Raw genomic sequence first — 55,997 nt, forward strand, 5'->3', positions numbered from 1 at the left:
CGGCTTGCGTTTCCCGCCGCGCTTCGCGCACGTCCGGGGTGGCGGCGGGGGGAGAGGGGGTGACGGGGCCGGGGCGAATGCCCTCCCTCCTTCCCCCCACCCCAAGGCCGCGGGCCTGCGGGTGTTCGTCGACGACCGCGTCGACACCCCCTTCGGCCGCCGCGCCGTGGACTGGGAGCTCAAGGGCGTACCGGTCCGCGTCGAGATCGGCCCCCGCGACCTGGAGGCCGGCACCGCGATGCTGGCCCGCCGGATCCCGGGCGGCAAGGAGGCCGTGCAGATCTCCGACCTCGCCGCCCTGCTGCCCAAGGTGCTGGAGGAGGACCAGGAGCAGCTGCTGCGCGAGTCCCGCGAGCGCCGCATCTCCCGCACCTCCGACGTCTCGACCATCGAGGAGGCCGCCGAGGCCGCCATCGCCGGTGGCTGGGCGCGGATCCCGTGGGCCGACCTCGGCCCCGAGGGCGAGGCGAAACTCGCCGAGCAGGCCGTGTCCGTACGCTGCCTGATCGCCGAGGACGGGTCGGTGCCGCAGGCGGACGACGCCCCCGGTAACCTCGCGATCGTCGCGCGCTCGTACTAGCCGGTCCGGCTGACGGCTCTCACGCCCCGGCGTGCGGCACCCGCCGCGCGCCGGGGTGTAGTCGTCACTACGTACCGACTCCTCCTGAGATATGCGCACCCGTCCTCGTCGGGACGCATGAGACTGAACTGACTGGTACGTGCAAAAAATTTGGAATGGCCCGGAATCGGAACACCGGGGCACCCCGGCTCGTTGTCACGACGTGAGCACGACACCACCTGTTCTCGCCGCAGAGCTGGCGCAGGCGTGGGCCGATATTCAGCGGTACCACCCCGAGCTGCCTGACCTTGCCGCGCCCGAGTCCCTGATCGGAGAGTCCTCGTCCGCCTGCGGCGCCGAACTCTCCTTCGAGCGACTGCTGCACGAGGCAGTCCACGGCATCGCCGCAACCCGCGGAGTGCGTGACACTTCGCGCGCCGGCCGCTACCACAACCGCAGGTTCCTCGCGATCGCCGAGGAGATGGGGCTGGACCACACCGACGAGCCGCACGCGAGCAGCGGCTTCTCCCTGGTCTCGCTCAATCCCGAGGCGAAGAAGCGCTACCGCCCCACCATGGAGCGCCTCCAGCGCGCGCTGAAGGCCCACACGGTCGCCACGGCCGCCGACACCAAGCGCAGCTTCCGCGGTCCGGCCGCCCGGCACGGGTCCTCCGGCGGCGGCGTACGCGTCAAGGCGGTCTGCGACTGCGGGCGCAACGTGCGCGTGGTCCCGTCCGTGCTGGCTCAGGCCCCGATCGTGTGCGGAGGCTGTATGAAGCCCTTCCGCATCCCGGAAGTGGCCATCGCGGTGGCCTCCTGACCCGGCGGGTGAGCTTCGCGACCTCCCGGCCGAGCGCGCCGCGGGCGTGTGGCACAATGGACAGCTGTACTCGACAGTCGCATAGGACCCCTCTCTCCTCCGGCTGACGCGTCCATCGGGCACCCGAGTACCGCAACCCCACGTGGCATCTCATGTGCCCAACCACGTCAAGTTCAGGAGACACCACTCCAGTGGCAGTCAAGATCAAGCTCAAGCGCCTCGGCAAGATTCGCCAGCCGCACTACCGCATCGTCGTCGCCGACGCCCGTACCCGTCGGGACGGTCGCGCGATCGAAGAGATCGGTATCTACCACCCGACGTACAACCCGTCGCGCATCGAGGTCAACGCCGAGCGTGCGCAGTACTGGCTGTCCGTTGGCGCCCAGCCCACCGAGGCTGTGCTCGCCATCCTGAAGCTCACCGGTGACTGGCAGGCGCACAAGGGCCTTCCGGCCCCCGCGCCGCTGCTGCAGCCGGCGACGAAGGAGAACAAGCGTCGCTCCTTCGACGAGTTCGCCAAGGCCCTCGAGGGCATCGGCGAGGGCAAGGGCGAAGCCATCACCCAGAAGGCGAAGAAGGCCGACAAGAAGGCGGACGAGGCTGAGGCCGAGACCGCCGAGTCGACCGAGGCCTGAGCATGCTCGAGGAGGCTCTTGAGCACCTCGTGAAGGGCATCGTGGACAACCCCGACGAAGTGCAGGTCGCCTCGCGCAACCTGCGCCGCGGGCAGGTGCTGGAGGTCCGGGTCCACCCCGACGACCTCGGCAAGGTGATCGGCCGCAACGGCCGCACCGCACGTGCACTGCGTACCGTCGTGGGCGCCATCGGCGGCCGGGGGATCCGCGTCGACCTCGTCGACGTGGACCAGGTCCGCTGAGCAGTTGAATCACCGGCACGGGCCGGGGAGGGCATACGTGCCCGCCCCGGCCCGTCGTCGTCTGAACAGGAGAAAATGCAGTGGAGCTGGTAGTCGCGCGGATCGGCCGCGCCCACGGGATCAAGGGTGAGGTCACCGTCGAGGTGCGGACCGACGAGCCCGAGCTGCGGCTCGGGCCCGGTGCCGTGCTCCGGACCGACCCGGCGTCGGCGGGACCGCTGACGGTCGAGACGGGCCGGGTGCACAGCGGGAGGCTCATGCTGCGCTTCGCCGGGGTCAAGGACCGCACCGGCGCCGAGGCGCTGCGCAACATCCTGCTCATCGCCGACGTGGACCCGTCGGAGCTGCCGGCCGAGGACGACGAGTACTACGACCACCAGCTGATGGACCTCGACGTGGTCCTCGAGGACGGCACCGCGATCGGCCGGATCACCGAGATCTCGCACCTGCCCTCGCAGGACCTGTTCATCGTCGAGCGGCCGGACGGCACCGAGGTGATGATCCCCTTCGTCGAGGAGATCGTCGCCGAGATCGACCTCGACGAGCAGCGCTGCGTCATCACCCCGCCGCCCGGTCTCATCGACGAGCGCGAGGCGATCGTCGTCTCCACCCGCGACGAGGAATCGGACGGGGAGTCGGACGAGGACGGGGACGCGGACGGGGAGTCGGACGAGGACGGGGACGCGGACGAGGAGCCGGCCGGGGACTCGGCCAAGGGCGTGAGCGGGGAAGACGCCTGATGCGTCTCGACGTCGTCACGATCTTCCCCGAGTACCTGGAGCCGCTCAACGTCTCCCTGGTCGGCAAGGCCCGGGCGCGCGGCCAGCTGGACGTACACGTCCACGACCTGCGGGACTGGACGTACGACCGGCACAACACGGTGGACGACACCCCGTACGGCGGCGGTCCCGGCATGGTCATGAAGACCGAGCCCTGGGGCGAGGCCCTGGACGCGGCGCTGGCCGACGGCTACGAGGCCGGCGCGCACGGGCCCGTCATCGTCGTCCCCACACCCAGCGGCCGGCCGTTCACCCAGGAACTGGCCGTCGAGCTCTCCGAACGCCCCTGGCTGATCTTCACCCCGGCCCGGTACGAGGGCATCGACCGCCGGGTCATGGACGAGTACGCCACGCGCCTGACGGTCTACGAGGTGTCCATCGGCGACTACGTCCTGGCCGGCGGCGAGGCGGCCGTCCTGGTGGTCACCGAGGCTGTTGCCCGGCTGCTGCCCGGGGTGCTCGGCAACGCCGAATCGCACCGCGACGACTCCTTCGCACCCGGGGACATGGCCAACCTGCTGGAGGGGCCCGTCTACACCAAGCCCCCCGAGTGGCGCGGCCACGGGATCCCGGACGTGCTGGTCAGCGGCCACCACGGCAAGATCGCCCGGTGGCGCCGCGACGAGGCCTTCCGCCGTACGGCGGCCAACCGCCCGGACCTGATCGAGCGCTGCGAGGCCTCCGCCTTCGACAAGAAGGACCGCGAGCTGCTGAGCATCCTCGGCTGGAAGCCGTCCGGCGACGGCCGATTTTGGCGCAGGCCCCCGACCGTGGAAGAATAGGCGGCTGCTGTGTGCTCGCGGACGCCCCTGCCACAGGGGGACCGTCGTCCGCCGGGTCCCACAGCTCCCGAATTCTCTCCGGAAACCCCGCATCGGCGACCTGTGGCGTCATGCGAAGAAAGCAGACGAATCACATGTCTCACCTGCTCGATGGCGTCAACGCCGCCACCCTGCGCTCGGACCTCCCGGCCTTCCGCCCGGGTGACACCGTCAACGTTCACGTCCGCGTGATCGAGGGCAACCGCTCCCGTATCCAGCAGTTCAAGGGTGTCGTCATCCGCCGCCAGGGCTCGGGCGTCTCCGAGACCTTCACGGTCCGCAAGGTCTCCTTCAGCGTCGGCGTGGAGCGTACCTTCCCGGTCCACTCCCCGATCTTCGAGAAGATCGAGCTCGTCACCCGCGGTGACGTGCGTCGCGCCAAGCTGTACTTCCTCCGTGAGCTCCGCGGCAAGGCCGCGAAGATCAAGGAGAAGCGCGACCGCTGATCTGCTCCCGGAGTTCAGGGGAAGGCCGGATAGGCTCGCCCCCGATGGACACCGAAGCACCTCACACGCAGCGCGGCCACTCTTCCCCCGACGAGGGGGAGGGGAGGTCGCGTTTCGTGTTTTCCGGAGCGGGGCCCGCCTCGGGCTCCGGCTCCGGTGCCGGTGCCGGTGCCGGAGCCGACAGCGACACCGACGCCGGTTCTGAAGCCGGCGACCCCGGCACGGCCGGCTGGCTGACCTGGCGGCGCGCCGGGCTGCTCGGCGTGGCCTGCACCGTCTTCCTGCTGCTGTTCAGCAATTTCGTGCTCCAGCCCTTCCTGATCCCGAGCCGCTCGATGGAGCCCACGCTCGCCGTCGGGGACCGGGTGCTGGTCAACAAGCTGGCGTACCGTTTCGGCGGCGCTCCGGAGCGCGGGGACGTCGTGGTCTTCGACGGCACGGGCTCCTTCGTACGGGAGGCCCCGGACGGCAATCCGGTCGGCGACGCCCTGCGCGGGGCGGCCTCGGCGCTCGGACTGGCCGAGCCCGCGGACTCCGATTTCGTGAAGCGGGTCGTGGGCGTCGGCGGTGACGACGTGGTGTGCGACGAGAACGGCCGGATCAAGGTCAACGGGGTGCCGCTGGACGAGCCGTACCTCTTCCCCGGCGACTCGGGATCGAGGGTGCCGTTCCGCGTCGTCGTACCCCTTGGGACCCTGTGGGTCATGGGTGACCATCGTTCCCAGTCCCGGGACTCCCGGGACCACCTGGGGGAGCCGGGCGGGGGGATGGTGCCGGTGGAGAAGGTGATCGGGCGGGCCGACTGGATCGGCTGGCCGCTGTCGCGCTGGGGGGAGACGGGTTCCGCGGGCGGTGGCCGTGGGTAGCCGCGGGCGCCCGCGCGGCGACGGATACCCGTACGAAGACGACGACCGGGACGCCGCCGCCCGCGACCCGGAGCCGGAGCAGGACGCGCCGGCCGCGCCCCCGGAGCCCGGCGGCCGGGCCGAACGGCGTCGCCTCGCCCGCCGGGTCCGGCGCAGACGGCGTACCCGCCGGGCGGGGGAGCTGCCGCTGCTCGTGGTGGTCGCGCTGTGCATCGCCCTGATCCTCAAGACCTTCCTCGTGCAGGCCTTCTTCATCCCGTCGGGCTCCATGGAGCAGACGATCCGGATCGGCGACCGGGTCCTGGTCGACAAGCTCACCCCGTGGTTCGGCTCCGAGGTCGAGCGGGGAGACGTGGTCGTGTTCAAGGACCCGGGAGGCTGGCTGGGCGGCGAGAGCGTCCAGCCCACCGAGGATCCGGTGGGGATCAAGCAGATCAAGCAGACCCTCACCTTCATCGGCCTGCTGCCCTCGGCGAACGAACAGGACCTGATCAAGCGCGTCATCGCCGTCGGCGGGGACAGCGTGAAGTGCTGCGACGCCCGGGGCCGGGTCAGCGTCAACGGATCGCCGCTCGACGAGCCGTACGTGAACCCGGGCAACGTGCCCTCGGAGATCCGCTTCGAGGTGCAGGTGCCCGCCGGGCGGATCTTCGTCATGGGCGACCACCGGGCGAACTCCGCCGACTCCCGCTACCACCTCGACGAGGCCTTCCACGGCACGATCGACGTGCAGGACGTGGTCGGCGAAGCCGTGGTGATCGCCTGGCCCTTCGGGCATTGGCACCGGCTGGAACAGCCCGCCACCTTCCGCATGGTTCCCGACCAGGCGCGCGGCGGCCGCCGCGCGCCCCGTAGGCGCCGGGGCGGCTCCTCGTTCGCATAGTGTGTCCTTGGTCTCCCGCGCCTTCGGGAACTCCCGCTCGTTAGGGGAGGGGAGGGCCCGTGGCTCATCAGGGCCGGGCGTCGATTTCCGAACGAGGAGTGGATGTGGGGGACGTGGCGGTTGGTGCACGGTCCGGACGCGACGAGGGCGGCGAGGAGCCGAAAGACTCCTCCCGGCCCGATGCCGTCGAGAACGACGGCGACGCGAACGACGGCGCCGCGGCACGCCCGCACCGTTCGTTCTGGAAGGAGCTTCCGCTCCTGGTCGGCATCGCCCTGCTGCTCGCCCTGCTGATCAAGACCTTCCTGGTACAGGCGTTCTCGATCCCCTCCGACTCGATGCAGAACACCCTGCAGCGCGGCGACCGGGTGCTCGTGGACAAGCTGACGCCGTGGTTCGGATCGGAGCCCGAGCGCGGCGAGGTCGTGGTCTTCCACGACCCGTCGAACTGGCTGAGCGGGGAGCCCACCCCGGAACCCAACATCGCGCAGAAGGCCCTCAGCTGGATCGGCCTCATGCCGTCCGCCGAGGAGAAGGACCTGATCAAGCGGACGATCGCCATCGGCGGTGACACGGTCGAGTGCAAGAAGGGGGGACCGGTCATCGTCAACGGCAAGGAGCTCGACGAGCCGTACATCTTCCCCGGCAACACCCCGTGCGACGACTTCCCCTTCGGTCCGCTCACCGTGCCCAAGGGCAAGATCTGGGTGATGGGCGACCACCGGCAGAACTCGCAGGACTCCCGCTACCACCAGCAGGACCCCACCCAGGGCTTCGTGCCCGTCAGCGATGTCGTCGGACGCGCCGTGGTGGTCGCCTGGCCGATCACCCGCTGGTCCACCCTGCCGGTTCCGGACACCTACGACCAGCCGGGCATCGGCACGCAGACCAAGGCCACCGCGCTCGGTCTGGACGCCGCCGGGCTGGCGCCGGTCGGGCTCGGCCCCGCCGCGCTCGGGTTCGCCGGCGCGGTGCCGGTCGTGCTGTGGCGCAGGCGGAGGCTGACCGCGGGGCGTACCGACAGGTAGGGTGCCGCCCAGGTCGACGATCTCCGAGTGTGGGGGCGCTTGCAATGGGCGGAACACGAGCAATACGAGCAGGTGACGGCGATGGCCGCGGTGCTCTCGGCAGCATGCTGTCGGGAGTCGCCGTGGCCATCGGCTTTGTGCTCTTCCTGGGCGGGTTCGTGTGGGGAGCCATCGTGTACCAGCCGTACACGGTGCCGACCGACTCGATGATGCCCACCGTGAAGCCCGGGGACCGGGTGCTGGCGCAGCGCATCGCCGGCGGCGACGTGCGCCGCGGGGACGTGGTGATCTTCAAGGACGAGCAGTGGAGCGATTCGCCGATGGTCAAGCGGGTCGTCGGCATCGGCGGGGACACGGTCAAGTGCTGTGGTGACGGCGGCCGGCTCACGGTCAACGGCAAGGTGCTGGACGAGCCGTACATCGAGGTGGACACGCTCGACGTGGAGGGTGCTCCGGGCGGGTCCGCCGCCTCCCGGACGCCGTTCGAGGTGACGGTGCCGGAGGGCAACCTCTTCCTGCTCGGCGACCGGCGCGGAGCCTCGCTGGACTCCCGGGCCCACCTGACGGAGGCCGGACAGGGGACGGTCGCCCGCTCGGCGGTGACGGGCCGCGTCGACGCCCTCGCGTGGCCCGACATGGCGATGCTGGAGCGTCCCGGGGCCTACGCCGCCCTGCCCGGTGGGACCTCGGCACCGGGGCCGCTGCTGCTCCAGGTGACCGCGGTGGTGGTCGGAGCCGCCATGGTGGTGCTCGGAGCCGCGTACGGGCCGCTCGCACGGGTTCTCGGGCGCGGGCGGAGGCAGGAGCGGGCCGATGTCCGCTGACGCCTCGGCGGGGCCGGGGGCCGGCTCCGGGGCGGGAGGGCAGGCAGGGCCGGCAGGGCCGCGGAAGGTGGCGCGGGTGATCCTGCTGGACCCCGATGACCGGATCCTGCTGATGCACGGCTTCGAGCCGGGAGACCCGGCGGACGACTGGTGGTTCACCCCGGGCGGCGGTCTGGAAGGGGCCGAGACCCGGGAACAGGCCGCTCTGCGCGAGCTCGCGGAGGAGACCGGGATCACCGACGTGGAGCTGGGTCCGGTGCTGTGGCACCGCTACTGCTCGTTCCCTTTCGACGGGCGCCGCTGGGAGCAGGACGAGTGGTACTTCCTGGCCCGTACGACCCAGACGGCGACCGCGCTGGGAGGCCTCACCGAGCTGGAGCGCCGCAGCGTCTCGGGCACCAGGTGGTGGACCTCCGAGGAACTTCTTGCGGCCCATGAGACGGTGTACCCGACCAGACTCGCAGAGCTGCTCCGCACGCTGCTCGACGACGGTCCCCCGGGTGCGCCCGTGAACCTGGCCCCGGAAATCGTTTAGGGGCGCACGGGCCTGGCGCACAATAGGGGGACGCACGGCTGAAGGGGAACATGCCATGAGTGCCGAGGACCTCGAGAAGTACGAGACCGAGATGGAGCTGAAGCTCTATCGCGAGTACCGCGACGTCGTCGGGCTGTTCAAGTATGTGATCGAGACCGAACGCCGTTTCTACCTCACCAACGACTACGAGATGCAGGTGCACTCGGTGCAGGGGGAGGTCTTTTTCGAGGTCTCGATGGCCGACGCGTGGGTCTGGGACATGTACAGACCGGCTCGGTTCGTGAAGCAGGTGCGGGTGCTGACCTTCAAGGACGTGAACATCGAGGAGCTCAACAAGAGCGATCTCGAACTTCCGGGCAGCTGATCCCCTCGCCGCTTCTCTCGCGGTTTCCCTCGCCGGGGTGACGCGGTTGTCCACATCGCCCCGGTTGTCCACCAAGATCCACCAGGTGGGCGGGGACGCGGGATCGTCGGCGGCGGAGGTGGTGCCGGATGAACGCGAAGGGCGTGGCACAGCAGGCATTGGGGCGGTACGGCGAGGACCTCGCGACACGGCGGCTCACCGAGGCCGGGATGACCGTGATCGCGCGGAACTGGCGGTGTCGCGGCGGGGAGATCGACATCGTCGCCCGGGACGGGGACGCCCTCGTCGTGTGCGAGGTCAAGACCCGGCGGGCGGGGGAGTTCGAACATCCCATGGCCGCGCTGCGGCCCGCCAAGGCCGAGCGCTTGCGCAGGCTCGCCGGGCGCTGGCTGGCCGACCACGGGGGACCACCCCCGGGCGGGGTGCGCATCGACCTCGTCGGAGTCCTCCTGCCGCGGCGCGGCGGACCCGTGGTGGAACACGTCAGGGGGGCGGCCTGATGGGGTTCGCGCGGGCCTGCTCGGTCGCCCTCGTGGGCGTCGACGGCGTGGTGGTGGAGGTCCAGGCCGACCTGGAGCCCGGGGTCGCCACCTTCTCCCTGGTGGGGCTCCCCGACAAGACCCTGGTCGAGAGCCGGGACAGGGTCCGGGCGGCCGTGGTGAACTCGGGCGCCGCCTGGCCGCAGAAGAAGCTCACCGTCGGCCTCAGCCCGGCGTCCGTCCCGAAGGGCGGCGCCGGCTTCGACCTCGCCGTGGCGGCCGCCGTGCTGGGCGCCGCCGAGGTGATCGACCCCAAGGTGATCGCCGATCTCGTCCTCATCGGGGAGCTGGGGCTGGACGGCCGGGTGCGTCCCGTCCGCGGGATCCTGCCGGCCGTGCTCGCCGCCGCGGAGGCCGGATACCGGCAGGTCGTGGTCCCGCAGCAGTGCGCGGCCGAGGCCGTGCTCGTCCCGGACGTCTCGGTCCTCGGGGTACGCAGCCTGCGGCAGCTGATCGCGGTGCTCACCGAGGGGGAGGTCCCCGAGGAGGATCCCCCGGATCCGTCCGGGCGCCCGGACCCGATGCTCGCCGGGCTGGTCGTCCCCGGCGCCGGACTCGGCACGGGGGTGGCCCGCGACGGCGACGGGCGGGACTTCCCCGACCTCGCCGACGTCGCCGGACAGCACGCGGCACGCCGGGCCCTGGAGGTGGCGGCCGCCGGGGGCCACCACCTCTTCCTGAGCGGACCGCCGGGCGCGGGCAAGACGATGATGGCCGAGCGGATCCCCTGGATCATGCCCCCGCTCACCCGACAGGACTCCCTGGAGGTCACGGCCGTCCACTCGGTCGCGGGAATCCTGCCCCCGGGCGAACCGCTCGTCGCCCGGCCCCCGTACTGCGCCCCGCACCACTCGGCGACCATGCAGTCCCTCGTCGGGGGCGGAGCCGGTGTGGCCAGGCCCGGAGCGGTGTCCCTGGCCCACAGGGGGGTGCTGTTCCTGGACGAAGCTGCGGAGTTCAGCACCAAGGCCCTGGACGCCCTGAGGCAGCCCCTCGAAGCGGGACACGTGGTCATCGCCCGGGCCGCCGGGGTGGTACGCCTGCCGGCCCGGTTCCTGATGGTGCTGGCCGCCAACCCCTGTCCCTGCGGGCGGCACACCCTGCACGGGACCGGCTGCGACTGCCCGGCCTCGGTGATCCGCCGCTACCAGGCCCGGCTGTCGGGGCCGCTGCTGGACCGGGTGGACCTGCGCGTGGAGGTCGAGCCGGTCACCCGCTCCGATCTGCTGGGGCGCGGGGGCCGCGGCGAGGCCACGGCGGCGGTGGCCGCACGGGTCCGGGAGGCCCGTGACCGGGCGGCGGCCCGGCTCGAGGGCACGCCCTGGCGGCTCAACGCGGAAGTCCCGGGCCACGAGCTGCGGACCCGCTGGCCGGCCGCCCCGGGCGCACTGGCCCAGGCCGAGCGGGACCTGGAGCGCGGCCTGCTGACCGCGCGGGGGCTCGACCGGGTGCTCCGGGTCGCCTGGACGGTGGCCGACCTGAGGAGCCGGGACCGCCCCGACGCCCTGGACGTGGCGGTCGCCCTCGAACTGCGCACCGGCATCGCCCGCGGAGCCGCCGCGCACCTGGACGCCGCCTCATGACCGCCGCGACGCCGGCCCCGGGACCCGGCCCGGCACCCGGCCCGGAGGCTGAGGCGGAGCCCGCGGGAGAGGTGCTTGCGCGGGCCGCGCTCACCCGGGTCCTGGAGCCCGGGGAGGAACACGGCGGGCGCTGGCTGCGGGCGTACGGGGCCGTCGGGCTGATACGGCTGCTGACCGGGCCCGCGCCGGACCCCGGGGTGCTGACCGGGGTCGGCGCCGAGCGGCTCGCCGGATACCGCCGCCGGGCCGCGTCGGCCGATCCCCGGCGGGACCTGGAGGTCGCCGCCGAGACCGGGAGCCGGTTCGTCTGCCCCGGGTCGGCGGAGTGGCCGAGTCAACTGGACGACCTCGGTGACGCCCGGCCCGTCGGGCTGTGGGTGCGGGGCAGTCCGAGCCTGCGGACCTGGGCCCTGCGGTCCGTGGCGGTGGTCGGGGCCCGCGCGTGCACCCCGTACGGGGCACACATGGCCCAGAGCCTGGCCGGTGAACTCGCCGAGCGCGGATGGGTGGTGGTCTCGGGCGCCGCCTACGGGATCGACGGCGCCGCCCACCGCGGTGCCCTCGCCGCCGGCGGAGCGACGGCCGCCGTGCTGGCCTGCGGGGTGGACGTGCCCTACCCGCGCGGGCACGCCGGACTGCTCGGCCGGATCGCCGCCCAGGGGCTGCTCCTCGGCGAGCTGCCGCCCGGCAGCCATCCCACGCCGAGCCGGTTCGTCCTGCGCAACCGCGTCATCGCCGCCCTGACCCGGGGCACGGTCGTCGTGGAGGCGGCCCACCGCAGCGGGTCCCTGGTCACCGCCCGGCGGGCCCAGGCGCTGGGGAGGATCACCATGGGCATCCCGGGCCCGGCCACCAGCGGGCTCTCGGCCGGCGTGCACGAACTGCTGCGCGGCGAGGCCTCGCTGGTCACGGACGCGGCGGAGGTCGTCGAGCTGGTCGGAGGGATGGGAGAGCTGGCCCCCGAGCGGCGGGGCCCCGTGATCGCCCGGGACCTGCTGGGTCCCGAAGCGGTCCGGGTACTCGAAGCCCTCCCGGCGGGGCGCCTCGCGGACCTGGGGGAGCTGGCCCTCGCGGCGGGCACCGGCACCGATGAAGTCATCGGCAGACTGTACGAACTTCACTCTCTGGGGTTCGTCGAACGGCAGGGCGACGGCTGGCAGTTGGCCCCGAAGCGGCCGAGAGGAGGCGCATAAAGCGGAGCTGCCCGGCGAGGCGGTCGTTGACCTGGGGCGTTCCGGTGAAAGAGTGAAGCCGATGAGAGACGCGGTCTTCCCGGTGGCACCCGCCGGGACCGTGCGCCAGGCGCCGGTCCCGGGTCGCCCGCGCGAGTCGGGGCGCCCTTGCGGGCCCGCGCGATCCCGTACTCTTCGCGCACCGCGACACTTCCGTCACGCTACGCTCCCAAGGAATCCGGCTCCGGCAAAGGCGAAGCATGCCCCAGCACACCTCAGGGTCCGACCGCGCTGCGGTGCCCCCCGCTGCGCGCGGCAGCGAGCGGTCCACCGCGCCCTCGTCGCTGGAGGTGCTGTGGCGCTCGTACAAGGACTCGGGTGACGAGCGGCTGCGGGAGCAGCTGATCCTGCACTACTCGCCCCTGGTGAAGTACGTGGCGGGCCGCGTCAGCGTCGGTCTGCCGCCCAATGTGGAACAGGCCGACTTCGTCTCCTCCGGAGTCTTCGGACTGATCGACGCCATCGAGAAGTTCGACATCGAACGGTCCATCAAGTTCGAGACGTACGCGATCACCCGCATTCGCGGCGCGATGATCGACGAGCTGCGGGCGCTGGACTGGATCCCCCGCTCGGTGCGGCAGAAGGCGCGCGCCGTGGAACGGGCCTACGCCACGCTGGAGGCCCAGCTGCGGCGCTCCCCGACCGAGCACGAGGTCGCCGGGGAGATGGGCATCGGCGTGGAGGATCTGCACGCCGTTTTCAGCCAGTTGTCGCTGGCCAACGTGGTCGCCCTGGAAGAGCTGCTGCACGTGGGCGGGGAAGGTGACCGCCTCTCCCTGATGGACACCCTGGAGGACACCGCCGCGGACAACCCGGTGGAGGTCGCGGAGGACCGGGAGCTGCGGCGGCTGCTGGCGCGGGCCATCAACACGCTGCCCGAGCGGGAGAAGACGGTGGTGACCCTCTACTACTACGAGGGCCTCACGCTCGCCGAGATCGGCAACGTCCTCGGGGTCACCGAGAGCCGCGTCAGCCAGATCCACACCAAGTCGGTCCTGCAGTTGCGGGCGAAGCTGGCGGACGTCGGGCGCTGAACCGGGGTCCCGGGGCGCTGGGGCTGCGGCCGAGAGCGTGCGACGGCCTTGCGGTACGTCCGTAGAGTGGACGCGTGCCCAGGATTCGAGCGGCCTCCGTGGCCGAGCACCGGTCGATGCAGCGCGGGGCCCTGTTGGACGCCGCGCGTTCCCTGCTGTCCGAAGGGGGGACGGAGGCGCTGACCTTCCCCGCCCTCGCCGAGCGGACCGGCCTCGCCCGGTCCTCCGTGTACGAGTACTTCCGGTCCCGCGCGGCCGTAGTCGAAGAGCTGTGCGCGGTGGACTTCCCCGTGTGGGCGGCCGAGATCGAGGCGGCGATGTCCGAGGCGGAGGCGCCGGAGGCGAAGATCGAGGCGTATGTGCGCTGCCAGCTGGGGCTGGTGGGAGACAAGCGGCACCGGGCGGTGGTGGCGATCTCGGCGAGCGAGCTGGACGCCGGGGCGCGCGAGAAGATCCGGGCGGCGCACGGTTCGCTGATCGCGATGATCGTGGAGGCGTTGGCCGCGCTGGGGCAGGCGGAGCCGAGGCTGGCCGCGATGCTGCTCCAAGGCGTGGTGGACGCCGCCGTCCGGCGGATCGAGGCGGGCGCCGGGGAAGACCCCGTCGTCGTCACGGACGCGGCGGTGGCCATGGCCCTGCGGGGCGTCGGAGGCTGACCCGGCCCCGTTCCCGGCCCCGCCCTGGCTCTGTTCCGGCCCTGCTCCTGGGCCCCGGTTCGATGTCGTGGCGTGCCGGTTCGGTGGTCGGCCCTGCGGGGCGGAGTCCCCTACCCGCCCTTCCTCCGTTCCCAGGGCTCTGCCCTGACCCGGTCCTCAAGCGCCGGACGGGCTGGAGTGCTCTTGGGGCTCCGCCCCGGACCCCTGTCCTCTAGCGCCGGACGGGCTGGAGTGCTCCTGGGGCTCCGCTGCGGAACCCGGTCCTCGAGCGCCGGGCGGCTGGAGAGCCCGGACCCCGGGTCTCGAATCCCGGGTGAGACCCCTTCCCCGCTCAGGGGTAGTAGGCGGGGGGTCGGGTGGGGGAGGAGGGTCAGGGGGTTGAGGTAGGTCTTCGCGTGGAGGAGGCCCCAGTGGAGGCAGGGGCGGGAGCAGTGGGGGCCGTCCGTGAGGAGGGCCACCACCTGGCCCGTCGTGACCTCGGCGCCCTGTGCCACCAGGGGGCGGACCGGTTCGTACGTCGTGCGCAGGCCGTTCGGGAGCGTCAGCGAGAGGACCCCGCGGCCCGCGACCGGGCCGGCGTAGTGGACCCGCCCCGGACCGACCGCGCGGAGTTCCGCACCCACCGGGGCCGCCAGGTCCACTCCGCGGTGGCCCGCCGCGTACGGGGTCGGCGGCGGGTCCCACCAGCGGACCACCGTCAGGGGAGACGGGAGCGGGCGTCCGCCCGGGGCCCCCGCGGCGCTCGGAGCGCGCCGCGGCTCCGGTGTCGTCGGAGGCGGAGGCGGAGGCGGGGGCGGAGGCGGGGGCAGGGCGAGGCCCAGGGCCAGGAGCAGGGTGAGCAGCAGCTTCGTCATGGGGGCATGGTTCCGTTTCCGGAGCCGGCCCCGCCCGGGCCTGTGGACGGTCGGCGCCCTGTGGACAACCGCGTCATCCGGCATACCACCGGGTCCCGTACACTTCTTGTGGCGATCCGGGTCACCGGGTCGACTTCGCACGCCCCAGCACCGGCTCCTCAGGGCCAGGTGACAGCGTCTCTCGGTCCCCTCAACGGGGGCAGGGCGCGACAGGGACGTCAGGAACCAAACCGAGAAAACAAGGAGATGGCCATGGCCGTCGTAACGATGCGGGAGCTGCTGGAAAGCGGCGTCCACTTCGGTCACCAGACCCGCCGTTGGAACCCGAAGATGAAGCGCTTCATCTTCACGGAGCGCAACGGCATCTACATCATCGACCTGCTGCAGTCGCTGTCGTACATCGACCGCGCCTACGAGTTCGTGAAGGAGACCGTCGCCCACGGCGGTTCCATCATGTTCGTCGGTACCAAGAAGCAGGCCCAGGAGGCCATCGCCGAGCAGGCGACGCGCGTTGGTATGCCCTACGTCAACCAGCGGTGGCTGGGTGGCATGCTCACCAACTTCTCCACCGTCTACAAGCGCCTTCAGCGTCTGAAGGAGCTTGAGGCGATCGACTTCGAGGACGTCGCCGCCTCGGGTCTCACCAAGAAGGAGCTCCTGGTCCTCTCTCGCGAGAAGATCAAGCTGGAGAAGACCCTCGGTGGTATCCGCGAGATGTCGAAGGTCCCCAGCGCCGTCTGGATCGTCGACACCAAGAAGGAGCACATCGCCGTCGGTGAGGCGCGCAAGCTCCACATCCCGGTCGTCGCGATCCTCGACACCAACTGCGACCCCGACGAGGTCGACTACAAGATCCCGGGCAACGACGACGCGATCCGCTCCGTCACCCTGCTCACCCGCGTGATCGCCGACGCCGTCGCCGAGGGCCTCATCGCCCGTTCCGGTGCCGCCACTGGCGACTCGAAGCCGGGCGAGAAGGCCGCTGCCGAGCCGCTCGCCGAGTGGGAGCGCGACCTGCTCGAGGGTGAGAAGAAGGCCGACGACGCCGAGGCCGCCCCGGCCGCCGAGGCTGTTGTCGACGCCCCCGCCGTCGAGGCCGAGGCTGCTCCGGCCGCCGAGGCCGAGGTTGTCGCCGAGGCCGTCGTCGAGGCTCCGGCCGCCGACGCCGAGCAGGCCTGACCCACTGAGAGCGCCCGGCGTTCATGCGCCGGGCACTCACAGAACGGACGATGACGGCGGGGGAGCCGCGCCAAAAGCGCGCCTCCTCCGCCGTTCACCCGTAGATCTACGACTTCGAGAGAGAATCACAGACTCATGGCGAACTACACCGCCGCTGACGTCAAGAAGCTCCGCGAGCTCACCGGCGTCGGCATGCTGGACTGCAAGAACGCGCTGGTCGAGGCCGACGGTGACGTCGACAAGGCCGTCGAGGCACTCCGTATCAAGGGTCAGAAGGGCGTCGCCAAGCGCGAAGGCCGTTCTGCCGAGAACGGTGCCGTCGTCTCCGTCATCTCCGACGACAACACCTCCGGTGTCCTCGTCGAGCTGAAGTGCGAGACGGACTTCGTCGCCAAGGGCGACAAGTTCCTTGCGGTCACCAACGAGCTGGCCAACCACATCGCCGCGACCTCGCCGGCCGACATCGAGGCGCTGCTCGCGTCCGAGATCGCCCCCGGCAAGACCGTGCAGGCGTTCGTCGACGAGGCCAACGCCAACCTCGGCGAGAAGATCGTCCTGGACCGCTTCGCGCAGTTCACCGGCGGTTACGTCTCGGCGTACATGCACCGCACGATGCCCGACCTGCCGTTCCAGATCGGCGTCCTGGTCGAGCTCGACAAGGAGAACGCCGAGGTCGCCCGCGGCGTCGCGCAGCACATCGCCGCGTTCGCGCCGAAGTGGCTCTCCGCCGAGGACGTTCCGGCCGAGGTCGTCGAGTCCGAGCGTCGTGTGGCCGAAGAGGTCACCCGCGCCGAGGGCAAGCCGGAGGCCGCGCTGCCGAAGATCGTCGAGGGTCGTGTCAACGGCTTCTTCCGCGACAACACGCTGCTTGGCCAGGCGTACGCCCTGGACGCCAAGAAGTCCGTCCAGAAGGTTCTGGACGAGGCCGGTGTCACCCTGGTGCGCTTCTCGCGCATCAAGGTCGGCATCTGAGTCCGTCCGTACGCGACGGACACCGGACCCCGGTAGGGTCTGAAGCAGTCGCCCGCGTTCGCGCAGGGCGACCGCAGATCTGACGAGGAGGCCATTGCCGTAGAGGGAACCGCGAGGACCCACCGGCAATGGCCTTCTTCGTATGTGCACGAGGAGATCTCCATGAATCAGGGCGTGGACACCCACACCGCTTCCGACGACAAGAGCGACCAGGACAAGAAGGGCCGCCGCTTCATGCTGAAGCTGTCGGGCGAGGCCTTCTCCGGTGGCGGAGGACTGGGCGTCGACCCCGACGTAGTCCACGCCATCGCCCGCGAGATCGCCGCGGTGGTCCGCGACGGCGCGGAGATCGCGATCGTGATCGGCGGTGGCAACTTCTTCCGCGGAGCCGAACTCCAGCAGCGCGGCATGGACCGGGCCCGGTCCGACTACATGGGCATGCTCGGCACGGTCATGAACTGCCTCGCCCTCCAGGACTTCCTGGAGAAGGAAGGCATCGACTCCCGCGTCCAGACGGCCATCACCATGGGCCAGGTCGCCGAGCCGTACATCCCGCTGCGCGCCGTGCGCCACCTGGAGAAGGGCCGCGTGGTCATCTTCGGCGCCGGCATGGGCATGCCCTACTTCTCCACCGACACCACGGCCGCCCAGCGCGCCCTGGAGATCGACGCGGAAGCCCTGCTCATGGGCAAGAACGGCGTCGACGGGGTCTACGACTCCGACCCGAAGAAGAACCCGGACGCCGTGAAGTTCGACGCGCTGGAGTACAGCGAGGTGCTGTCGCGCGACCTCAAGGTCGCCGATGCCACCGCCATCACTCTGTGCCGCGACAACAAGCTGCCGATCCTCGTCTTCGAGCTGCTCGCCGAGGGCAATATCGCGCGAGCCGTCAAGGGTGAGAAGATCGGCACGCTCGTGAGCGACCAGGGCACCCGGGCCTGAGCAGGCCCCCCGTCCGCCTGAACCATCCATTTCTGACATGCAGGAGCACGTGGTGACCGAAGAGATCCTCCTCGAGGCCGAGGAGAAGATGGAAAAGGCCGTCGTCGTCGCCAAGGAAGACTTCGCCGCGATTCGCACCGGTCGTGCGCACCCGGCGATGTTCAACAAGATCGTGGCGGAGTACTACGGCGCCATCACGCCCATCAACCAGCTCGCCTCCTTCTCGGTCCCCGAGCCGCGCATGGCGATCGTGACCCCGTTCGACAAGAGCGCCCTGCGCAACATCGAGACGGCCATCCGCGACTCCGACCTGGGCGTCAACCCCAGCAACGACGGCAGCATCATCCGGGTGACCTTCCCCGAGCTGACGCAGGACCGCCGCAAGGAGTACATCAAGGTCGCGCGCACCAAGGCCGAGGACTCCAAGGTGTCGATCCGCGCCATTCGCCGCAAGGCGAAGGACGCCCTCGACAAGCTCGTCAAGGACAAGGAAGCCGGCGAGGACGAGGTGCGCCGCGCCGAGAAGGAGCTCGACGACACCACCGCGAAGTACGTCGCGCAGGTGGACGAGCTCCTGAAGCACAAGGAAGCCGAGCTCCTCGAAGTCTGATGAACGACACTTCCTGGCAGCCGGAGCCGGTTCCGGCGGGTCCCGCCTACGATGCGCTGGTGGGCCCGCACACTCGGCCCATGCCCATCGTGCCCGATGCCGCCGGCCGTGACTTCGACGACCGGGAAGCACGCGATCGGGGGGCCGCCGCTGACGGCGGCCCCCTCTTCCGCGCCGATACGCCGCCGCAGGAGCCCATGCCCAGCCCCCCGCCGACCCCGCCTTCGCCGGCACCGCAGGACGCCTCGCCCCCGCCTCAGAAGAAGCGCGCCGGGCGGGACCTGCGTGCCGCCATAGGGGTCGGACTCGGTCTCGGCGCGGTGATCTTCGCCTCGCTGTTCATCGTCAAGGCGGTCTTCGTCGGCGTCGTCGTCGTGGCGGTCGTCGTCGGTCTGTGGGAGCTCACCTCCCGGCTCCAGGAGAAGAAGGGCATCAAGGCCCCGCTGGTCCCGCTCGCCATCGGCGGCGCGGCCATGGTCATCGCCGGATACGTCCGCGGGGCCGAGGGCGCCTGGGTGGCGATGGCGCTGACCGCCCTCGCGGTCCTGGTCTGGCGGATGACCGAGCCGCCCGAGGACTACCTGAAGGACGTCACCGCCGGAGTCTTCGCGGCGTTCTACGTGCCCTTCCTGGCCACGTTCGTCGCCATGCTGCTCACCGCCGAAGACGGGCCGCAGCGGGTCGTCACCTTCCTGGTCCTGACCGTGGTCAGCGACACCGGGGCCTACGCGGTCGGCTGGCGCTTCGGCAAGACCAAGCTCGCCCCGCGCATCAGCCCCGGAAAGACCCGCGAGGGGCTCTTCGGAGCGGTGGCCTTCGCGATGGGGGCCGGCGCGCTGTGCATGGAGTTCCTGATCGACGGGGGCATCTGGTGGCAGGGCCTGGTGCTCGGCCTGGCCGTCGCGGTCAGCGCCACCCTCGGTGACCTCGGGGAATCCATGATCAAGCGGGATCTCGGGATCAAGGACATGGGCACCCTGCTGCCGGGCCACGGCGGCATCATGGACCGGCTGGACTCCCTGCTTCCCACGGCCCCCGTGGTCTGGCTGCTGCTCGCGGCGTTCGTCGGCACCGGCTGACCTGCGAAAAGGCGCCCGTGCAGGCGGGGCGGTTACTCTTGGAAGGCGCGCTGCTTCTGCGGCGCGCCTTTCGTCTTACAAGGAGTACCTGCCATGGCCCGCCCAGTCCCGGGAGAGCTCACTTTCGTCGCCCCTCGTGGAGCGAAGAAGCCGCCCCGGCACCTCGCCGACCTCACCCCCGAGGAGCGCCGGGAGGCGGTCGCCGCGATCGGTGAGAAGCCCTTCCGGGCCAAGCAGCTCTCCCAGCACTACTTCGCCCGGTACGCGCACGATCCGGCCGAGTGGACCGACATCCCCGCCGGCTCCCGCGAGAAGCTCCAGCAGGAGCTGCTGCCGGACCTGATGAACGTCCTGCGCCACATCTCGTGCGATGACGACACCACCCGCAAGACCCTGTGGAAGCTGCACGACGGCACGCTCGTCGAGTCCGTGCTGATGCGCTACCCGGACCGGGTCACCATGTGCATCTCCTCGCAGGCCGGCTGCGGCATGAACTGCCCGTTCTGCGCCACCGGCCAGGCCGGCCTCGACCGCAACCTGTCGACCGCCGAGATCGTCCACCAGATCGTCGACGGCATGCGCGCCCTGCGCGACGGCGAGGTCCCCGGCGGGCCCGCCCGGCTGTCGAACATCGTCTTCATGGGCATGGGCGAGCCGCTCGCCAACTACAACCGCGTCGTCGGCGCCATCCGCCGCCTCACCGACCCGGAGCCCGACGGCCTGGGCCTGTCCCAGCGCGGGATCACCGTCTCCACCGTGGGCCTGGTCCCGGCGATGCACCGCTTCGCCGACGAGGGCTTCAAGTGCCGCCTGGCCGTCTCCCTGCACGCCCCGGACGACGAGCTGCGCGACACCCTGGTCCCCGTGAACACCCGCTGGAACGTCCGCGAGGTGCTCGGCGCGGCCTGGGAGTACGCGGAGAAGTCCGGCCGCCGGATCTCCATCGAGTACGCCCTGATCCGCGACATCAACGACCAGGCCTGGCGCGGCGACCTGCTCGGCAGGCTGCTCAAGGGCAAGCGCGTGCACGTCAACCTGATCCCGCTGAACCCGACGCCGGGCTCGAAGTGGACCGCCTCGCGGCCCGAGGACGAGAAGGCCTTCGTGGACGCCATCGCCCGCCACGGCGTACCGGTGACCGTCCGCGACACCCGTGGCCAGGAGATCGACGGCGCGTGCGGCCAGCTCGCCGCCTCGGAGCGCTGATTTCCGCCGGTTAAGGCGTGCATTCGGCCACGGGGTACCCTGTGGCCGAAACCAATTTCATATTCCGACAGGGGAGCGCCACAGCGCTGAGAGTGCGGTAACCGTCACCGCAGACCCTCTGAACCTCGCCCCGGTCATTCGGGGTAGGAAGTTCGGTCATCACTCAAGCTGTTGCGCCCTGCCCGGCGTCCGCTCCACAGAGCGCCGGGCAGGGCCGCGTCTTCTCCTGGACATCCCAGGAGGAATGCACCAATGAGCACCACCAAGAAGATGGCGGGCATCGCGCTCGTGGCCGCGCTCGGCGTCACCACGCTCAGCGCCTGCGGCGGCGGCGACGCCAAGGACAAGTCCGCCGGAGCGAGCGACGCTCCGGCGTCCAAGTCCAGCACCTCCAAGACGATCACCCTCGTCTCGCACGACTCCTTCAACGTGACCGACACGGTCCTCAAGGAGTTCGAGGCGCAGAGCGGCTACACCGTCAAGGTCCTGAAGTCGGGTGACGCGGGCGCCGCCCTGAACCAGGAGATCCTCACCAAGGGCTCCCCGCGCGGCGACGTCTTCTTCGGCGTGGACAACACGCTCCTCTCCCGGGCCCTCGACCACGGCATCTTCACGCCGTACGAGGCCAAGGGGCTGGCAGGCGTGAAGCCCGAGTTCGTGCTCGACAAGGAGCACCGGGTCACCCCCGTCGACTCCGGCGACATCTGCGTGAACTACGACAAGGCCTACTTCGCCGACAAGAAGCTCGCCCCGCCGCAGACGCTGGACGACCTGATCAAGCCGGAGTACAAGAACCTGCTGGTCACCGAGAACGCCGCGACCTCCTCGCCTGGCCTCGGCTTCCTCCTCGCCTCCGTCGGCAAGTACGGCGACGAGGGCTGGAAGGACTACTGGAGCAAGCTCAAGGCCAACGGCGTCGAGGTCGTCGACGGCTGGGAGCAGGCCTACAACGAGCGCTTCTCCGGCTCGGCGGGCGGCAAGAAGGCCAAGGGCGACCGCCCGCTGGTCGTCTCCTACGCCTCCAGCCCGCCGGTCGAGGTGCTCTACGGCGAGCCGCAGCCGGCCGAGGCCCCCACGGGCGTCGCGACGGGCACCTGCTTCCGCCAGATCGAGTTCGCGGGTCTGCTCAAGGGCGCGAAGAACGAGGAGGGCGGCAAGGCGCTCCTGGACTTCCTGATCTCCAAGAAGTTCCAGGAGGACATGCCGCTCCAGATGTTCGTGAACCCGGTGACCAAGGACGCGGCGCTGCCGGAGCTGTTCACCAAGCACGGCGTCGTCATCGCGAAGCCCGAGACGGTCGCCCCGGAGGCCATCGCCAAGAACCGCGACCAGTGGGTCACGGCGTGGACCGCGCTCGTCGTGAAGTAGGACCGTTGAGTTCCGTACCGAAGGAGAGCGGGCGGGCCACGGCCGTCAGGCTGGGTCTGATGGCCGTGCCGCTCGTCTTCTTCGGGCTGTTCTTCGCGTACCCCGTGGCCGCGATCGTCGGGCGCGGGCTCAAGACCGACGCAGGCTGGCAGTTCGGCCGGATCGGCGAGGTGCTGGCCCGGCCCGACATCGGCGACGTGCTCTGGTTCACCACCTGGCAGGCGCTCGCGTCCACGGCGCTCACGCTCCTGATCGCACTCCCCGGCGCGTACGTCTTCGCGCGCTTCGAGTTCCCCGGCAAGCAACTGCTGCGGGCGCTCGTGACGGTGCCGTTCGTGCTGCCGACGGTCGTGGTCGCCGCCGCCTTCCTCGCGCTGGTGGGGCGCAACGGTCTGCTGGACGAGGTGTGGGGGATCCGCCTCGACACGACCGTCTGGGCGATCCTGCTCGCGCACGTCTTCTTCAACTACGCCGTGGTCATCCGCACGGTCGGCGGACTGTGGGCGCAGCTCGATCCGCGCCAGGAGGAGGCCGCCCGGGTGCTGGGCGCCGGGCGGTTCGCCGCCTGGCGGCGCGTGACGCTGCCCGCTCTGGTGCCGGCGGTGGCTGCCGCCTCGCTGATGGTGTTCCTGTTCACGTTCTCCTCCTTCGGCGTCGTACAGATCCTCGGCGGGCCCGCGTACTCCACCCTGGAAGTGGAGGTCTACCGGCAGACCGCGCAGCTCCTGGACCTGCCGACGGCCGCCGTGCTGACGATGGTGCAGTTCGCGGCCATCGCGGCGATCCTCGGCGTGCACGCCTGGACCGTCCGCAAGCGGGAGACCGCACTGCGGCTCGTCGACCCGGGCAGGACGACGCACCGGCCGCGCGGCTGGGCCCAGCGGGCCCTGCTCGGCGGGGTGCTGCTGACGGTGGCGCTGCTGATCGTGCTCCCGCTCGGCGTGCTCGTGGAACGCTCCCTCGACGCCCCGGGCGGCTACGGCTTCGGCTTCTACCGGGCGCTCCAGGAGGTGGGCGCCGGCGGCGGAACGTTCCTGGTGCCGCCGATCGAGGCGATCTGGAACTCCCTGCAGTACGCGCTCGCCGCCACCGCCATCGCGCTCCTCGTCGGCGGGCTCGCGGCCGCGGCGCTGACCCGGCGCGCCGGCCGCTTCGTACGGGGCTTCGACGCGCTGCTGATGCTCCCGCTCGGGGTGTCGGCCGTGACCGTCGGCTTCGGCTTCCTCATCACCCTCGACGAACCCCCGCTGGACCTGCGGACCTCGTGGATCCTGGTGCCGCTGGCGCAGGCGCTGGTGGGCGTTCCCTTCGTCGTACGGACCATGCTGCCGGTGCTGCGCGCGGTCGACGGGCGGCTGCGGGAGGCCGCCGCCGTGCTCGGCGCCTCACCGCTGCGGGCCTGGCGGGAGGTGGACCTGCCGATGGTGCGGCGGGCCCTGCTGATCGCGGCGGGCTTCGCCTTCGCCGTGTCCCTCGGGGAGTTCGGGGCGACCGTCTTCATCGCGCGGCCCGACCATCCGACGCTGCCGGTCGCCGTCGCGCGGCTGTTGGGGCGGGCCGGGGAGATGAACTACGGGCAGGCGATGGCCCTGAGCACGATCCTGATGCTGACGTGCGCGGTGTCCCTGCTCCTGCTGGAGCGGCTGCGACCCGACAAGACCTCCGGAGAGTTCTGATGACCCTGCTTCAACTGGAAGGGGTGTCGGTCCGCTTCGGTGAGCGCGCGGTCGTGGACGCCGTGGACCTGGCGGTCGCCGAGCACGAGATCGTGTGCGTGCTGGGCCCGAGCGGGAGCGGCAAGTCCACCCTGCTGCGGGTGGTGGCCGGGCTCCAGCCCGTCGCCGACGGCAGGGTGCTCCTGGGCGGCGCCGACCAGGCCGCAGTGCCCGTACACCGGCGGGGGGTGGGCCTGATGTTCCAGGACCACCAGCTGTTCCCGCACCGGGACGTGGGCGGGAACGTCGCCTTCGGGCTGCGGATGCGGGGTGCTTCGAAGCAGTCCTCCGAGGCCCGGGTCACCGAGCTGCTGGAGCTGGTCGGGCTCCCCGGGGCGCAGGGCCGGGCGGTGGCCTCGCTGTCCGGCGGCGAGCAGCAGCGGGTCGCGTTGGCGCGGGCGCTGGCGCCTTCGCCGCGGCTGCTGATGCTCGACGAGCCGCTCGGGCAACTGGACCGCGGGCTGCGGGAGCGGCTGGTGGTGGAGTTGCAGGGGCTGTTCTCGCGGCTGGGCACGACGGTGCTGGCCGTCACGCACGACCAGGGCGAGGCGTTCGCGCTGGCCGACCGGGTGGTCGTCATGCGGGACGGGCGGATCGCGCAGGCGGGGACCCCGCTGGAGGTGTGGCAGCGGCCGGCGTCGGAGTTCGTGGCGCGGTTCCTGGGCTTCGAGAACGTCGTCCCGGCGGTGGTGTCGGGCGGGGTCGCCTCCACTCCGTGGGGGAAGGTCGCCGTTCCGGCGGGGACGGTGGAGGGGGACTGCCAGGTGCTGATCCGGCCGGCGGGGGTCTTGCTCGTGCCCGAGGGGGGCGGGCTGGGGTGCGAGGTGGTGTCGCGGACCTTCCGGGGGACGCATGTCGCGCTGTTGCTGCGGCCCGAGGTGGGGCCGGGGCTTGAGGCGGAGTGCGATCTTGCGGGGGCGCCGGCGGTCGGGGACCAGGTCGCGGTGACCTTTGCCCCGGCCGAGGTGGTCGTGCTGCCGGGGGAGTAGGGCCGCTGCGCGGGGCGGAGTCCCCGCTGCGACCTTTGCCGCTGCGCGGGGGAAGTCCCCTACCCGCCCTTCCACCGTTCCCAGGGCTCTGCCCTGACCCGTTCTGGGGCTCCGCCCCAGACCCCGGTCCTCAAGCGCCGGACGGCTGAAGAGGGGCCGGTTCCGGGGCGGGGACGTCGCCGTGTGCGTCGTCGTGGTTGCCGTACCAGGCGACCGCCACCGCGCCGGTTACCGCCAGGACGAAGCCGAGGACCGCCAGCCAGGCCATGCCGGGGCGGGACGCGTCGCCGAGCCAGAGCACGCCGATCGCGCCGGGGAGCACGGTTTCACCGACCACCAGGGCTGCCGTGGCACCGTTCACCGAGCCGATCTGGAGTGCCACGGTGTGCAGGTACATGCCGCCGACCCCCGCCAGGACGATGGCGTACAGGGCCGGGTCGGAGAGGAGGGAGGGGAACGAGAACGGCTCCACGCCGTTCAGGATGCGGACCCCGACGCCCAGCGCGCCGAAGGCCAGACCCGACAGCAGGCCCGCCAGGATCGCGGCCCGGCTGCCGAGGAAACGTACCGCCACCGTGCCGCCCACGATGATCAGTACGGTCACGGCCAGCAGCCACCAGTGCGTGGCGGGCGGCGCGTAGTGGCCGCCCTCGTGGCCCGCCGCGGTCGCGAGCAGGACCAGCGCCGCGCAGACGACCCCGATGGAGGTCCATTCCTTGCGGGTCAGCCGGATGCCGAGCATCTTGACGCTCAGCACGGCCGTGATCACCAGGTTGGCGCTGATGACCGTTTGAGAGAGGAAGAGCGGCAGGAGGCGGGCGGCCAGGGCGCCCAGGCCGAAGCCCACGAAGTCCAGGATCGTGCCGACGATGAACTCCCAGGTCATCGCGGCCTTCGCCGTGGAGCTGAGGTTCGGGCCGCCGTGCTGGGTGACCCCGGCGGCGGCGGGCGACATCCGGGCCGCCCGCCGTGAGCCCACGGCTTGCAGGACGGATCCCGTGCCGTAACAGATGGACGCCGCGATAGCGGTCAGCAGGCCTATGAGCACCCGAGGGCTCCGTTCACGTCTGGCAGGTTTTACGTAGTGCGTACCTCTTCCAGACGTGGAAAAGGGGAGAGAAGTTGCCTGGCCGGGTCAGGTTGTCCGGGTCAGCTCATCGCGGCGAGGGCCGCCGGGACCTCGGTCACCGAGTCGACCAGGGCGATCCGGGACTCCATCGCCCGGCCCCGGGCCAGCGCCTGGAGCAGCGGCCAGGCGGGCAGCCGTTCGGTCCAGTGGGCGCGGTCGACGAGGACCATCGGGGTGGGCTCGCCCCGGGACGCGTAGTAATTGGGCGTCGCGTTGTCGAATATCTCCTGGACCGTGCCCGCCGCGCCCGGCAGGAACACCACGCCCGCGTTGGAGCGGGCGAGCAGTCCGTCCTCCCGGGTGGCGTTCGCGAAGTACTTCGCGATGTGCCCGGCGAAGGGGTTCGGCGGCTCGTGCCCGTAGAACCAGGTCGGGATGCCCACCGAGTCGCCGCCCGTGACCGCCGGCCAGCGTTCCCGTACGGCGAAGGCCGCGCGCGCCCAGTCGGAGACGGACGGGGTGAAGGAGGGGGCCTTGGCCAGCATCCGCAGGGCTTCGGGCAGGGCTTCGTCGGGGGCCGGGGCGAGGTACGCGCCGAGGTTGGCCGCCTCCATCGCGCCGGGGCCGCCGCCGGTGGCCACGGTCAGCCCGGAGCGGGTCAGCGTCCGGCCGAGCTCGGCCGCGCCCCGGTAGGCGTCGCCGCCGCGGGCCATGGCGTGGCCGCCCATCACGCCGACCACGCGGGCGCCGGCGAGGTGCTCGTCGAGGGCGTCGGAGATGGCGTCGTCGTGGATGGAGCGCAGCATCGAGGAGTAGATGTCCCCGTCCGCCTTGGTCTCCTGGAACCAGGCGTACGCCTCGGCGTCCGGGGTGGCCTCGTACCCGGCGGACAGCCCGGTGAAGAGCTCCTCGGCCGTGTAGAGCAGGCCCCGGTACGGGTTGAAGGGCAGGTCCGGGACGGGCGGGAAGACCAGGGCGCCGTCCGCGCGCACCTTGACCGAGGCGTCCGGTTCCATCGCGCAGCCCAGGAACACGGCGGACGAGGTGTCGGCCGACAGCAGGGCGAAGGTCCGCTCAAGCAGGTTGACCGACTGGATCCGGTACCCGCTGAGCGAGCCGCGGGCCGCGACCCGGTCGAACTCGGCGAGGGTCTCGATCTCGGTGTCGGTCTCGATGTGTGGGTTGACCATTCGGCCCACCCTAAGGGCTGCCCGCCTCAGCGGGTCAATGCCAGCGACGTCAGCTGTGACACACCCCAGCTGAGCGGAAGGCACACCGCCACCAGCGCGGTGGCCCGTACGGTCGCGGCCGTACGGAGGACCCTGCCCGGGGCGCCGAGCCCGGTCAGGGTCTCGCGGGTGGCGGCCCGGGCCTGGCGCACCTCGACCGCTGATGTGAGAAGGGTCGCGGCCGCGCACAGCGCCACCAGGGCGGCGGCGGGCACGGTCAGCGGGCCGAGCGGGACCTGGAGCCCGCCGTGATCGCGCAGGGCCACGGCGCTGAGTGCGCCCGCCCCGACGGCGCACAGGACACCGAGGGGGGCACCCAGACGGGGGGCCTCCTCCTGGAGGGCCCGCCCGGCCAGCAGCCGGAGCGCGCCCGGGCGGACGGCCTGGACCATGGCTCCGCAGGCGTAGGCCAGGCCCGGGCCGGCGAGGGCGAGCCCGAGGGCGGTCAGCGCCCAGCCCGTCGGCATGCCGGCCCCGCCGGGACGGGAGTAGGCCAGCGCGGCGAGTCCGCAGGCGGTCAGGGCGATGCCCCAGGGCAGTGCGGTCTGCGGCGCGGGCCGGGGGTGCGGGCGCAGGGTGAGGGCGGTGGCGATCGAGGCGGCCAGCGGGAGCAGGGCCAGCAGGGTGAGGGCGGCCGCCACGGGCAGGGGCTGGTCGCCGTGGAGCAGCCGCGCCCCGGCGCCGTCGAAGGGCAGCCCGGTCACGTCCCCGCGCAGGTGGAGGAAGACGGCCAGGGCCACGGCGCTGCCGAGGGTGCAGGCCACGGCGGTGGAGATGGTCGCGACCAAGGTGAGCCGTACGGGTCCCAGCCCGGCGGCGTCCAGCCCTTCCAGGGGCCGGGTCGCGGGGTCGGTGCGGGCCACGGCGACCGCGAACTGGACGGTGACGGCGAGGGGGACCAGGGCCCACAGCAGCTGAGGGAACGATCCGGCGGGCCGGGCGGTGGCCTGCGCGAGCACGTACAGCAGCAGGAAGCCGCTGCCGGCGGAGGCGGCGGCGACGAGCAGCCGGCGCAACTGGACCAGCGGCCGGGAGCCGCGGGCTAGGCGGAGAGCGAGCACGCGGCCTGGTCCTCCGGGGGCTGGGGGAAGGAGGTTGGGGAGAGCCCGGCCGCGGCCGCCGCGGCCGCGGGGCGACCGTCCAGCAGGGGGAAGCGCCGGTCCGCGACGGCCGCGGTCTCCTCATCGTGGGTGGCCAGCAGCACGGTGATGCCGTGGGAGCGGGCGGCCGTGGTGAGGGTGCGCAGCAGCAGGGAGCGCTCGGCGCGGTGCAGCGGCGCCGTAGGTTCGTCGGCGAAGACCACGGCGGGCAGGTGCGCGAGCGCGCGGGCGAGCGCGACGCGCTGGGATTCGGCCCGGTTGAGGGCGCCGGGGTGCTTGCGGGCGAAGGCGCCGATGTCGAGGCGGTCGAGCCATTCGCAGGCGGCCCGTTTGGCCGTGCGGTGGGGTGCGCCCGCGATGAGCAGCGGCAGGGCGGCGTTCTCCCAGACCCGGAGCTCGGGCAGCAGCCGGGGCTCGGGACCGATCCAGCCGAAGCGGTCGCGGCGCAGCCGCTCGCGGGCCAGGGTGCCCATGGTGTGCACGGGGACGCTGTTGAACCAGACCTCGCCCTGCTCGGGCCGCAGCTGCCCGGACAGGCAGTGCAGCAGCGTGGTCTTGCCGCTGCCGCGAGGGCCGGTGACGGCGAGGATCTCTCCCGCGCGGACGCCGATCGAGACTCCGATGAGTCCCGGCGAGCCGCTGTGGGAGTAGTGAAGGGACCGTGCCCAGAGCAGATCGTCCTGGGGCGGGGCACTGCCCGGCCGGGCATGGTCCGGCGCGGCGTTGTCCCGTGGAGCCACCATGGCGTACACCTCCGTCCGGGGGAACGAAGCGGAGCCCGCTTGGTCACTGGCGCCGCAATGAGATGTAAAGAGATGAACGTCTTGGATGGTGACAGCACACGGCCCGGACCCCCGCGTTCTCACTCGAACGGAGGATCCGGGCCGTGTGGTCCGGCAGTTTGCCGCCTGCGGGACGGTGGGAGGACGCCGGCTGGTTAGAGCTTGGTCCAGGCCTCAGTGAGCACGCGGCGCAGGATGCCCTCGATCTCGTCGAAGGTGCCCTGGTCGGCGGTCAGCGGCGGGGCCAGCTGGATGACCGGGTCGCCACGGTCGTCGGCGCGGCAGTACAGGCCGTTCTCGAAGAGCGCCTTGGAGAGGAAGCCGTAGAGCACGCGCTCCGTCTCCTCGTCCGTGAAGGACTCCTTGGTGACCTTGTCCTTGACGAGCTCGATGCCGTAGAAGTAGCCGTTGCCGCGGACGTCGCCGACGATCGGCAGGTCGTGCAGCTTCTCCAGCGTCGAGCGGAAGGCGTCCTCGTTGTCCAGCACGTGCTGGTTGAGGCCTTCCTTGTCGAAGATGTCGAGGTTGGCGAGCGCCACCGCGGAGGACACGGGGTGTCCGCCGAAGGTGTAGCCGTGCAGGAAGGTGTTGTCACCCTTGTAGAACGGCTCGGCGAGGCGGTCCGAGATGATGCAGGCACCGATCGGGGAGTAGCCCGAGGTCATGCCCTTCGCACAGGTGATCATGTCCGGGATGTAGTCGAACTTGTCACAGGCGAACATCGTGCCGAGGCGGCCGAACGCGCAGATCGTCTCGTCGGAGACGAGCAGGACGTCGTACTCGTCGCAGATCTCGCGGACGCGCTGGAAGTAGCCGGGCGGCGGCGGGAAGCAGCCACCGGCGTTCTGCACCGGCTCCAGGAAGACGGCGGCGACGGTGTCGGCGCCCTCGAACAGGATCTCCTGCTCGATCTGGTCGGCGCACCAGCGGCCGTAGGCCTCGGGGTCGTCGCCGTAGATCGGGGCGCGGTAGATGTTGGTGTTGACCACCTTGTGCGCGCCGGGGACCAGCGGCTCGAAGGGGGCCTTGAGGGCCGGCAGACCGGTGATGGACAGGGCGCCCTGCGGGGTGCCGTGGTAGGCGACCGCACGCGAGATGACCTTGTACTTGGTGTGCTTGCCCTGCAGCTTGAAGTACTGCTTGGCGAGCTTCCAGGCGGTCTCGACCGCTTCGCCGCCACCGGTGGTGAAGAAGACCTTGTTCAGGTCGCCCGGGGCGTAGTGCGCGAGGCGCTCGGCGAGCTCGACGGCCTTGGGGTGCGCGTACGACCAGATGGGGAAGAACGCGAGTTCCTGCGCCTGCTTGTAGGCGACCTCGGCAAGTTCCTTGCGGCCGTGACCGGCGTTGACCACGAACAGGCCGGCGAGGCCGTCGAGGTAGCGCTTGCCCTTGTCGTCGAAGATGTAGGTGCCCTCGCCGCGCACGATGGTGGGTACGGGCGAGTTCTCGTACGACGACATGCGGGTGAAGTGCATCCACAGGTGGTCGTAGGCGGTCTTGGAGAGGTCCTGGCTCACGGCTATCGCGTTCCCCACATGTAGGTCTGCTTCTTCAGCTTCAGGTAAACGAAGCTTTCGGTTGATCGCACGCCGGGGAGCGCGCGGATCTTCTTGTTGATCGTTTCCAGCAGGTGGTCGTCGTCCTCGCAGACGATCTCGACCATCAGGTCGAACGAGCCCGCGGTCATCACCACGTACTCGCACTCGGCCATGGCGGTCAGTGCGTCGGCCACGGGGTCGAGGTCTCCCTCGACGTTGATGCCGACCATCGCCTGGCGCCGCAGGCCCACGGTGAGCGGGTCCGTGACGGCGACGATCTGCATGACGCCCTGGTCGAGAAGCTTCTGTACTCGCTGGCGCACCGCTGCTTCGGACAGGCCGACGGCCTTGCCGATCGCTGCGTAGGGACGGCGACCGTCCTCTTGCAGTTGCTCGATGATCGCCAGGGACACAGCATCGACCGAAGGGGACGGTTGTCTGTTCCTGGAATCTGCGCTTCGACTGACCACGACCTCACTGTGCACGAGGAGTCGTCTGTTCCGCAAGGCGAGAACGATGTAATTCGTTGTTTCGGGAGTCAGATCTCACTGATTCCGTAGTTCGTGATGTGTGGGCCTGTCGAAAACGGCGTCTGAGAGGCTAGGCTGGGTAGCTGTCTCAACCATTGGACATGTGATCACAGGAGTGTGGCTGTAGTGACCACCGAACTGCGTCGTCTGCGCAACTACATCGGCGGGGAGTTCAAGGACGCCGCCGACGGGCGGACCACCGAGGTGGTCAACCCCGCCACGGGCGAGGCGTACGCGACCGCCCCCCTCTCCGGCCAGGCGGACGTCGATGCCGCCATGGCCGCTGCCGCTGCCGCCTTCCCGGCGTGGCGCGACACGACCCCCTCCGAGCGCCAGAAGGCCCTGCTGAAGATCGCGGACGCCTTCGAGGCCCGCGCGGACGAGCTGGTCGCCACCGAATCGGAGAACACCGGCAAGCCGCTCGGCCTCACGGCCAGCGAGGAGCTGCCGCCGATGGTGGACCAGATCCGCTTCTTCGCGGGCGCCGCGCGCCTGCTGGAGGGCCGCTCGGCCGGCGAGTACATGGAGGGGATGACCTCGATCGTCCGCCGTGAGCCGGTCGGCGTCTGCGCCCAGGTCGCGCCGTGGAACTACCCGATGATGATGGCCGTCTGGAAGTTCGCCCCGGCCATCGCCGCGGGCAACACCGTGGTCCTCAAGCCCTCGGACACCACCCCGGCCTCCACCATCCTGATGGCCGAGATCATCGGCTCGATCCTGCCCAAGGGCGTCTTCAACGTCGTCTGCGGCGACCGCGAGACCGGCCGGGCCATGGTCGAGCACTCCACCCCGGCGATGGCCTCCATCACCGGCTCGGTGCGCGCGGGCATGCAGGTCGCCGAGAGCGCCTCCAAGGACGTCAAGCGCGTCCACCTGGAGCTGGGCGGCAAGGCCCCCGTCGTGGTCTTCGAGGACGCCGACATCGCCAAGGCGGCCGAGGACATCGCCGTCGCGGGCTTCTTCAACGCCGGCCAGGACTGCACCGCGGCCTGTCGCGTACTGGTCCACGAGTCGATCCACGACGAGTTCGTCGCGGCGCTGGCCAAGAACGCGGCCGACACCAAGACCGGCCTGCCGGACGACGAGGACGTGCTCTACGGCCCGCTGAACAACCCGAACCAGCTCAAGCAGGTCGCGGGCTTCATCGAGCGGCTCCCCGCGCACGCCAAGGTCGAGGCGGGCGGCCACCAGGTCGGCGAGAAGGGCTACTTCTACGCCCCGACCGTGGTCTCCGGCCTCAAGCAGGACGACGAGATCATCCAGAACGAGGTCTTCGGCCCCGTCATCACGGTCCAGTCCTTCACGGACGAGGACCAGGCCCTGGCGTACGCGAACGACGTCGAGTTCGCCCTCGCCTCGTCCGTGTGGACCAAGAACCACGGCCGCGCGATGCGGATGTCCAAGAACCTCGACTTCGGCTGCGTGTGGATCAACACCCACATCCCGCTCGTCGCCGAGATGCCCCACGGCGGATACAAGAAGTCCGGCTACGGCAAGGACCTCTCCGCCTACGGCTTCGAGGACTACACGCGCATCAAGCACGTCATGACCTCGCTCGACGGCTGACCCGAGGCCGGGCGGGCGGCCTGTCGGCCGCCGCATCGACCAGGTCACAGCCTTGAAGGGGCGGGCAGTAGACAACATGTCTATTGCCCGCCCTTTGGCGTTCCACCAGGCTCTTCCCATGCCTGAACTCGCCTTCTCCCGCCGCGCGGCGCTGCGCGGCCTCGGTGCCGCGGGCCTGCTGGCCGGCCTCGCCGGCTGTGGTGTCCCGGCCGCGTACGTCCCAGAGGACCGGCGGGAGGGGCAGGACCGCTCCGCCGGCGACCGGAGCGTCTCCTTCTCCAACTGGCCCCTCTACATCGACACCGACGAAGAGGACGAGAGCAGGCGTCCGACGCTGGACGCCTTCACGGAGAAGACCGGCATCGAGGTCCGGTACACCGAGGAGATCAACGACAACGACGAGTTCTTCGGGAAGATCAGCCCGTCGCTGATGAACCGCCAGCAGACCGGTCACGACCTGGTCGTGGTCAGCGACTGGATGGCCGCCCGCTTCGTCCGCCTGGGCTGGGCCCAGAAGATGGACCGCTCGGCGCAGGCCAACGTGGCCAAGCACCTGGACCCGCAGCTGCGCTCCCCGGCCTTCGACGAGGGCCGGCTGCACACCGTCCCCTGGCAGTCGGGGATCACCGGCATCGCCTACAACCGCAAGGCGCTCGGCCGGGAGATCAAGTCCGTCGAGGACCTGTGGCACCCGGACCTGGCCGGCAAGGTCACCCTCTTCTCCGGCCTCGACGAATCCTTCTCCCTGCTGATGCAGGGCAACGGCGTCGACGTGACCAAGTGGACCGAATCCGACTTCCACCGGATGTGCGACCAGGTGGAGAGCATGGTGAAGAAGAAGCACGTCCGCCGCTTCACCGGCAACGACTACACCTCCGATCTCGGCAAGGGCGACGTGCTGGCCTGCCAGGCCTACTCCGGAGACGTGATCCAGCTCCAGGCCGACAACCCCGACATCGAGTTCGTGGTTCCGGAGGAGGGCGGCGAGCTCTGGGCGGAGAGCCTGCTCGTCCCCAACCTCGCCCGGCACAAGGCCAACGCGGAAGCCCTGATCGACTTCTACTACGACCCGGAGGTGGCCGCGCTGCTCGCCGCCTACGTCAACTACGTCTGCCCGGTCCCGGCCGCCCGCGAGGTGCTGGCCTCCTCCGAGGACGAGGAGACCGCCGCGCTCGCCGAGAACCCGCTGATCTTCCCCGACGAGGACATGCGCAAGCGGCTCGTGGTGGCCCGCGACATCTCTTCCGCGGAACGCTCGTCCTTCGCCAAGCGCTGGAACGGCATCGTCGGTCTTTGAGGGGCGGGGCCTGATCACGATCCCGCAGCGGAACTGAACATGTTCAGTGATTTTGCTGAACATGTTCAGAAACCTGCGTAGGCTTCCTTCCATGAGCGAGAGAAGCGCCCTCCTGCGGCGGATCCGTGCCTGGCTTGCCCTGTTCCTCGTCTGCCTGGTGCTGAGCGGACTCACCGCCTTCCCCCTGGTGAGCGAGCTTCACTGGGCCAACACCCTGGTGGAAAACGCGTGGTTGCGACGCGTCGGCAACGGGCTGGAGCGCGCGGACTCCGAGTACCCCTTCCTCCTCTACGGTACCGACTGGCTCGCCTTCGCCCATCTGGTCATCGCGGTCTTCTTCTACGGGGTCCACCGCGACCCCGTGCGCAACATCTGGATCGTCGAGGCCGGCGTGGTCGCCTGCGTCGGCATCATCCCGCTGGCCCTGATCTGCGGACCGATCCGGGGGATCCCGGTCTGGTGGTCGCTGATCGACATGGCGTTCGGCGTCTTCGGGCTGATCCCCCTGCTGGTGCTGCGCCGCATGATCAAGCGACTGGAGGCCATGCCGGCGGACCCCGGTCGGGCCCCGGCCCCGGCCCCGGCCGTGGACCTGGCCCAGGCCCAGGCCCCGGCCGTGGACTTGGCCGAGGCGCGGGGCTGAGTCCGCGCTACTTGGCGAAGGCGGCCATGACGATGCCGAGGGCCACCGGGTTCATGTCCTGGCCCTTGGCATCGGTCGAGTTGACCGAGTACACGAGGGTGCGCGACAGGTCGCGGGTCCCGCCTATCGCCGTGTTGTAGCCGTGCCGGCCACCCGTCTTGCCCCAGGCGACCGTGCCGTCGGGCAGCGCGATCCGCGCCAACCCGGCCGTCAGCGTCGCGGCCTTGCCCGTGACGAAGTCCTTCACCCCGGGGACCGTGAACATCTCCTCGAGCTGCGCCGCAGGCACGAGGCGTCCGCCGAACAGGGCGACGGTGAACCGCTCCAGATCGGCCGTGGTGGAGATGATGTCGCCCGCCGCCCACCGGTCCGAGGAGTTCCACTCGGTCACGTCCCGCAGCTCGGTGGAACCGTCCTCCCGCGCCACCGCCTGGTACCCGTGGTTGTGGCGACCCGGCATGCGGGTCTGGAAACGGCCCGGGAACGAGGTGTCCCGCAGCCCCAGCGGCCGCAGCACCCGCGCCGAGACCGCCTTCTCGTACGTCGTGCCCGTCACCTTCTCGATCAGCACGCCCAGCACCGTGTAATTGATGTTCAGGTAGTGCTGGGCCGTGCCCGGGACGAACTCGGGGCTCTTGGCCACCGCGTCGGCGATCTGGTCGTGCGGATCGGTCACGTCGAAGCGGTGCTCCCACTGCGCTTCGAAGGAGTCGCCCGGACCGTCGGCCGCCGGTATCCCGCTGGTGTGGTTGAGCAGCTGCCGGACGGTGACCTCGCCGTAGGCCCCGGGGATGCTCCCGGGGAGGTACCGGCGGACCGGCGCGTCGAGGTCCAGCCGGCCCTCGGCCGCGAGCTGGAGGACCACCGCCGAGGTGAACGGCTTGGTCACCGACCCGGCCCGGAAGCGGCCCTCCCCGATCGCCTCGCGCCCGGTGCGGATGTCCGCGACACCGGAACTCCCCTGCCAGCCGCCGCTCGTGCCGCCCACCCGTACCAGCGCGGCCGTCGCGTCCTCGTGCCCCGCCCCGAGCCCCGCGATCGCCTGCTCCAGCGCTGTGGCGTTCGGCGGGGTCGAAACCTGCGGGGTCGAAACCTGCGGGGTCGGACTCTGCAGCGTGGCCGTGGCCGCCGAAGCCCGCGCCGGGGCGGCCTGGGCGACGGCCGGTCCGGCCGCGACACCCAGGACCAGGGCGGTGGCGATCAGCGTGCGGGTCGCTCGGTTCATGGTGGATCCCCCTGTCGGCTCTCCGGGCGACTTCCGCCCCGATGACCTCAATGCTGCCGGTCACAGGGGTAGTTGCGGATCACCACCGAGAGGGGTCTTTGCCGGTACGACAACTCACCACCGAGAGCGAGGAGATACGCCCCGTCTCACTCCCCAGAGGGAGATACCCCAGAGCCAGGGACCCCGGCGCCGGCCGCGATCAGACCCGTCTCGTACGCGCAGATCACCGCCTGGATCCGGTCCCGCAGCCCCAGCTTCGACAACACGTTGCCCACATGCGATTTGACCGTGTGCTCGCTCACCATCAGCTCCACCGCGAGCTCCGCGTTCGACAGCCCCCGCCCCAGGTGCAGCAGCGTCTCCCGCTCCCGGGCCGTCAGCACCTCCAGCCGCTCCGCGGACAGCGCCTCCCCGGCCGCCGGCCGCGCCGTCGCCGCCGTGTACTCCGCGATCAGCCGCCGGGCCACCGAAGGCGCCAGCAGGGACTCGCCCGCCGCCACCACCCGTACGGCGTGCACCAGGTCGTCCCGCCGCACGTCCTTGAGCAGGAAGCCGCTGGCCCCCGCGTGCAGGGCCTCGTACACGTACTCGTCCGAGTCGAAGGTCGTCAGCATCACCGTCCGGCAGGAGCTCGTCCGCGAGATCTCCCGGCACGCCTCGATCCCGTCCAGCACCGGCATCCGTACGTCCAGCAGCGCCACGTCGGGCGCGAGGGACCGTACCGCCGCGACCGCCGCCGCCCCGTCCCCGACCTCCGCCACCACCTCGATGTCCTCCTGGACGTCCAGGATCATCGCGAAGCCGCTGCGCACCAGTTCCTGGTCGTCGGCCACCACCACACGGATCGTCAATTCCCCACCTCCGCGCCCGACGTTACAAGCACCACCCGTACCTCGAAGCCGGTGCCGTCCGGTCCGGGACCCGTCCGGGCCGTGCCCCCGTGGGCGGCGGCCCGCTCCCGGATCCCGATCAGGCCGTGCCCGCCCGGTCGCGCCCGCGGCACGGAGACAGAACTCGTATCCGTCCCCGTACCCCGCCCGTCGTCCGTGACCGTCACCGTCAGCTCCCGGTCCCCGTACTCCAGGCGCACGGCCACCGCCGAAGCCCCGGCGTGCTTGACCACATTGGTCAGCGCCTCCTGCACCACCCGGTGCACCGTCGCCTCCAGCGCCGCCGGCAGGGCGCGCACCGAGCCCGTGCGCTCGTAGGTCACCACCGGCCCGCTGCCCCGGACCCGCTCCAGCAGCCCCGCCAGCTCCCCGATGCCGGGCTGCGGCGAGCGCGGCGGCGCCTCGTCGGTGCGCAGCACCCCCAGCATCGTGCGGAGTTGGGCCATCGCGTCGCGGCCCGTCTCCGCGATGGCCTCGAACGCGGCCTCGGCCCGCTCGGGGGCCCTGCGCACGGCCACCGGACCGGCCTCCGCCTGCACGATCATGATGCTCACCGCGTGCGAGAGGATGTCGTGCATCTCCCGCGCGATCCGGGCCCGTTCGCGGGCGGCCGCCTGCTCGGCCTCGATCCGGTTGGCCCGCTCCAGCTGGGCGGCCCGGTCCAGGAGGGCCGCCGTGTACGCCTGCCGGGTGTGCTGGAGCCGGCCCAGCGCGTAGGCAGCGCCCGAGACGAAGAGGGTGAAGAGCAGTTCGCGCGCGGTGGCGGTGTTCCACCCGACCGACAGGCAGACCGTGAGGACCGCGATCCCGCCCACCCCCAGCCGCACGCGGGCCGTGCACAGCAGGGCGACCGTGTAGAAGGCGATCAGCCCCGCGTACGGAAGCGGCTGCCCCGGTCCGTCGATGGTCAGTTTGTACGCGCCGCCGGCCAGCAGGATCGCGGTCAGCACCGCGACCGGGGCCCGCCGCCGCCAGATCAGTGGGAGCACGCCGAGCGTGGTCATCGCGTACGAGGCCCAGTCCGCGGGCGGCAGGTCGGCCGACCGGGGCACCACGAACGGCATCGTGACGGCCAGTTGCACCAGGAGCGTCAGCCCCAGGTCCTGCTTGCGCGGACCGGCATGCCGGACCCGCGCCCCGAGCTCCCCCCAGGCCCGCATCACCGGCCGAGCTCGGCCCGTACGGCTCCCAGCGCGTCCACCCGGCTCGTCGTGATCGAGTCCACTCCGGCCCGCACCATCGCGCGCATCGCGCGCTTCGTGTCCGGGGTCCAGGCCGACACCAGCAGGCCGTCCCGGTGCAGGGCGTCGACCAGTTCCGGGCCGACCAGCCCGAAGCGGTAGTTGAGCCAGGTCGGGGCCACCGCGTCGATCAGCACCCGGCGCGGGGGAGCCAGGGTGGTCCACGTCAGCGCGATCTCGGCCCCCGGATCGGCCGCGCGCACCGCCAGCATGGTGGCCGGGCCCGCGCAGTAGTACGTACGGTCGCGGGCCCCGCACTCGCGGACCTGGCCGACGACGGTCCGTACGGCCTCGGCCGTCGCACCCGGCAGATCGACCATGACCCGGCCCGCACCGGCGGCCGCCAGGGCCTCGCGCAGTGTCGGGATCCCGCCGTCCGTCAGCTCCCGCAGCTGCGGGGCCGTGACGTCTTCGAGCCGTACGTCATGGCCCCACAGCCGCTGGAGGTCCTCGTCGTGGAGCAGTACGGGCACCCCGTCGCGGGTCGTCCGCACGTCGATCTCCACCGCGTCCGCCCCCCGCTCGAAGGCGGAGCGGATCGAGGGCAGGGTGTTCTCGCGGACGCGGTAGGGATCCCCGCGGTGGCCTACGGAAGTCAGGGTGCGCATGCACCCATTCTGCTGGGGCGTCAGGAAGCCAGCCAGGCGGAGGTGTACGTGTCGATCTCGGCGGTGAGCTTCGCCTTGCCGGCCGGGTCCAGGAAGGAGGCCTCGACGGCGTTCTTCGCGAGCTGGGCGAGACCGCGCTCGTCCAGGTCGAGCAGCCGCGCGGCCACCGCGTACTCGTTGTTGAGGTCGGAGCCGAACATCGGCGGGTCGTCGCTGTTGATGGTGACGAGCACGCCGGCCGCCACCATCTCCTTGAGGGGGTGCTCGTCGAGGGTGGCGACGGCGCGGGTGGCGATGTTGGAGGTGGGGCAGACCTCCAGCGCGATGCGGTGCTCGGCGAGGTAGGCGAGCAGCTCCGGGTCCCGGGTGGCGCTGGTGCCGTGGCCGATGCGCTCGGCGCCCAGCTCGCGGATCGCGTCCCAGATGGTCTCGGGGCCGGTGGTCTCGCCGGCGTGCGGCACGCTGTGGAGTCCGGCGGCGCGGGCGGCGTCGAAGTACGGCTTGAACTGCGGGCGCGGCACCCCGACCTCGGGGCCGCCCAGGCCGAAGGAGACCAGGCCCTCGGGGCGCAGGTCCAGGGCGAGGCGGGCGGTCTCCGCGGCGGCTTCCTCGCCGGCTTCGCCGGGGATGTCGAAGCACCAGCGCAGGATCACGCCGAGCTCGTCCTCGGCGGCCTTGCGGGCGTCCTCGATGGCCTCCATGAAGGCCTTCTCGTCGATCCCGCGGCGGGTGGAGGAGTACGGGGTGATCGTGAGCTCGGCGTACCGGATGTTCTGCCGGGCCATGTCGCGGGCGATCTCGAAGGTGAGGGTGCGGACGTCGTCGGGGGTGCGGACCAGGTCGACGACGGAGAGGTAGACCTCGATGAAGTGCGCGAAGTCGGTGAAGGTGAAGTAGTCGGCGATGGCCTCGGGGTCCGTGGGGACCTTGGAGTCGGGGTGCCGGGAGGCGAGTTCGGCCACGATGCGGGGGGAGGCCGAGCCGACGTGGTGGACGTGCAGTTCGGCCTTGGGCAGCCCCGCGATGAAGGGGTGCAGGTCGGTCATGAGGGTGCCTCCGAAGGACGCGGTGCGGATGGAACGGGCTTCATCGTAGGCAGGACCCGCACCGCGGAAGGGGCTTGTCGCAGGCACCGCTTAGCATGGCCGTACGAGAGGGGGGCGCCGTATGACCGATCAGAGCCCCGAGTCGCGAGACCCCTGGGCGCCGCCGGAGCAGCCCGCGGTCGATCTGGGCAAACAGCAGGGCGGGCCGGGGGCGTCGGGGGCGCCGTCGGCACCGGGGGTGCACGACCAGCAGACCGTCACGGGGATGCCGGGGGCCGGAGGGATACCCCAGGGCACGCCCGCGCCCGGGCAGGCGCCCGGCGGGACGCCCGCCTACGGCTACCCGGCGCAGCCGGATCCGGCCGGGTACGGATACCCGGCCCAGCCGGGCGCGCCGCAGGCCCCGTACGGCGGCTACCCCGCCGACCAGGGCGTTCCGCAGCCGTCGTACGGCGGCCAGCCGGCCTATCCCGGGTATCCGGGATATCCCGGGTACCCGGGATACCGGCCCATGAGCAACGGCTTCGGCGTCACCGCGCTCGTCCTTGGGATCATCGCGGTGGTCAGCTGCTACCTGGGCCTGCTCTTCGGTGTCCCGGCCGTCATCTTCGGCGTACTGGCCCGCGGCAAGGCCAAGCGCGGCGAGGCCGACAACGAGGGCATGGCGCTGGCCGGCATCATCACCGGCGCGATCGGCATCGTGATCAGCTGCCTGTTCATCGCCCTCATGATCTTCGGTGTCATGCTCGGGGACGAGGGCTCCGATTCCGACTACGACTCGGACTACTCGTCTCCGTACGAGAACACGCAGGTCCTCCACCGCGGTTGATCCGCACGGCGGCAACAGCGGAAGGGCCGGGGGGGGACAACCCCCGTCCCCCCCCCGCCCCTCCCCCCTGTCTTTCGGCGGCCTCGCCCCCCTTCCCGGTCTCCCAGGGCCACCTGGCGTCCCGGCCGTCCTCGATCAGGGACACCATGCGGAAGGCCGCGTCGGTGAGCCCGCCGAAGGTGTGCCGGTTCGAGGCCCCGGAGGGCGCGTGGCCCACCTGGTAGCCGGCGAGGTTCCAGGTGTAGACGGGGACGGTGTCCGGCACCAGGGCGGTGGGGTCGCCGCCGTAGGAGTGCGTGGTCTGCTCGTCGGTGACGATCAGCACCCGGTCGTGCCCCGCGTAGTGCGCGGCCACCGCCTTCGCCGTGAGGGTGCCGCCGAGGTCCTCGAACCGCTCGAGCACCTTCAGCACCGACTCGCCCCGCCGGAAGCCGACCGCCTTGCTGGTGGAGCCGAACTGCACCAGGTCCGCGTCCTCGGCGCGCAGCGCCAGCGCCGTGCCGAAGACGGCCGCCGCGTCGGCCCGGTTGAGCTGCGAGCGGTCCGACAGCGGCGACCACATCGACCCGGACCGGTCCACCAGGACCAGCGTCCGCCCGGGCAGTGCCGGTACGTGGGCCAGGGAGTGGCCCAGCGCCCGCTCCAGCGGGTACGCCCAGCGCAGCGAGGGCGCGTGCTGGTGGGCGGCCAGGTAGCGGAAGGGGAACTGCCGGGCCCGGGCGACGGTCTGCGGGTCGGAGATCTTCGCCGCGACCCGCTCGGCCACCGCGTCCGACACCCCGGCCCCGTCGAAGTTGCGCAGGTTGCGCAGCAGCGCCATGGCTCCCATGGACGGGATGACCGCCTCCCAGGCGGCCGCGTCCATCGGCCCCTGCAGCCAGCCGGCCAGCGCCTCCCAGGTCATGCCCGCGGCGGCGAGCCGCTCGGCGCCGTCCGCGGCGGTGACCACGGCCCGGCGCTCCGCCACCGGCAGCTCCATCAGGGCCCGGTGCGCGAGCAGGGTGCGGTTGCCCGGCGGGACCTCGGCGGTCTCCGGGTTGTGCCGGCGGTCGAGGGCGTACCGGAACAGCTCGCCCTGCCAGGGCTTGTCCGGGTCGGGGGAGGCGTGCACGAGGTTGAGGACGTCGCCGAAGCGGTATCCCCGGGAGGCGGTGTCGTACTTCAGCAGCGAGGTGCCGGAGTAGAGGCGGCGCACGGCGTCGGCGATCCCGCGCTTGACGGGCTTGGGCACGTTCCGCCCGTACGTGGCGGTCCAGTAGCCGAGCAGCTCGCCGGGCTCGTCCGCGCGCAGCAGTACGGAGTTCACGACCTGCCGGTTCGAGGGTCCCCCGGTCGCTCCGGCGTCGAGCCGCGCCTTGACGTACTCGGCGGCTCCGACGAGCGAGGCCGTCCGCATGTTGCCGCCCTGGCGCAGCCAGCCGAGCAGGCCCGCGGTCCACTCGGGGTCCTCCACGGCGAGGCCGCGCACGAGCGCGGCGAAGCGGTCGTCGCGGGCGCCGCCGGACTCGTAAGCGGTCCGCTGTGTCACGAAGTTGGCGACGGCGAGCAGGAACAGCTCGGAGCGCGGATCGCGGACGAAGCCGGCACTGCCGTGTGCGTTGGCGGCGCGGCGGCCGGTCGAGCGGACCGGGGACGTGGGTGCGGCGGGTGTGGAAGCGGGCGCCGCCTTGGAGCGGAGCAGGTTGAAGCGAGCCATGGTGAATCCCCCCGAATTCAGTGGAAACCGGGGGAGGCGTGACGTGCGGAATGCCCGAGATCGAAGTCGGCGACGGACTATGTCGACTGCTCTATCCAACTGAGCTACCGGCCGGAGCCGGGCGGGATTCGAACCCGCGACCTGTTGATCCGGAAGTAACCGTTGCCTGCGCACCGGGCACTCCGCACGTGCGCCTCCCGAGGAAGAAGTGGCCGCGGCGTTGTTTCGTGGAAGAAGTAGCCGCGGCCGGCGCACCGGGAGGTGCGAACGTAGGTGTCCAGAGATCGAGGTCGGCGAAACCACGTGGTGCTCTACCAACTGAGCTACACCGGCCCGAAGCCGATGACGGGACTCGAACCCGCGGCTGCCCCATACAGTGGAAGTAAGTCTCACCTGCGCACCTGGACAAGGATCACGCTAGACGTACACCCCGGCGGGCTGCCAGCGATTAAAGCTCCGCCCGCAGCCGCTCGCGCGCCTCCATGAGCGCGAATCCCAGCAGGTTCAGGCCGCGCCAGCGCGCCGGGTCCAGCGCGCGCTCGTCGTCGGCGGCCAGCCCTATGCCCCAGATCCGGTCCATCGGGCTCGCCTCCACCAGGACCCGCTTCCCCGTCGAGAGCAGGTACGAGGTCAGCGCGGGGTCGGAGCCGAACTTGTGCACGCTGCCCTCCACCACCAGCGCGAACCGCTCCCGCTCCCACACCGCGTTGTCGAAGCCGCGCACCAGCCGCCCGGCCTTCTTCGCCTCGGCCGGAGTATTCGCCTCCAGCGCCGCCCGCTCGGCTTCGGGATCTTCGAACAGGCGCGCCTTTCCGGCCATCATCCAGTGCTCGGCGGTGGCGTACCGCACGTCACCCACGGTGAACTCGGACGGCCACCACTGACTGAGGCAGCTCGGTCCGAGCGTTCCGTCGGGCCGCGGGCGATGTCCCCAGAACGGCAGGAACTTCAGCCTTTCACCCCGGCTGACCTGCCCGATCAGTTCCTCGATGTTCTCCATGCATGCGAGTCTCGCAGGAGCACCGGACACTTCGTACGGGATTTCGGGCGCGCCTCGACACATGGTCGACCGATTCCGTCGCGTAATCAAAAGGCAACAACGGAATCACTTGGCCGAGGGGTGTACCTCTGCCAGGATCGGCACTCAATTCGAGCTGTAGCTCGAACTGTAGCTACGGAGAGCGTGAGAGCGTGATGGGCAACCGCTTCCAGGTCAAGGTCCAGGTCAAGGACCGATTCGCCGAAGGCGCGCAGTACATCGACGGGCAGCTGCGGCCCGGCACCTCAGGACGGTCACACAGCGTGATCGACCCCGCCACGGGCGAGGAGGTGCTCACCTACGAGCTGGCCTCCACCGCCGACGTGGACGCCGCCGTCGCCGCCGCCAAGCGGGCCTTCCCCGGCTGGTCCGGGGCCACCCCCGGGGAGCGCTCCGACGCGCTGCACCGGCTGGCCGGCGTGCTGGCCGAGCGGGCCGAGGAGTTCGCGTACGCGGAGTCCCTCCAGTGCGGCAAGCCGGTCAAGCTGTCCACGGAGTTCGACGTGCCGGGGACCATCGACAACACCGCCTTCTTCGCGGGGGCCGCACGCCACCTCCAGGGGCAGGCCGCCGGCGAGTACTCCGGGGACCACACCTCGTACGTACGCCGCGAGGCGATCGGGGTCGTGGGTTCCATCGCGCCGTGGAACTATCCGCTGCAGATGGCCGCCTGGAAGATCCTTCCGGCGATCGCCGCGGGCAACACCATCGTCCTCAAGCCCGCCGAGCTCACCCCGCTGACCTCCCTGATGTTCGCCCAGGCGGCCAAGGAGGCGGGCCTGCCCGACGGCGTGGTCAACATCGTCACCGGCGCGGGCCGGGACGCGGGCGAGCACCTGGTCGGCCACCCGGACGTGGTCATGACCTCCTTCACCGGGTCCACCGCCATCGGCAAGCGGGTCGCGGAGATCGCCACCGCCACCGTCAAGCGGCTCCACCTGGAGCTCGGCGGCAAGGCCCCCTTCCTCGTCTTCGACGACGCCGACCTGGAGGCCGCCGCCAACGGCGCCGTCGCCGCCTCCCTGATCAACACCGGCCAGGACTGCACGGCCGCCACCCGTGCCTACGTCCAGCGCCCCCTGCACGACGCCTTCGTCGCCCGGGTCGCCGAGCTGATGGAGACCGTCCGCGTCGGAGACCCCTTCGACCCGTCGACCGACCTGGGCCCCCTGGTCTCGCACGCCCACCGCGACCGGGTCGCCGGTTTCGTCGAGCGGGCCCGTGCGTACGCCACCGTCGTCACCGGCGGTGAGATCCCGGGCGGAGAGCTCGCGGACGGCGCGTACTACCGGCCCACGCTGATCTCCGGCGCCGCCCAGGACAGCGAGGTGGTCCAGTCCGAGATCTTCGGGCCGGTCCTCGTGGTCCTGCCCTTCGACACCGACGACGAGGGCATCGCGCTGGCCAACGACACCCCGTACGGTCTCGCCGCCTCCGCCTGGAGCCGGGACGTGTACCGGGCGAACCGCGCCACCCGGGAGATCCAGGCGGGCTGCGTCTGGGTCAACGACCACATCCCGATCATCAGCGAGATGCCGCACGGGGGCTACAAGGCCAGTGGCTTCGGAAAGGACATGAGCACCTACTCCTTCGAGGAGTACACGCAGGTCAAGCACGTGATGTACGACAACACCGCGGTGGCCGCGAAGGACTGGCACCGCACGATCTTCGGGGACAGATAACCAGTCGCCGCCCGACCAGCGGCCCGCACCCATCCCGAAAGGGCACCTCCCATGGAGCAGTTCGAGCCCGACCGCCTCTCGGCGGCGCAACTCGCCGCGATGCGGCGCAGCCTCACCACCGGGCGCGGCGCCCTCACCCGCCGCTCCGTGCTGCGCGCCTCCGGAGTCGGAGCGCTCACCCTCGGCGGCCTGTCCGCGCTCGCCGGCTGCGGCATCCCGCCGGCCAAGCGCGCGGAGGGCAACGCCGCGGCCTCCGACGACCACTCGGCGCAGGAGAAGGAGATCAACTTCTCCAACTGGACCGAGTACATGGACACCAGCGAGGACGAGAAGTCCCGTCCCACGCTGGAGGAGTTCACCAAGCGGACCGGCATCAAGGTCAAGTACACCGAGGACATCAACGACAACGTCGAGTTCTTCGGCAAGATCAAGCCCCAGCTCGCGGCCGGCCAGGACACCGGCCGCGACCTGATCGTCGTCACGGACTGGCTGGCCTCGCGCATCATCCGGCTCGGCTGGGCCCAGAAGCTGGACCCCTCGAACCTCCCGCACGCCTACGCCAACCTGATCCCGCAGTTCCGCAGCCCCGACTGGGACCCGGGCCGCGCGTACAGCTACCCGTGGACCGGCATCAACACCGTCATCGCCTACAACACCAAGGCGACCGGCGGCAAGAAGGTCGACTCCGTCACGCAGATGCTGGACGACCCCTCCCTCAAGGGCCGCGTCGGCTTCCTCACGGAGATGCGCGACAGCGTCGGCATGACCCTGCTCGACCAGGGCAAGGACCCGGCGAACTTCACCGACGCCGACTACGACGCGGCGATCGGCCGGCTCCAGAAGGGCGTGGACAAGAAGCAGATCCGCCGCTTCACGGGCAACGACTACACCGCGGACCTCGACAAGGGCGACCTCGCAGCCTGCCTCGCCTGGGCCGGCGACGTCATCCAGCTCCAGGCCGGCAACCCGGACATCCAGTACGCGATCCCGGCGCCCGGCTACATCACCTCCAGCGACAACCTGCTGGTCCCCGTGAAGGCCCGGCACAAGGCCAACGCCGAGCGGCTCATCGACTACTACTACGAGCCCCCGGTCGCCGCCCAGCTGGCCGCGTACATCAGCTACGTCTGCCCCGTCGAGGGCGTCAAGGACGAGCTGGCCAAGATCGACCCGGAGCTCGCGGACAACGTCCTGATCGTTCCCGACAAGGCGATGGCTGCCAAGTCGCACGCCTTCCGCTCCCTCACCGGTGAGGAAGAGACGGCGTACGAGGAGAAGTTCGCCAAGCTCATCGGAGCCTGACGGGTCCCGCCGCCGTCCCCGCCGGCACCGGAACCCCGTGCCGTCCCCGCCGGCACCGGAAACCCGTACCGGCACCTGCCCCTTCCACGACACACCACCGAAGGCCCAGGCCCATGACTGACAAGACCGAAGGCGGCGACGTCCGCCTCGCCGGGATCAGCAAGCACTACGGATCCTTCACCGCCGTGCACCCGCTGGATCTCACCATCCCCCAGGGGTCCTTCTTCGCCCTGCTAGGCGCCTCGGGCTGCGGGAAGACCACGACCCTGCGCATGATCGCCGGCCTGGAGGAGCCCTCCACCGGCACCGTCAGCCTCGGCGACCGCGAGGTCACGCACCTGCCGCCGTACAAGCGCCCGGTCAACACGGTCTTCCAGAGCTACGCCCTCTTCCCGCACCTCGACGTCTCGGAGAACATCGCCTTCGGGCTGCGCCGCCGCGGCATCAAGTCGGTCAAGAAGCAGGTCGACGACATGCTGGAGCTGGTCCAGCTCGGCCAGTTCGCCCGGCGCAAGCCGCACCAGCTCTCCGGCGGCCAGCAGCAGCGCGTCGCCGTCGCCCGCGCGCTCATCAACCACCCGCAGGTCCTGCTCCTCGACGAGCCGCTCGGAGCCCTCGACCTCAAGCTGCGCCGCCAGATGCAGCTGGAGCTCAAGCGGATCCAGACCGAGGTCGGCATCACCTTCGTGCACGTCACGCACGACCAGGAGGAGGCCATGACCATGGCCGACACGGTCGCCGTGATGAACGGCGGCCGCGTCGAGCAGCTCGGCGCCCCCGCCGAGCTCTACGAGAACCCGAAGACGACCTTCGTGGCGAACTTCCTCGGCACCTCCAACCTCATCGAGGCCGAGGTCCTGGAAGCCGGCGCGTCCGACGTCGTCGTCTCCTCGGCCGGTACGAAGCTGCGCGTCCCGGCGGCGCGATGTTCGACCACGCCCCGCGCCGGCGGCAAGCTGCTGGTCGGGGTGCGCCCCGAGAAGATCTCCCTGGTCCACGCGGACGCCGAGGACACCATCGAGACCGGCCGCAACAAGGTCGCCGGCAAGATCGTGGCCTCGTCCTTCATCGGCGTCTCCACCCAGTTCGTCATCGACAGCCCGGTCTGCCCGGAGCTGGAGGTGTACGTCCAGAACATCGAGCGCGACGCCCGCCTCACCCCCGGCGCCGACGTGATACTGCACTGGAACCCGGACCACACCTTCGGCCTGGACGCGGCCCAGGACATCGACGCGGGCATCGAGACGGTCGGGGAGGGAGCGTGACGGCCCCCGCGACCCTGCCCGAGGTCGCAGTATCCGCCGAGCCCCCGGTCCACAAGCCGTCCCTGAAGAAGCGCCTGGTCCCGTACTGGCTGCTGCTCCCGGGCATCCTGTGGCTGCTCGTCTTCTTCGTGCTGCCGATGATCTACCAGGCCTCGACCTCGGTGCAGACCGGCTCCCTCGAAGAGGGATTCAAGGTCACCTGGCACTTCCAGACCTACTGGGACGCCTTCACCGAGTACTACCCGCAGTTCCTGCGCTCCCTGCTCTACGCCGGCACCGCGACCGCGCTCTGCCTGCTGCTGGGCTATCCGCTGGCCTACCTGATCGCCTTCAAGGCGGGCCGCTGGCGCAACCTGCTCCTGGTGCTGGTCATCGCCCCGTTCTTCACCAGCTTCCTGATCCGCACCCTCGCCTGGAAGACGATCCTGGCCGACGGCGGCCCGGTGGTCGACGTCCTGAACACGGTCGGCTTCCTGGACGTCACCAGCTGGCTCGGCATGACCGAGGGCGACCGCGTCCTCGCCACGCCGCTCGCGGTCGTCTGCGGTCTGACGTACAACTTCCTCCCCTTCATGATCCTTCCGCTCTACACCTCGCTGGAGCGCATCGACACCCGCCTCCACGAGGCGGCCGGGGACCTGTACGCCCGTCCCGCCACGGTCTTCCGCAAGGTGACCTTCCCGCTGTCCATGCCGGGCGTGGTCTCCGGGACCCTGCTCACCTTCATCCCGGCGAGCGGCGACTACGTCAACGCCGAACTGCTCGGCTCCACGGACACCCGCATGATCGGAAACGTCATCCAGTCGCAGTACCTGCGCATCCTCGACTATCCGACGGCGGCCGCGCTGTCCTTCATCCTCATGGCCATCGTGCTGGTCATGGTCACCATCTACATCCGCCGAGCGGGGACGGAGGACCTGGTCTGATGAAGAGCGCCACCACCTGGCTGCGCCGCAATCTCGTCGTGATCGCGGGGCTCGGCACGCTCGCGTACCTGATCCTGCCGAACGTCGTCGTCACGGTCTTCTCCTTCAACAACCCCACCGGGCGGTTCAACTACGCCTGGCAGGAGTTCTCCCTCGACGCGTGGAAGGACCCCTGCGGGGTCGCCGACATGTGCGGGTCCCTGTCCCTGTCGCTGCAGATCGCCCTGTGGGCCACCATCGGCGCGACCGTGCTGGGCACCGCGATCGCCTTCGCGATGGTCCGCTACCGCTTCCGCGGGCGCGGCGCGGTCAACTCGCTGATCTTCCTGCCGATGGCCATGCCCGAGATCGTGATGGCCGCGTCCCTGCTGGCCCTCTTCCTCAACATGGGCATCCAGCTCGGCTTCTGGACGATCCTGATCGCCCACGTCATGTTCTGCCTCAGCTTCGTCGTCGCCGCCGTCAAGGCCCGGGTGCTCTCCATGGACCCGCGCCTGGAGGAAGCGGCCCGCGATCTCTACGCCGGACCCGTGCAGACCTTCCTGCGCGTCACCCTGCCGATCGCGGCCCCCGGCATCGCGGCGGGCGCGCTGCTCTCCTTCGCGCTCTCCTTCGACGACTTCATCATCACCAACTTCAACTCGGGCAACACCGTCACCTTCCCCATGTTCGTGTGGGGATCGGCCCAGCGCGGTACGCCTGTACAGATCAACGTCATCGGCACCGCGATGTTCGTCATCGCGGTCCTGGTGGTGCTGGCCGGCCAGATGGTCGCCAACCGCCGCAAGAAAGCACAGCCCAAGTAACACCTGTAGGGAGTTGGAAGACATGGCCCCAGACGCCATGCGCACCGCTGCACGATCTCTTTCCGAAGCGAAGCCGGTCTCGTACTGGCTGGACGACCCCGGCAAGCCCGCCGCCGAGCCCGCCCTCACCGGGGACGAGCACTGCGACCTGCTCGTCATCGGCGGCGGCTACAGCGGCCTGTGGACCGCGCTGCTCGCCAAGGAGCGCGACCCCGCCCGGGACGTCGTACTGATCGAGGGCCACGAGGCGGGCTGGGCCGCCTCGGGCCGCAACGGCGGCTTCTGCGCCGCCTCCCTCACCCACGGCCTCGCCAACGGGATGGCCCGCTGGCCGGACGAGCTCGCCAAGCTGGAAGACCTCGGAGTGCGCAACCTCGACGCCATCGAGGAGGCGGTCGCCCGCTACGGCATCGACTGCGACTTCGAGCGCAGCGGCGAGATCGACGTGGCCACCGAGCCGCACCAGGTCGCGGAGCTCCGCGAGTTCCACGCCGAGGCCGAGCGGCTCGGCCTCGCCGGCCGCTCCGAATGGCTGGATGCGGACGCCGTACGGGCCGAGGTCGACTCCCCGACCTTCCTCGGCGGGATCTGGGACCGCGACGGCGTCGCCATGCTCAACCCGGCGAAGCTCGCCTGGGGCCTGAAGCGGGCCTGCATCGAGCTGGGCGTACGGATCTACGAGAACACGCGCGGGCTGGACCTGGCCGGCTCGGGGGAGGGGATGGCCGTGCGGACCCCGTACGGGCGCGTCTTCGCCCGCCGGGTGGCGCTGGGCACCAACATCTTCCCGTCGCTGGTCAAGCGGGTGCGCCCGCTGACCGTCCCGGTCTACGACTACGCGCTGATGACCGAGCAGCTGACCGAGGAGCAGCTCGCCTCGATCGGCTGGAAGAACCGCCAGGGCCTCGGCGACAGCGCCAACCAGTTCCACTACTTCCGGATCACCCCCGACCGGCGGATCCTGTGGGGCGGGTACGACGCGATCTACCCGTACGGCGGCAAGCTCGACGCCGAGCACGACCACCGGCCCGAGACGTACCTCAAGCTCGCCGAGCACTTCTTCACCTGCTTCCCGCAGCTGGAAGGGGTGAAATTCAGCCACGCCTGGGGCGGGGCGATCGACACCTGCTCGCGCTTCTCCGCCTTCTTCGGCACCGCCCACGCGGGCAAGGTGGCCTACGCGGCCGGCTACACCGGGCTGGGCGTCGGGGCCACCCGCTTCGGCGCCGACGTGATGCTCGACCTGCTCTCCGGGGAGAAGACCGAGCGCACCGAGCTGGAGATGGTCCGCTCCAAGCCGATGCCCTTCCCGCCCGAGCCCTTCGCCTGGACCGGCATCACGATGACGAAGTGGTCGCTGGCCCGGGCCGACCGGATGGGCGGGCACCGCAACCTGTGGCTGAAGACGCTGGACCGCTTCGGTCTCGGCTTCGACAGCTGAGCCGAATGGTGTGGTGATCGGGTAAGAGATGCCCGCGCGCCCCGGGCGCACACCGCCCCCGGCCGTGTGACCCGGTTCACTACTACGGAGTAGGGAAACCCGCGTCATACCTGCGCCCGGCTCCGCTCTCTCCTGTGAGAACGCTTCACCTCACCCACAGAGAGCGGAGGCCGGGCGATGACGATCCCGGGGGACAAGACGGCAGTGGAATGGCTGGTCTCGGTGGCGCCCGATCCGGACGCCTGCCGGTGGGAGTGGGAGCGCAACCCCCTCGGGGTCGCCCTGCTGCCCGCCGGCCGCCGGTGGGACGTGCTGATCCTGCCGGGGGAGCTGGGACACACCACCCTCGAAGTGCTGGACTCGCTGCTGGAGCGGCCCGGCCCGGTGCTCGCCGATTTCGGCGACTCCAGGCTGGGCTTTTTCGTGCCCCCGGGCACGGCCTCCCGCTGGGTCGGGACGGGCGTACGGGGAGCCGGTCACGGGACCTGGATCGTGGTCCCGTACCCCGGCCGGGCCACGGGCGGGGTCCGCTGGCTCGTGGTCCCGGACGGGCGGGGCACGCTCACCGATCCGGTGGTGCTGGAGCTCGCGATGCACGAGGCCGCGGCGCGCGTCGTGGGGCGGGGAGGCGGGAAGTCTTGACAAGGGTATTGGTCTGGACCATCTTGGGCGCCGCTGTGCCTTCCCCCGCCGCTTCCCCACCAGCGGCCCGGCTCCATCCCCCCATGCACCGGAGGCAGTTGTGCGCCCCACTCGTCCTGCCGGCCCCACCCGCCCCACCAGACCCACCGTCATGCGCTCCGTGCTGTCCCTCCTTACCGCTGCCGCCCTCGCGGCGGCGGGCCTCCTCGCCACCGGCCAGAGCGCCGCGGCGGCCGACGCCGACCTCATCCGCAACGGCGGCTTCGAATCCGGCCTCGACGGCTGGAGCTGCTCGGCCGGCAGCGGAGCCGCCGTCAGCACCCCGGTGCACGGAGGAACTTCGGCCCTCAAGGGCACCCCGGCCGGGCAGGACAACGCCCGCTGCTCCCAGACCGTCACCGTCAAGCCCGACTCCGCGTACACGCTGAGCGCCTGGGTGCAGGGTGCGTACGTCTACCTCGGCGCGACCGGCACCGGGACCACGGACCCGCAGACCTGGACGCAGACCCCGGGTGCCTGGAAGCAGCTGAGCACGAGCTTCCGTACCGGCGCGAGCACCACCTCGGTGACCGTGTACACGCAGGGCTGGTACGGCCAGCCGCCGCAGTTCACCGACGACGTGACCCTCGTCGGCCCCGACCCCGGCGGCTCCGGACCCGGCCCCCAGATCCCGGCCGCCCCCACCGGGCTCACCGCCTCCGCCGGCTCCTCCACCACCGTCGGCCTCTCCTGGGCGTCCGCGACCGGGGCCACCTCGTACAAGGTCTACCGGGACGGCGCGAACCCGACCACCGTCAGCGCCACCTCGGCGACGGTCACCGGCCTCACCGCCTCCACGACCTACTCCTTCCAGGTCAGCGCGGTCAACGCGGCCGGCGAATCCCCCAGGAGCGCGGCCGTCCCCGTGACCACGCCCAGCGGCGGCGGCAACCCCGGCAACCCGGGCCTGCCCGCCCACGCCCTGGTCGGCTACCTGCACGCCAGCTTCGCCAACGGCTCCGGCTACGTCCGGATGGCCGACGTGCCCGCCTCGTGGGACGTCATCAACCTGGCCTTCGGCGAGCCCACCTCGGTCACCTCCGGTGACATCCGCTTCCAGCTCTGCCCGGTCAGCGAGTGCCCGACCGTCGAATCGGCCGCGGAGTTCAAGGCGGCCATCAAGGCCAAGCAGGCCGCCGGGAAGAAGGTCCTGATCTCCATCGGCGGCCAGAACGGCCAGGTCCAGCTGGGCACCACGGCGGCCCGCGACACCTTCGTCGCCTCCGTCGGCAAGATCATCGACGAGTACGGGCTCAACGGCCTCGACATCGACTTCGAGGGCCACTCGCTCTCCCTGGCCACGGGCGACACCGACTTCCGCGCCCCCACCACCCCGGTGATCGTCAACCTGATCTCGGCGGTGAAGACCCTGAAGGCCAAGTACGGCCCGGACTTCATCCTGACGATGGCCCCCGAGACCTTCTTCGTCCAGCTCGGCTACCAGTTCTACGGGTCCGGCCCCTGGGGCGGCCAGGACCCGCGCGCCGGCGCCTACCTCCCGGTCATCCACGCCCTGCGCGACGACCTCACCCTGCTCCACGTCCAGGACTACAACTCGGGCTCGGTCATGGGCCTCGACAACCAGTACCACTCCATGGGCGGAGCCGACTTCCACATCGCCATGACGGACATGCTGCTCACCGGCTTCCCGGTGGCCGGCAACACCGCCCGCGTCTTCCCGGCCCTGCGCGCGGACCAGGTCGCCATCGGCCTGCCGGCCACGACCAACGCGGGCAACGGCCACACCTCCCCGGCGGAGGTCAACAAGGCACTGGACTGCCTGACGAAGAAGACGAACTGCGGGACCTACCAGACCCACGGCACCTGGCCCGCCCTGCGCGGCCTGATGACCTGGTCGATCAACTGGGACCGCTTCGGCAGCTGGGAGTTCTCGAAGAACTTCGACGCCTACTTCGGCGGCTGACCGGCACCTTCACCATCGGACGCGGCGGGTCCGGGGCGCACACGCCCCGGCCCTGCCGCGCTTCGCACCGCGAGCAGCAGCGGGGTGCACATCAGGAGGCTGGCCAGGACGTCCAGGGGCCAGTGGTAGCCGCGCAGGATCAGCCCCGTCGCCGTCACGGCGGTGAGGGCGGCCGCGAGGGGGAGGGGCCAGCGGCCCCGGGCGTACGGGCGCACGAGCAGGGCCGCGCCCACGTACGCCACGTACGCGGTGGCCGTGTGGCCCGAGGGGTAGTAGCCGGAGGCCCAGGGCTCCAGGGGGCCCGGCCGGCCGGTCCACTCCTTCAGCGGGACGACCAGGGCCGGCACCAGCGCCATGGCCAGCGCCGCGGCCGCCGCGCCCCGGCGGTTGCCGCGCCACGCGGCGTGGCAGACCGCGAGGAGCAGGACGGGGACCGCGACCGGGACGTTGCCGAAGTCGGAGAGACGCTGGGTGACCGCGTCGGGGACGGTGCGCACGAGCGCCCGGCTGATGGCGGCGTCCGGGACCAGCAGGGGCCCGGACACGAGGACCTGCCAGGTGATCAGGGCGAAGAGCGCTACGCAGAGTGCGGAGATCGCGTAGGCCGCCGAGGTCCCGGAGATCCCGGAACGGAGAGTGGCCGGCCGCCCCGGAACAGGGGGGGTGGTTCCGGGGCGGCCGCCCGGATCGGGTTGCCGGGCGCCCCGGGGGGTTTGGGGCGTGCGGCCGTCCGATCGCTGAGGAGTGTGCGCGAACGCATGCCCAGTGCGGCGCTGGGGAAGCCCGGTACTGGTGTCGCCCCCGGTTTCCCGGAAGCGGGGTGTCTCACTCATCTGCAGAAACCGTACGGCAGCGGAAGGGGGACCGACAGCAGGAAAACGCTCCCGCCATCGGCCCCCCACACCTTCTTCACAGCGCCCGCCCGTTACCCGCGGTAGTGAACGCTTGGTGATCGAGGATCGCGCCTCTGCGTTCTACCGTCCGCGTCAGACGTTCGATCAGAGGGTCGCGAACGCGGCCTCGATGACGTCCAGGCCCTCGTTCAGCAGGTCCTCGCCGATGACGAGCGGCGGCAGGAAGCGGAGCACGTTGCCGTAGGTGCCGCAGGTGAGGACGAGCACGCCCTCGGCGTGGCAGGCCTTGGCGAGCGCGCCGGCCGCCTCCGGGTTCGGGGTCTTGGACGCGGGGTCCTTCACGAGCTCGATCGCGATCATGGCGCCGCGGCCGCGGATGTCGCCGACGATGTCGTACTTCTCCTGGATCGCCGTCAGGCGGGCCTTCATGATGGACTCGATCTTCTTCGCCGCGGCGTTGAGGTCGAGCTCCTTCATGGTCTCGATGGAGCCGAGCGCACCGGCGCAGGCCACCGGGTTGCCGCCGTAGGTGCCGCCCAGGCCGCCGCCGTGCACGGAGTCCATCATCTCGGCGCGGCCGGTCACGGCGGCGAGCGGCAGGCCGCCCGCGATGCCCTTGGCGGTCGTGATGAGGTCGGGGACGATGCCCTCGTCCTCGCACGCGAACCACTGGCCGGTGCGGCAGAAGCCGGACTGGATCTCGTCGGCGACGAAGACGATGCCGTTGTCGTTGGCGAACTTCACGATCGCCGGGAGGAAGCCCTTGGCCGGCTCGATGAAGCCGCCCTCGCCGAGCACCGGCTCGATGATGATCGCGGCGACGTTCTCGGCGCCGATCTGCTTGACGATGTTGTCGATCGCCTGGGCGGCGGCCTCGGGGCCGCAGTTCTCGGCGCCGGTCGGCCAGCGGTAGCCGTAGGCGACCGGGACACGGTAGACCTCGGGGGCGAACGGCCCGAAGCCCTGCTTGTACGGCATGTTCTTCGAGGTCAGGGCCATCGTGAGGTTCGTACGGCCGTGGTAGCCGTGGTCGAAGACGACGACGGCCTGGCGCTTGGTGTACGAACGGGCGATCTTGACGGCGTTCTCGACGGCCTCGGCGCCGGAGTTGAACAGCGCCGACTTCTTGGCGTGGTCACCCGGGGTGAGCTCGGCGAGGGCCTCGCAGACCTCCACGTAGCCCTCGTAGGGGGTGACCATGAAACAGGTGTGGGTGAAGTCGGCGAGCTGCGCGGCGGCGCGGCGCACGACGGCCTCGGCGGAGGCGCCGACCGAGGTCACGGCGATGCCGGAACCGAAGTCGATCATGCGGTTGCCGTCGACGTCCTCGATGATGCCGCCACCCGCGCGGGCCGTGAAGACGGGGAGCACGGAGCCCACGCCACCGGCCACCGTCGACAGACGGCGAGCCTGCAGCTCCTGCGACTTGGGGCCGGGGATCGCGGTGACGATGCGGCGCTCCTGCGGGACAGCGGTCATAGGGGGCTCCTGGGGGGTGGGGGTGTTTTCGGACGCACTTGTGTCTTTGTCCGCAGGCTAGGCCCGGGAGGCGTGGTCCTGCATGCTCCGTTCGGGAGTGGTGCCCGCGTGTCCTTGTCCGTGACGGCCATAGGAAGGAATCCGCGCAGGTCTTGTGGATCATGACCGGGTACGGGCCGCGCGGCGGCGACGGCCACTAGATTGAGCGCGCAGCTTGGTGCAGGGCGTCGCAGGGCAGTGCGGTAACGGGCAGGGGGCAGGGGTTACATGGACACCGACGGTACGCACGGCGGGGAGCGGCGGACGCCGTTCAGCACCGGGCATGTCCCGCGCCCGGCCGGACCCCCGAGCATCCAGGGTCTCCCGCCGAAGCCCGCCCACGCGCCGGGTGAGGGACCGGTGACCTCCACGGGACCGGTACCGAGCCGCACCTTCGCCGATTGGCTGCGTGTCCCGCGCGTCGCCGCCGGTCCCGGAGTCTGGACGTACGGGCACGTCCCACGGCCCGCAGGGGAGCCCACGGCTCCTGAACGGTCCTTGATCCGTGGT

55 protein-coding genes, 1 pseudogene and 1 riboswitch (1 of these 57 cut by a window edge) are annotated in these 55,997 nt (G+C 71.0%); of the genes and pseudogenes, 40 read left to right on the forward strand and 16 right to left on the reverse strand.

What is annotated here, in order from left to right; translation table 11 throughout:
* The 18 genes from ACFWBW_RS10730 to ACFWBW_RS10815 all read left to right on the forward strand — a co-directional run.
* Positions 1–580: His/Gly/Thr/Pro-type tRNA ligase C-terminal domain-containing protein (locus ACFWBW_RS10730; RefSeq protein WP_385370403.1), on the forward strand; the 580-nt coding region annotated here is incomplete at its 5' end.
* Positions 581–782: 202 nt separating this feature from the next.
* Complete coding sequence (locus ACFWBW_RS10735; RefSeq protein WP_385370405.1) at positions 783–1,379, forward strand: hypothetical protein; 597 nt, start codon at positions 783–785, stop codon at positions 1,377–1,379.
* 191 nt (positions 1,380–1,570) lie between these two features.
* Positions 1,571–2,014, forward strand: a complete 444-nt coding sequence (gene rpsP / locus ACFWBW_RS10740; protein ID WP_243337676.1) for a 30S ribosomal protein S16 — start codon at positions 1,571–1,573, stop codon at positions 2,012–2,014.
* A gap of 2 nt (positions 2,015–2,016) precedes the next feature.
* A complete protein-coding gene (locus ACFWBW_RS10745) occupies positions 2,017–2,256 on the forward strand; it encodes an RNA-binding protein (protein WP_030011889.1) in 240 nt (79 codons plus the stop codon).
* Between the two features lie 80 nt (positions 2,257–2,336).
* Positions 2,337–2,996: a ribosome maturation factor RimM gene (rimM, locus tag ACFWBW_RS10750; protein WP_385370407.1), complete on the forward strand. Its 660-nt coding sequence runs from the start codon at positions 2,337–2,339 to the stop codon at positions 2,994–2,996.
* Positions 2,996–3,817, forward strand: a complete 822-nt coding sequence (trmD, locus tag ACFWBW_RS10755) for a tRNA (guanosine(37)-N1)-methyltransferase TrmD (protein WP_385370409.1) — start codon at positions 2,996–2,998, stop codon at positions 3,815–3,817. The genes rimM and trmD overlap by 1 nt, the downstream gene beginning before the upstream one ends.
* 134 nt (positions 3,818–3,951) lie before the next feature.
* Positions 3,952–4,302, forward strand: coding sequence for a 50S ribosomal protein L19 (rplS, locus tag ACFWBW_RS10760; protein WP_243337670.1), 351 nt, complete (start codon positions 3,952–3,954; stop codon positions 4,300–4,302).
* A gap of 44 nt (positions 4,303–4,346) precedes the next feature.
* The gene (lepB, locus tag ACFWBW_RS10765) at positions 4,347–5,168 is read left to right on the forward strand and encodes a signal peptidase I (protein ID WP_385370411.1); all 822 of its coding nucleotides are present in this window, start codon (positions 4,347–4,349) and stop codon (positions 5,166–5,168) included.
* Complete coding sequence (gene lepB / locus ACFWBW_RS10770; RefSeq protein WP_385370413.1) at positions 5,161–6,051, forward strand: signal peptidase I; 891 nt, start codon at positions 5,161–5,163, stop codon at positions 6,049–6,051. The genes lepB (ACFWBW_RS10765) and lepB (ACFWBW_RS10770) overlap by 8 nt, the downstream gene beginning before the upstream one ends.
* Positions 6,052–6,164: 113 nt before the next feature.
* A complete protein-coding gene (gene lepB / locus ACFWBW_RS10775; RefSeq protein ID WP_385370415.1) occupies positions 6,165–7,079 on the forward strand; it encodes a signal peptidase I in 915 nt (304 codons plus the stop codon).
* Positions 7,080–7,183: 104 nt separating this feature from the next.
* Complete coding sequence (gene lepB / locus ACFWBW_RS10780) at positions 7,184–7,903, forward strand: signal peptidase I (RefSeq protein ID WP_385370417.1); 720 nt, start codon at positions 7,184–7,186, stop codon at positions 7,901–7,903.
* A complete protein-coding gene (locus ACFWBW_RS10785; protein ID WP_385370419.1) occupies positions 7,893–8,438 on the forward strand; it encodes an NUDIX hydrolase in 546 nt (181 codons plus the stop codon). Before lepB (ACFWBW_RS10780) ends, ACFWBW_RS10785 begins: the two co-directional genes overlap by 11 nt.
* Positions 8,439–8,493: 55 nt before the next feature.
* Positions 8,494–8,802: a DUF2469 domain-containing protein gene (locus ACFWBW_RS10790; protein WP_005311352.1), complete on the forward strand. Its 309-nt coding sequence runs from the start codon at positions 8,494–8,496 to the stop codon at positions 8,800–8,802.
* Positions 8,803–8,930: 128 nt separating this feature from the next.
* Positions 8,931–9,302 carry a YraN family protein gene (locus ACFWBW_RS10795; RefSeq protein WP_243337661.1) on the forward strand — a complete coding sequence of 124 codons (372 nt, stop codon included), beginning with the start codon at positions 8,931–8,933 and terminating at the stop codon, positions 9,300–9,302.
* Positions 9,302–10,924, forward strand: a complete 1,623-nt coding sequence (locus ACFWBW_RS10800; RefSeq protein WP_385370421.1) for a YifB family Mg chelatase-like AAA ATPase — start codon at positions 9,302–9,304, stop codon at positions 10,922–10,924. The genes ACFWBW_RS10795 and ACFWBW_RS10800 overlap by 1 nt, the downstream gene beginning before the upstream one ends.
* Positions 10,921–12,117 carry a DNA-processing protein DprA gene (gene dprA, locus ACFWBW_RS10805; RefSeq protein ID WP_385370423.1) on the forward strand — a complete coding sequence of 399 codons (1,197 nt, stop codon included), beginning with the start codon at positions 10,921–10,923 and terminating at the stop codon, positions 12,115–12,117. The genes ACFWBW_RS10800 and dprA overlap by 4 nt, the downstream gene beginning before the upstream one ends.
* 239 nt (positions 12,118–12,356) lie before the next feature.
* Positions 12,357–13,190, forward strand: coding sequence for an RNA polymerase sigma factor WhiG (whiG, locus tag ACFWBW_RS10810; RefSeq protein WP_385370425.1), 834 nt, complete (start codon positions 12,357–12,359; stop codon positions 13,188–13,190).
* A 98-nt stretch (positions 13,191–13,288) separates the two neighbouring features.
* Positions 13,289–13,846: a TetR/AcrR family transcriptional regulator gene (locus tag ACFWBW_RS10815; protein WP_385370543.1), complete on the forward strand. Its 558-nt coding sequence runs from the start codon at positions 13,289–13,291 to the stop codon at positions 13,844–13,846.
* Positions 13,847–13,956: 110 nt separating this feature from the next.
* Here the strand turns inward: ACFWBW_RS10815 and ACFWBW_RS10820 are convergent, their stop codons facing one another.
* A complete protein-coding gene (locus ACFWBW_RS10820) occupies positions 13,957–14,700 on the reverse strand; it encodes a M23 family metallopeptidase (RefSeq protein WP_385370427.1) in 744 nt (247 codons plus the stop codon).
* A gap of 252 nt (positions 14,701–14,952) precedes the next feature.
* On the opposite strand from ACFWBW_RS10820, the gene rpsB reads away from it, so the two are divergent.
* The 9 genes from rpsB to ACFWBW_RS10865 all read left to right on the forward strand — a co-directional run bounded on the left by rpsB (position 14,953) and on the right by ACFWBW_RS10865 (position 24,760).
* Complete coding sequence (gene rpsB / locus ACFWBW_RS10825) at positions 14,953–15,879, forward strand: 30S ribosomal protein S2 (protein ID WP_385370429.1); 927 nt, start codon at positions 14,953–14,955, stop codon at positions 15,877–15,879.
* A 135-nt stretch (positions 15,880–16,014) separates the two neighbouring features.
* Entirely contained in the window at positions 16,015–16,851 is an 837-nt protein-coding gene (gene tsf, locus ACFWBW_RS10830) for a translation elongation factor Ts (RefSeq protein WP_266881358.1), read from the forward strand.
* A gap of 162 nt (positions 16,852–17,013) precedes the next feature.
* Entirely contained in the window at positions 17,014–17,793 is a 780-nt protein-coding gene (gene pyrH / locus ACFWBW_RS10835; protein ID WP_243337648.1) for a UMP kinase, read from the forward strand.
* Positions 17,794–17,845: 52 nt separating this feature from the next.
* The gene (gene frr, locus ACFWBW_RS10840) at positions 17,846–18,403 is read left to right on the forward strand and encodes a ribosome recycling factor (RefSeq protein WP_112453867.1); all 558 of its coding nucleotides are present in this window, start codon (positions 17,846–17,848) and stop codon (positions 18,401–18,403) included.
* Positions 18,403–19,482, forward strand: coding sequence for a phosphatidate cytidylyltransferase (locus ACFWBW_RS10845; protein WP_385370431.1), 1,080 nt, complete (start codon positions 18,403–18,405; stop codon positions 19,480–19,482). Before frr ends, ACFWBW_RS10845 begins: the two co-directional genes overlap by 1 nt.
* A 93-nt stretch (positions 19,483–19,575) precedes the next feature.
* Complete coding sequence (gene rlmN / locus ACFWBW_RS10850; protein WP_385370433.1) at positions 19,576–20,688, forward strand: 23S rRNA (adenine(2503)-C(2))-methyltransferase RlmN; 1,113 nt, start codon at positions 19,576–19,578, stop codon at positions 20,686–20,688.
* 59 nt (positions 20,689–20,747) lie between these two features.
* A riboswitch (TPP riboswitch) is annotated at positions 20,748–20,856 on the forward strand.
* Positions 20,857–20,940: 84 nt separating this feature from the next.
* Positions 20,941–22,056 carry a thiamine ABC transporter substrate binding subunit gene (locus tag ACFWBW_RS10855; RefSeq protein WP_385370435.1) on the forward strand — a complete coding sequence of 372 codons (1,116 nt, stop codon included), beginning with the start codon at positions 20,941–20,943 and terminating at the stop codon, positions 22,054–22,056.
* A gap of 59 nt (positions 22,057–22,115) precedes the next feature.
* Positions 22,116–23,732 carry an ABC transporter permease gene (locus tag ACFWBW_RS10860; RefSeq protein ID WP_385370546.1) on the forward strand — a complete coding sequence of 539 codons (1,617 nt, stop codon included), beginning with the start codon at positions 22,116–22,118 and terminating at the stop codon, positions 23,730–23,732.
* Positions 23,732–24,760, forward strand: coding sequence for an ABC transporter ATP-binding protein (locus ACFWBW_RS10865; protein WP_385370437.1), 1,029 nt, complete (start codon positions 23,732–23,734; stop codon positions 24,758–24,760). Before ACFWBW_RS10860 ends, ACFWBW_RS10865 begins: the two co-directional genes overlap by 1 nt.
* Positions 24,761–24,890: 130 nt before the next feature.
* Here ACFWBW_RS10865 and ACFWBW_RS10870 read toward each other — a convergent pair whose 3' ends face one another.
* From ACFWBW_RS10870 to ACFWBW_RS10895, 6 genes are all read right to left on the reverse strand, one after another.
* Positions 24,891–25,808 carry a hypothetical protein gene (locus ACFWBW_RS10870; RefSeq protein WP_385370439.1) on the reverse strand — a complete coding sequence of 306 codons (918 nt, stop codon included), beginning with the start codon at positions 25,806–25,808 and terminating at the stop codon, positions 24,891–24,893.
* Positions 25,809–25,909: 101 nt separating this feature from the next.
* Entirely contained in the window at positions 25,910–27,019 is a 1,110-nt protein-coding gene (locus ACFWBW_RS10875; protein WP_385370441.1) for an LOG family protein, read from the reverse strand.
* Between the two features lie 26 nt (positions 27,020–27,045).
* Complete coding sequence (locus ACFWBW_RS10880; RefSeq protein ID WP_385370443.1) at positions 27,046–28,119, reverse strand: hypothetical protein; 1,074 nt, start codon at positions 28,117–28,119, stop codon at positions 27,046–27,048.
* Positions 28,101–28,901, reverse strand: coding sequence for an ABC transporter ATP-binding protein (locus tag ACFWBW_RS10885; protein ID WP_385370445.1), 801 nt, complete (start codon positions 28,899–28,901; stop codon positions 28,101–28,103). The genes ACFWBW_RS10880 and ACFWBW_RS10885 overlap by 19 nt, the downstream gene beginning before the upstream one ends.
* A gap of 194 nt (positions 28,902–29,095) precedes the next feature.
* A complete protein-coding gene (locus ACFWBW_RS10890) occupies positions 29,096–30,475 on the reverse strand; it encodes an aspartate aminotransferase family protein (RefSeq protein WP_250743863.1) in 1,380 nt (459 codons plus the stop codon).
* Positions 30,460–30,963 carry an Lrp/AsnC family transcriptional regulator gene (locus ACFWBW_RS10895; protein WP_073910973.1) on the reverse strand — a complete coding sequence of 168 codons (504 nt, stop codon included), beginning with the start codon at positions 30,961–30,963 and terminating at the stop codon, positions 30,460–30,462. The genes ACFWBW_RS10890 and ACFWBW_RS10895 overlap by 16 nt, the downstream gene beginning before the upstream one ends.
* Positions 30,964–31,134: 171 nt before the next feature.
* Between ACFWBW_RS10895 and ACFWBW_RS10900 the strand changes: the two genes are divergently transcribed.
* The 3 genes from ACFWBW_RS10900 (at position 31,135) to ACFWBW_RS10910 (ending at position 34,514) form a co-directional block, all read left to right on the forward strand.
* A complete protein-coding gene (locus tag ACFWBW_RS10900) occupies positions 31,135–32,574 on the forward strand; it encodes a gamma-aminobutyraldehyde dehydrogenase (RefSeq protein WP_385370447.1) in 1,440 nt (479 codons plus the stop codon).
* Between the two features lie 118 nt (positions 32,575–32,692).
* Positions 32,693–33,871, forward strand: a complete 1,179-nt coding sequence (locus ACFWBW_RS10905; protein ID WP_385370449.1) for a spermidine/putrescine ABC transporter substrate-binding protein — start codon at positions 32,693–32,695, stop codon at positions 33,869–33,871.
* A 91-nt stretch (positions 33,872–33,962) separates the two neighbouring features.
* A complete protein-coding gene (locus tag ACFWBW_RS10910; protein ID WP_385370451.1) occupies positions 33,963–34,514 on the forward strand; it encodes a hypothetical protein in 552 nt (183 codons plus the stop codon).
* A gap of 7 nt (positions 34,515–34,521) precedes the next feature.
* Here ACFWBW_RS10910 and ACFWBW_RS10915 read toward each other — a convergent pair whose 3' ends face one another.
* From ACFWBW_RS10915 to ACFWBW_RS10935, 5 genes are all read right to left on the reverse strand, one after another.
* The gene (locus tag ACFWBW_RS10915; protein ID WP_385370453.1) at positions 34,522–35,739 is read right to left on the reverse strand and encodes a serine hydrolase domain-containing protein; all 1,218 of its coding nucleotides are present in this window, start codon (positions 35,737–35,739) and stop codon (positions 34,522–34,524) included.
* A 146-nt stretch (positions 35,740–35,885) separates the two neighbouring features.
* A complete protein-coding gene (locus ACFWBW_RS10920; RefSeq protein ID WP_385370455.1) occupies positions 35,886–36,590 on the reverse strand; it encodes a response regulator in 705 nt (234 codons plus the stop codon).
* Positions 36,587–37,789, reverse strand: coding sequence for a sensor histidine kinase (locus tag ACFWBW_RS10925; RefSeq protein WP_385370548.1), 1,203 nt, complete (start codon positions 37,787–37,789; stop codon positions 36,587–36,589). The genes ACFWBW_RS10920 and ACFWBW_RS10925 overlap by 4 nt, the downstream gene beginning before the upstream one ends.
* Positions 37,789–38,478: a glycerophosphodiester phosphodiesterase gene (locus ACFWBW_RS10930; protein WP_385370456.1), complete on the reverse strand. Its 690-nt coding sequence runs from the start codon at positions 38,476–38,478 to the stop codon at positions 37,789–37,791. The genes ACFWBW_RS10925 and ACFWBW_RS10930 overlap by 1 nt, the downstream gene beginning before the upstream one ends.
* A gap of 20 nt (positions 38,479–38,498) precedes the next feature.
* The gene (locus tag ACFWBW_RS10935; protein WP_385370458.1) at positions 38,499–39,524 is read right to left on the reverse strand and encodes an adenosine deaminase; all 1,026 of its coding nucleotides are present in this window, start codon (positions 39,522–39,524) and stop codon (positions 38,499–38,501) included.
* Between the two features lie 121 nt (positions 39,525–39,645).
* Between ACFWBW_RS10935 and ACFWBW_RS10940 the strand changes: the two genes are divergently transcribed.
* Positions 39,646–40,353: a DUF4190 domain-containing protein gene (locus ACFWBW_RS10940; RefSeq protein ID WP_385370459.1), complete on the forward strand. Its 708-nt coding sequence runs from the start codon at positions 39,646–39,648 to the stop codon at positions 40,351–40,353.
* A 103-nt stretch (positions 40,354–40,456) separates the two neighbouring features.
* On the opposite strand, the pseudogene ACFWBW_RS10945 reads toward ACFWBW_RS10940, so the two are convergent.
* Positions 40,457–42,049 (reverse strand): annotated as a pseudogene (locus ACFWBW_RS10945) (TROVE domain-containing protein); the annotation flags it as partial.
* A 448-nt stretch (positions 42,050–42,497) separates the two neighbouring features.
* The gene (locus tag ACFWBW_RS10950; RefSeq protein WP_385370461.1) at positions 42,498–43,049 is read right to left on the reverse strand and encodes an NADAR family protein; all 552 of its coding nucleotides are present in this window, start codon (positions 43,047–43,049) and stop codon (positions 42,498–42,500) included.
* A 194-nt stretch (positions 43,050–43,243) separates the two neighbouring features.
* On the opposite strand from ACFWBW_RS10950, the gene ACFWBW_RS10955 reads away from it, so the two are divergent.
* The 8 genes from ACFWBW_RS10955 to ACFWBW_RS10990 all read left to right on the forward strand — a co-directional run bounded on the left by ACFWBW_RS10955 (position 43,244) and on the right by ACFWBW_RS10990 (position 53,115).
* The gene (locus ACFWBW_RS10955; RefSeq protein WP_385370550.1) at positions 43,244–44,770 is read left to right on the forward strand and encodes a gamma-aminobutyraldehyde dehydrogenase; all 1,527 of its coding nucleotides are present in this window, start codon (positions 43,244–43,246) and stop codon (positions 44,768–44,770) included.
* 51 nt (positions 44,771–44,821) lie between these two features.
* The gene (locus tag ACFWBW_RS10960; RefSeq protein WP_385370463.1) at positions 44,822–46,072 is read left to right on the forward strand and encodes a spermidine/putrescine ABC transporter substrate-binding protein; all 1,251 of its coding nucleotides are present in this window, start codon (positions 44,822–44,824) and stop codon (positions 46,070–46,072) included.
* A 113-nt stretch (positions 46,073–46,185) separates the two neighbouring features.
* The gene (locus ACFWBW_RS10965; protein ID WP_385370465.1) at positions 46,186–47,337 is read left to right on the forward strand and encodes an ABC transporter ATP-binding protein; all 1,152 of its coding nucleotides are present in this window, start codon (positions 46,186–46,188) and stop codon (positions 47,335–47,337) included.
* Positions 47,334–48,263 (forward strand): ABC transporter permease, encoded by a 930-nt coding sequence (locus ACFWBW_RS10970; RefSeq protein WP_243337601.1) that lies wholly within the window; start codon positions 47,334–47,336, stop codon positions 48,261–48,263. The genes ACFWBW_RS10965 and ACFWBW_RS10970 overlap by 4 nt, the downstream gene beginning before the upstream one ends.
* A complete protein-coding gene (locus ACFWBW_RS10975) occupies positions 48,263–49,069 on the forward strand; it encodes an ABC transporter permease (protein WP_243337599.1) in 807 nt (268 codons plus the stop codon). Before ACFWBW_RS10970 ends, ACFWBW_RS10975 begins: the two co-directional genes overlap by 1 nt.
* Before the next feature lie 22 nt (positions 49,070–49,091).
* Complete coding sequence (locus ACFWBW_RS10980; protein WP_385370468.1) at positions 49,092–50,510, forward strand: NAD(P)/FAD-dependent oxidoreductase; 1,419 nt, start codon at positions 49,092–49,094, stop codon at positions 50,508–50,510.
* A 177-nt stretch (positions 50,511–50,687) separates the two neighbouring features.
* Positions 50,688–51,152, forward strand: coding sequence for a hypothetical protein (locus ACFWBW_RS10985; RefSeq protein ID WP_385370470.1), 465 nt, complete (start codon positions 50,688–50,690; stop codon positions 51,150–51,152).
* 151 nt (positions 51,153–51,303) lie between these two features.
* Positions 51,304–53,115 (forward strand): chitinase, encoded by a 1,812-nt coding sequence (locus ACFWBW_RS10990; protein ID WP_385370472.1) that lies wholly within the window; start codon positions 51,304–51,306, stop codon positions 53,113–53,115.
* On the opposite strand, the gene ACFWBW_RS10995 is transcribed toward ACFWBW_RS10990, so the two are convergent.
* A complete protein-coding gene (locus tag ACFWBW_RS10995) occupies positions 53,100–53,660 on the reverse strand; it encodes a phosphatase PAP2 family protein (protein ID WP_385370473.1) in 561 nt (186 codons plus the stop codon). The two genes, ACFWBW_RS10990 and ACFWBW_RS10995, sit on opposite strands and share 16 nt — an antisense overlap.
* A gap of 453 nt (positions 53,661–54,113) precedes the next feature.
* Positions 54,114–55,448, reverse strand: a complete 1,335-nt coding sequence (gene gabT, locus ACFWBW_RS11000) for a 4-aminobutyrate--2-oxoglutarate transaminase (protein WP_385370475.1) — start codon at positions 55,446–55,448, stop codon at positions 54,114–54,116.
* 267 nt (positions 55,449–55,715) lie between these two features.
* Here gabT and ACFWBW_RS11005 point away from each other — a divergent pair, with 267 nt between their 5' ends.
* Positions 55,716–55,997, forward strand: the beginning of a protein-coding gene (locus tag ACFWBW_RS11005; RefSeq protein ID WP_385370477.1) for an ATP/GTP-binding protein. 2,121 nt of this gene lie beyond the right edge of the window; only the first 282 of its 2,403 coding nucleotides appear in the window; it begins with the start codon at positions 55,716–55,718; its stop codon lies beyond the right edge, outside the window.

The sequence above is a fragment of the Streptomyces sp. NPDC059957 genome (assembly GCF_042730015.1).
GTDB lineage: Bacteria > Actinomycetota > Actinomycetes > Streptomycetales > Streptomycetaceae > Streptomyces.

What these genes read in the sequence shown, in the direction of transcription:
- ACFWBW_RS10745 (WP_030011889.1), top strand. Translation starts at nt 2,017, where the DNA reads ATGCTCGAGGAGGCTCTTGAGCACCTCGTGAAGGGCATCGTGGACAAC.
- trmD (WP_385370409.1), top strand. Translation starts at nt 2,996, where the DNA reads ATGCGTCTCGACGTCGTCACGATCTTCCCCGAGTACCTGGAGCCGCTC.
- rplS (WP_243337670.1), top strand. Translation starts at nt 3,952, where the DNA reads ATGTCTCACCTGCTCGATGGCGTCAACGCCGCCACCCTGCGCTCGGAC.
- lepB (WP_385370411.1), top strand. Translation starts at nt 4,347, where the DNA reads ATGGACACCGAAGCACCTCACACGCAGCGCGGCCACTCTTCCCCCGAC.
- lepB (WP_385370417.1), top strand. Translation starts at nt 7,184, where the DNA reads ATGCTGTCGGGAGTCGCCGTGGCCATCGGCTTTGTGCTCTTCCTGGGC.
- ACFWBW_RS10785 (WP_385370419.1), top strand. Translation starts at nt 7,893, where the DNA reads ATGTCCGCTGACGCCTCGGCGGGGCCGGGGGCCGGCTCCGGGGCGGGA.
- ACFWBW_RS10790 (WP_005311352.1), top strand. Translation starts at nt 8,494, where the DNA reads ATGAGTGCCGAGGACCTCGAGAAGTACGAGACCGAGATGGAGCTGAAG.
- ACFWBW_RS10795 (WP_243337661.1), top strand. Translation starts at nt 8,931, where the DNA reads ATGAACGCGAAGGGCGTGGCACAGCAGGCATTGGGGCGGTACGGCGAG.
- ACFWBW_RS10800 (WP_385370421.1), top strand. Translation starts at nt 9,302, where the DNA reads ATGGGGTTCGCGCGGGCCTGCTCGGTCGCCCTCGTGGGCGTCGACGGC.
- dprA (WP_385370423.1), top strand. Translation starts at nt 10,921, where the DNA reads ATGACCGCCGCGACGCCGGCCCCGGGACCCGGCCCGGCACCCGGCCCG.
- whiG (WP_385370425.1), top strand. Translation starts at nt 12,357, where the DNA reads ATGCCCCAGCACACCTCAGGGTCCGACCGCGCTGCGGTGCCCCCCGCT.
- ACFWBW_RS10820 (WP_385370427.1), bottom strand. Translation starts at nt 14,700, where the DNA reads ATGACGAAGCTGCTGCTCACCCTGCTCCTGGCCCTGGGCCTCGCCCTG.
- rpsB (WP_385370429.1), top strand. Translation starts at nt 14,953, where the DNA reads ATGGCCGTCGTAACGATGCGGGAGCTGCTGGAAAGCGGCGTCCACTTC.
- tsf (WP_266881358.1), top strand. Translation starts at nt 16,015, where the DNA reads ATGGCGAACTACACCGCCGCTGACGTCAAGAAGCTCCGCGAGCTCACC.
- pyrH (WP_243337648.1), top strand. Translation starts at nt 17,014, where the DNA reads ATGAATCAGGGCGTGGACACCCACACCGCTTCCGACGACAAGAGCGAC.
- ACFWBW_RS10845 (WP_385370431.1), top strand. Translation starts at nt 18,403, where the DNA reads ATGAACGACACTTCCTGGCAGCCGGAGCCGGTTCCGGCGGGTCCCGCC.
- rlmN (WP_385370433.1), top strand. Translation starts at nt 19,576, where the DNA reads ATGGCCCGCCCAGTCCCGGGAGAGCTCACTTTCGTCGCCCCTCGTGGA.
- ACFWBW_RS10855 (WP_385370435.1), top strand. Translation starts at nt 20,941, where the DNA reads ATGAGCACCACCAAGAAGATGGCGGGCATCGCGCTCGTGGCCGCGCTC.
- ACFWBW_RS10860 (WP_385370546.1), top strand. Translation starts at nt 22,116, where the DNA reads ATGGCCGTGCCGCTCGTCTTCTTCGGGCTGTTCTTCGCGTACCCCGTG.
- ACFWBW_RS10865 (WP_385370437.1), top strand. Translation starts at nt 23,732, where the DNA reads ATGACCCTGCTTCAACTGGAAGGGGTGTCGGTCCGCTTCGGTGAGCGC.
- ACFWBW_RS10875 (WP_385370441.1), bottom strand. Translation starts at nt 27,019, where the DNA reads ATGGTCAACCCACACATCGAGACCGACACCGAGATCGAGACCCTCGCC.
- ACFWBW_RS10885 (WP_385370445.1), bottom strand. Translation starts at nt 28,901, where the DNA reads ATGGTGGCTCCACGGGACAACGCCGCGCCGGACCATGCCCGGCCGGGC.
- ACFWBW_RS10905 (WP_385370449.1), top strand. Translation starts at nt 32,693, where the DNA reads ATGCCTGAACTCGCCTTCTCCCGCCGCGCGGCGCTGCGCGGCCTCGGT.
- ACFWBW_RS10910 (WP_385370451.1), top strand. Translation starts at nt 33,963, where the DNA reads ATGAGCGAGAGAAGCGCCCTCCTGCGGCGGATCCGTGCCTGGCTTGCC.
- ACFWBW_RS10915 (WP_385370453.1), bottom strand. Translation starts at nt 35,739, where the DNA reads ATGAACCGAGCGACCCGCACGCTGATCGCCACCGCCCTGGTCCTGGGT.
- ACFWBW_RS10925 (WP_385370548.1), bottom strand. Translation starts at nt 37,789, where the DNA reads ATGCGGGCCTGGGGGGAGCTCGGGGCGCGGGTCCGGCATGCCGGTCCG.
- ACFWBW_RS10930 (WP_385370456.1), bottom strand. Translation starts at nt 38,478, where the DNA reads ATGCGCACCCTGACTTCCGTAGGCCACCGCGGGGATCCCTACCGCGTC.
- ACFWBW_RS10935 (WP_385370458.1), bottom strand. Translation starts at nt 39,524, where the DNA reads ATGACCGACCTGCACCCCTTCATCGCGGGGCTGCCCAAGGCCGAACTG.
- ACFWBW_RS10940 (WP_385370459.1), top strand. Translation starts at nt 39,646, where the DNA reads ATGACCGATCAGAGCCCCGAGTCGCGAGACCCCTGGGCGCCGCCGGAG.
- ACFWBW_RS10950 (WP_385370461.1), bottom strand. Translation starts at nt 43,049, where the DNA reads ATGGAGAACATCGAGGAACTGATCGGGCAGGTCAGCCGGGGTGAAAGG.
- ACFWBW_RS10955 (WP_385370550.1), top strand. Translation starts at nt 43,244, where the DNA reads ATGGGCAACCGCTTCCAGGTCAAGGTCCAGGTCAAGGACCGATTCGCC.
- ACFWBW_RS10960 (WP_385370463.1), top strand. Translation starts at nt 44,822, where the DNA reads ATGGAGCAGTTCGAGCCCGACCGCCTCTCGGCGGCGCAACTCGCCGCG.
- ACFWBW_RS10965 (WP_385370465.1), top strand. Translation starts at nt 46,186, where the DNA reads ATGACTGACAAGACCGAAGGCGGCGACGTCCGCCTCGCCGGGATCAGC.
- ACFWBW_RS10975 (WP_243337599.1), top strand. Translation starts at nt 48,263, where the DNA reads ATGAAGAGCGCCACCACCTGGCTGCGCCGCAATCTCGTCGTGATCGCG.
- ACFWBW_RS10980 (WP_385370468.1), top strand. Translation starts at nt 49,092, where the DNA reads ATGGCCCCAGACGCCATGCGCACCGCTGCACGATCTCTTTCCGAAGCG.
- ACFWBW_RS10985 (WP_385370470.1), top strand. Translation starts at nt 50,688, where the DNA reads ATGACGATCCCGGGGGACAAGACGGCAGTGGAATGGCTGGTCTCGGTG.
- ACFWBW_RS10990 (WP_385370472.1), top strand. Translation starts at nt 51,304, where the DNA reads ATGCGCTCCGTGCTGTCCCTCCTTACCGCTGCCGCCCTCGCGGCGGCG.
- gabT (WP_385370475.1), bottom strand. Translation starts at nt 55,448, where the DNA reads ATGACCGCTGTCCCGCAGGAGCGCCGCATCGTCACCGCGATCCCCGGC.